53 protein-coding genes (1 of these 53 running past the window's edge) are annotated in these 56654 nt (G+C 61.6%); 29 read left to right on the top strand and 24 right to left on the bottom strand.

Annotated elements, in window-relative coordinates:
* Positions 1-236 precede the first annotated feature (236 nt).
* Entirely contained in the window at positions 237-1730 is a 1494-nt protein-coding gene (locus AACY31_RS00005; protein ID WP_339478599.1) for a CoA-acylating methylmalonate-semialdehyde dehydrogenase, read from the bottom strand.
* Positions 1731-1802: 72 nt separating this feature from the next.
* A complete protein-coding gene (locus AACY31_RS00010; protein WP_339493100.1) occupies positions 1803-3152 on the bottom strand; it encodes an aspartate aminotransferase family protein in 1350 nt (449 codons plus the stop codon).
* A gap of 122 nt (positions 3153-3274) precedes the next feature.
* Here AACY31_RS00010 and AACY31_RS00015 point away from each other — a divergent pair, with 122 nt between their 5' ends.
* The 6 genes from AACY31_RS00015 to AACY31_RS00040 all read left to right on the top strand — a co-directional run bounded on the left by AACY31_RS00015 (position 3275) and on the right by AACY31_RS00040 (position 9693).
* The gene (locus AACY31_RS00015; RefSeq protein ID WP_339478595.1) at positions 3275-4195 is read left to right on the top strand and encodes a LysR family transcriptional regulator; all 921 of its coding nucleotides are present in this window, start codon (positions 3275-3277) and stop codon (positions 4193-4195) included.
* Positions 4196-4321: 126 nt separating this feature from the next.
* Positions 4322-4972, top strand: a complete 651-nt coding sequence (locus tag AACY31_RS00020; RefSeq protein WP_339503611.1) for a TetR/AcrR family transcriptional regulator — start codon at positions 4322-4324, stop codon at positions 4970-4972.
* 7 nt (positions 4973-4979) lie between these two features.
* Positions 4980-5561, top strand: a complete 582-nt coding sequence (locus AACY31_RS00025) for an IMPACT family protein (protein WP_339478593.1) — start codon at positions 4980-4982, stop codon at positions 5559-5561.
* A 533-nt stretch (positions 5562-6094) separates the two neighbouring features.
* A complete protein-coding gene (locus AACY31_RS00030) occupies positions 6095-7648 on the top strand; it encodes an ABC transporter ATP-binding protein (RefSeq protein WP_339503613.1) in 1554 nt (517 codons plus the stop codon).
* A 12-nt stretch (positions 7649-7660) separates the two neighbouring features.
* Positions 7661-8767: an ABC transporter permease gene (locus AACY31_RS00035; RefSeq protein WP_339478590.1), complete on the top strand. Its 1107-nt coding sequence runs from the start codon at positions 7661-7663 to the stop codon at positions 8765-8767.
* A complete protein-coding gene (locus tag AACY31_RS00040; RefSeq protein WP_339478589.1) occupies positions 8767-9693 on the top strand; it encodes an ABC transporter permease in 927 nt (308 codons plus the stop codon). Before AACY31_RS00035 ends, AACY31_RS00040 begins: the two co-directional genes overlap by 1 nt.
* Positions 9694-9761: 68 nt before the next feature.
* Here the strand turns inward: AACY31_RS00040 and AACY31_RS00045 are convergent, their stop codons facing one another.
* The gene (locus AACY31_RS00045; RefSeq protein ID WP_339478588.1) at positions 9762-10190 is read right to left on the bottom strand and encodes a hypothetical protein; all 429 of its coding nucleotides are present in this window, start codon (positions 10188-10190) and stop codon (positions 9762-9764) included.
* Between the two features lie 81 nt (positions 10191-10271).
* Here AACY31_RS00045 and AACY31_RS00050 point away from each other — a divergent pair, with 81 nt between their 5' ends.
* From AACY31_RS00050 to AACY31_RS00060, 3 genes are all read left to right on the top strand, one after another.
* On the top strand, positions 10272-10622 hold the full coding sequence (locus tag AACY31_RS00050) for a MerR family transcriptional regulator (RefSeq protein ID WP_053118143.1): 351 nt from the start codon (positions 10272-10274) through the stop codon (positions 10620-10622).
* Between the two features lie 25 nt (positions 10623-10647).
* A complete protein-coding gene (locus tag AACY31_RS00055) occupies positions 10648-11334 on the top strand; it encodes an SDR family oxidoreductase (protein WP_339478585.1) in 687 nt (228 codons plus the stop codon).
* A 245-nt stretch (positions 11335-11579) separates the two neighbouring features.
* A complete protein-coding gene (locus AACY31_RS00060; RefSeq protein WP_339478583.1) occupies positions 11580-12938 on the top strand; it encodes an 8-oxoguanine deaminase in 1359 nt (452 codons plus the stop codon).
* 106 nt (positions 12939-13044) lie between these two features.
* Here AACY31_RS00060 and AACY31_RS00065 read toward each other — a convergent pair whose 3' ends face one another.
* Positions 13045-14136: a calcium:proton antiporter gene (locus AACY31_RS00065; protein ID WP_339478581.1), complete on the bottom strand. Its 1092-nt coding sequence runs from the start codon at positions 14134-14136 to the stop codon at positions 13045-13047.
* A 375-nt stretch (positions 14137-14511) separates the two neighbouring features.
* Between AACY31_RS00065 and AACY31_RS00070 the strand changes: the two genes are divergently transcribed.
* The 3 genes from AACY31_RS00070 (at position 14512) to AACY31_RS00080 (ending at position 17739) form a co-directional block, all read left to right on the top strand.
* Positions 14512-15594 (top strand): BMP family ABC transporter substrate-binding protein, encoded by a 1083-nt coding sequence (locus tag AACY31_RS00070; RefSeq protein WP_339503615.1) that lies wholly within the window; start codon positions 14512-14514, stop codon positions 15592-15594.
* A gap of 142 nt (positions 15595-15736) precedes the next feature.
* Positions 15737-16702: a 2-oxoglutarate and iron-dependent oxygenase domain-containing protein gene (locus AACY31_RS00075; RefSeq protein WP_339478577.1), complete on the top strand. Its 966-nt coding sequence runs from the start codon at positions 15737-15739 to the stop codon at positions 16700-16702.
* 83 nt (positions 16703-16785) lie between these two features.
* Positions 16786-17739 (top strand): adenosine deaminase, encoded by a 954-nt coding sequence (locus AACY31_RS00080; protein ID WP_339478575.1) that lies wholly within the window; start codon positions 16786-16788, stop codon positions 17737-17739.
* 182 nt (positions 17740-17921) lie between these two features.
* On the opposite strand, the gene AACY31_RS00085 is transcribed toward AACY31_RS00080, so the two are convergent.
* The 3 genes from AACY31_RS00085 to AACY31_RS00095 form a co-directional block, all read right to left on the bottom strand.
* A complete protein-coding gene (locus tag AACY31_RS00085; protein WP_339478573.1) occupies positions 17922-19304 on the bottom strand; it encodes an MFS transporter in 1383 nt (460 codons plus the stop codon).
* Between the two features lie 111 nt (positions 19305-19415).
* Positions 19416-20150, bottom strand: a complete 735-nt coding sequence (locus AACY31_RS00090; protein ID WP_339478572.1) for an ArsR/SmtB family transcription factor — start codon at positions 20148-20150, stop codon at positions 19416-19418.
* Positions 20151-20291: 141 nt separating this feature from the next.
* Positions 20292-21221, bottom strand: coding sequence for a LysR family transcriptional regulator (locus tag AACY31_RS00095; RefSeq protein WP_339478570.1), 930 nt, complete (start codon positions 21219-21221; stop codon positions 20292-20294).
* 113 nt (positions 21222-21334) lie between these two features.
* Between AACY31_RS00095 and AACY31_RS00100 the strand changes: the two genes are divergently transcribed.
* On the top strand, positions 21335-22348 hold the full coding sequence (locus AACY31_RS00100) for a zinc-binding alcohol dehydrogenase family protein (RefSeq protein ID WP_339478569.1): 1014 nt from the start codon (positions 21335-21337) through the stop codon (positions 22346-22348).
* Positions 22349-22623: 275 nt separating this feature from the next.
* Positions 22624-22794 (top strand): hypothetical protein, encoded by a 171-nt coding sequence (locus AACY31_RS00105; RefSeq protein WP_339478567.1) that lies wholly within the window; start codon positions 22624-22626, stop codon positions 22792-22794.
* Position 22795: 1 nt separating this feature from the next.
* On the opposite strand, the gene AACY31_RS00110 is transcribed toward AACY31_RS00105, so the two are convergent.
* Together AACY31_RS00110 and AACY31_RS00115 are read right to left on the bottom strand one after the other, a co-directional pair.
* On the bottom strand, positions 22796-23998 hold the full coding sequence (locus AACY31_RS00110; protein WP_339503618.1) for a multidrug effflux MFS transporter: 1203 nt from the start codon (positions 23996-23998) through the stop codon (positions 22796-22798).
* 94 nt (positions 23999-24092) lie between these two features.
* Complete coding sequence (locus AACY31_RS00115) at positions 24093-24290, bottom strand: heavy-metal-associated domain-containing protein (RefSeq protein WP_339478565.1); 198 nt, start codon at positions 24288-24290, stop codon at positions 24093-24095.
* 148 nt (positions 24291-24438) lie between these two features.
* Here AACY31_RS00115 and AACY31_RS00120 point away from each other — a divergent pair, with 148 nt between their 5' ends.
* From AACY31_RS00120 to cueR, 3 genes are all read left to right on the top strand, one after another.
* Positions 24439-24822: a hypothetical protein gene (locus tag AACY31_RS00120; protein WP_339491269.1), complete on the top strand. Its 384-nt coding sequence runs from the start codon at positions 24439-24441 to the stop codon at positions 24820-24822.
* 145 nt (positions 24823-24967) lie between these two features.
* A complete protein-coding gene (locus tag AACY31_RS00125) occupies positions 24968-27361 on the top strand; it encodes a heavy metal translocating P-type ATPase (protein ID WP_339478561.1) in 2394 nt (797 codons plus the stop codon).
* Positions 27358-27759 (top strand): Cu(I)-responsive transcriptional regulator, encoded by a 402-nt coding sequence (gene cueR / locus AACY31_RS00130; RefSeq protein ID WP_339478560.1) that lies wholly within the window; start codon positions 27358-27360, stop codon positions 27757-27759. Before AACY31_RS00125 ends, cueR begins: the two co-directional genes overlap by 4 nt.
* A 348-nt stretch (positions 27760-28107) precedes the next feature.
* Here cueR and AACY31_RS00135 read toward each other — a convergent pair whose 3' ends face one another.
* The 3 genes from AACY31_RS00135 to AACY31_RS00145 all read right to left on the bottom strand — a co-directional run bounded on the left by AACY31_RS00135 (position 28108) and on the right by AACY31_RS00145 (position 31367).
* Positions 28108-29202 carry an IS5 family transposase gene (locus AACY31_RS00135; RefSeq protein ID WP_445261509.1) on the bottom strand — a complete coding sequence of 365 codons (1095 nt, stop codon included), beginning with the start codon at positions 29200-29202 and terminating at the stop codon, positions 28108-28110.
* Positions 29203-29441: 239 nt separating this feature from the next.
* Complete coding sequence (locus tag AACY31_RS00140) at positions 29442-30335, bottom strand: PA4780 family RIO1-like protein kinase (protein WP_339478558.1); 894 nt, start codon at positions 30333-30335, stop codon at positions 29442-29444.
* Positions 30336-30575: 240 nt separating this feature from the next.
* On the bottom strand, positions 30576-31367 hold the full coding sequence (locus AACY31_RS00145; RefSeq protein WP_339478556.1) for an AraC family transcriptional regulator: 792 nt from the start codon (positions 31365-31367) through the stop codon (positions 30576-30578).
* Positions 31368-31446: 79 nt separating this feature from the next.
* Between AACY31_RS00145 and AACY31_RS00150 the strand changes: the two genes are divergently transcribed.
* Entirely contained in the window at positions 31447-32475 is a 1029-nt protein-coding gene (locus tag AACY31_RS00150; protein ID WP_339478555.1) for a bile acid:sodium symporter family protein, read from the top strand.
* On the opposite strand, the gene AACY31_RS00155 is transcribed toward AACY31_RS00150, so the two are convergent.
* The gene (locus AACY31_RS00155) at positions 32462-33739 is read right to left on the bottom strand and encodes an acetyl-CoA C-acetyltransferase (RefSeq protein WP_339478554.1); all 1278 of its coding nucleotides are present in this window, start codon (positions 33737-33739) and stop codon (positions 32462-32464) included. The two genes, AACY31_RS00150 and AACY31_RS00155, sit on opposite strands and share 14 nt — an antisense overlap.
* A 257-nt stretch (positions 33740-33996) precedes the next feature.
* On the opposite strand from AACY31_RS00155, the gene AACY31_RS00160 reads away from it, so the two are divergent.
* Together AACY31_RS00160 and AACY31_RS00165 are read left to right on the top strand one after the other, a co-directional pair.
* Positions 33997-35349 (top strand): 3-oxoacyl-ACP reductase, encoded by a 1353-nt coding sequence (locus AACY31_RS00160; RefSeq protein WP_339478552.1) that lies wholly within the window; start codon positions 33997-33999, stop codon positions 35347-35349.
* A 2-nt stretch (positions 35350-35351) separates the two neighbouring features.
* Positions 35352-36206 carry a MaoC family dehydratase gene (locus tag AACY31_RS00165; RefSeq protein ID WP_339478551.1) on the top strand — a complete coding sequence of 285 codons (855 nt, stop codon included), beginning with the start codon at positions 35352-35354 and terminating at the stop codon, positions 36204-36206.
* A gap of 226 nt (positions 36207-36432) precedes the next feature.
* Here AACY31_RS00165 and AACY31_RS00170 read toward each other — a convergent pair whose 3' ends face one another.
* From AACY31_RS00170 to AACY31_RS00185, 4 genes are read right to left on the bottom strand one after another with little or no spacing between them, the layout of a single operon-like run.
* On the bottom strand, positions 36433-36990 hold the full coding sequence (locus tag AACY31_RS00170; RefSeq protein ID WP_339478550.1) for a DUF4136 domain-containing protein: 558 nt from the start codon (positions 36988-36990) through the stop codon (positions 36433-36435).
* A 20-nt stretch (positions 36991-37010) separates the two neighbouring features.
* On the bottom strand, positions 37011-37628 hold the full coding sequence (locus AACY31_RS00175; RefSeq protein WP_339478548.1) for a DUF4136 domain-containing protein: 618 nt from the start codon (positions 37626-37628) through the stop codon (positions 37011-37013).
* 12 nt (positions 37629-37640) lie between these two features.
* Positions 37641-38390: a methyltransferase domain-containing protein gene (locus AACY31_RS00180; protein WP_339491266.1), complete on the bottom strand. Its 750-nt coding sequence runs from the start codon at positions 38388-38390 to the stop codon at positions 37641-37643.
* Complete coding sequence (locus tag AACY31_RS00185; RefSeq protein WP_003186192.1) at positions 38387-38692, bottom strand: MazG-like family protein; 306 nt, start codon at positions 38690-38692, stop codon at positions 38387-38389. Before AACY31_RS00185 ends, AACY31_RS00180 begins: the two co-directional genes overlap by 4 nt.
* Positions 38693-38851: 159 nt before the next feature.
* Here AACY31_RS00185 and AACY31_RS00190 point away from each other — a divergent pair, with 159 nt between their 5' ends.
* Complete coding sequence (locus AACY31_RS00190; RefSeq protein WP_339478545.1) at positions 38852-39145, top strand: hypothetical protein; 294 nt, start codon at positions 38852-38854, stop codon at positions 39143-39145.
* 209 nt (positions 39146-39354) lie between these two features.
* Entirely contained in the window at positions 39355-40704 is a 1350-nt protein-coding gene (locus AACY31_RS00195; RefSeq protein WP_339478544.1) for an MATE family efflux transporter, read from the top strand.
* Between the two features lie 3 nt (positions 40705-40707).
* Here AACY31_RS00195 and AACY31_RS00200 read toward each other — a convergent pair whose 3' ends face one another.
* From AACY31_RS00200 to AACY31_RS00225, 6 genes are all read right to left on the bottom strand, one after another.
* A complete protein-coding gene (locus AACY31_RS00200) occupies positions 40708-41505 on the bottom strand; it encodes a DUF4123 domain-containing protein (RefSeq protein WP_339478542.1) in 798 nt (265 codons plus the stop codon).
* Positions 41502-42809 (bottom strand): type VI secretion system Vgr family protein, encoded by a 1308-nt coding sequence (locus AACY31_RS00205; protein ID WP_339478540.1) that lies wholly within the window; start codon positions 42807-42809, stop codon positions 41502-41504. Before AACY31_RS00205 ends, AACY31_RS00200 begins: the two co-directional genes overlap by 4 nt.
* Positions 42810-43238: 429 nt before the next feature.
* Entirely contained in the window at positions 43239-45152 is a 1914-nt protein-coding gene (speA, locus tag AACY31_RS00210; protein WP_339478539.1) for an arginine decarboxylase, read from the bottom strand.
* 211 nt (positions 45153-45363) lie between these two features.
* The gene (locus AACY31_RS00215) at positions 45364-45735 is read right to left on the bottom strand and encodes a translation initiation factor Sui1 (protein WP_339478537.1); all 372 of its coding nucleotides are present in this window, start codon (positions 45733-45735) and stop codon (positions 45364-45366) included.
* Between the two features lie 169 nt (positions 45736-45904).
* Positions 45905-46462, bottom strand: a complete 558-nt coding sequence (locus tag AACY31_RS00220; RefSeq protein WP_339478535.1) for an NUDIX hydrolase — start codon at positions 46460-46462, stop codon at positions 45905-45907.
* A gap of 3 nt (positions 46463-46465) precedes the next feature.
* Positions 46466-47533 (bottom strand): DUF2333 family protein, encoded by a 1068-nt coding sequence (locus AACY31_RS00225; RefSeq protein WP_339478533.1) that lies wholly within the window; start codon positions 47531-47533, stop codon positions 46466-46468.
* Between the two features lie 284 nt (positions 47534-47817).
* Here AACY31_RS00225 and AACY31_RS00230 point away from each other — a divergent pair, with 284 nt between their 5' ends.
* The 7 genes from AACY31_RS00230 to accC all read left to right on the top strand — a co-directional run bounded on the left by AACY31_RS00230 (position 47818) and on the right by accC (position 55251).
* Positions 47818-49488 carry a GGDEF domain-containing response regulator gene (locus tag AACY31_RS00230; protein WP_339478532.1) on the top strand — a complete coding sequence of 557 codons (1671 nt, stop codon included), beginning with the start codon at positions 47818-47820 and terminating at the stop codon, positions 49486-49488.
* A 955-nt stretch (positions 49489-50443) separates the two neighbouring features.
* A complete protein-coding gene (locus tag AACY31_RS28775; RefSeq protein WP_445261513.1) occupies positions 50444-51487 on the top strand; it encodes a methyl-accepting chemotaxis protein in 1044 nt (347 codons plus the stop codon).
* Positions 51488-51714: 227 nt separating this feature from the next.
* Positions 51715-52098, top strand: coding sequence for a polymorphic toxin type 44 domain-containing protein (locus AACY31_RS00240; protein ID WP_339503624.1), 384 nt, complete (start codon positions 51715-51717; stop codon positions 52096-52098).
* The gene (locus tag AACY31_RS00245) at positions 52076-52528 is read left to right on the top strand and encodes a hypothetical protein (RefSeq protein WP_339478528.1); all 453 of its coding nucleotides are present in this window, start codon (positions 52076-52078) and stop codon (positions 52526-52528) included. The genes AACY31_RS00240 and AACY31_RS00245 overlap by 23 nt, the downstream gene beginning before the upstream one ends.
* A 384-nt stretch (positions 52529-52912) precedes the next feature.
* Positions 52913-53365, top strand: a complete 453-nt coding sequence (gene aroQ, locus AACY31_RS00250) for a type II 3-dehydroquinate dehydratase (protein WP_214913524.1) — start codon at positions 52913-52915, stop codon at positions 53363-53365.
* 48 nt (positions 53366-53413) lie between these two features.
* Positions 53414-53878: an acetyl-CoA carboxylase biotin carboxyl carrier protein gene (gene accB / locus AACY31_RS00255; protein ID WP_030138029.1), complete on the top strand. Its 465-nt coding sequence runs from the start codon at positions 53414-53416 to the stop codon at positions 53876-53878.
* A gap of 17 nt (positions 53879-53895) precedes the next feature.
* Positions 53896-55251, top strand: a complete 1356-nt coding sequence (accC, locus tag AACY31_RS00260; RefSeq protein WP_339478522.1) for an acetyl-CoA carboxylase biotin carboxylase subunit — start codon at positions 53896-53898, stop codon at positions 55249-55251.
* An 80-nt stretch (positions 55252-55331) separates the two neighbouring features.
* Here accC and AACY31_RS00265 read toward each other — a convergent pair whose 3' ends face one another.
* Positions 55332-56654, bottom strand: partial view of a dermonecrotic toxin domain-containing protein gene (locus tag AACY31_RS00265; RefSeq protein WP_339503627.1) — the 3' portion only. 2649 nt of this gene lie beyond the right edge of the window; only the last 1323 of its 3972 coding nucleotides appear in the window; its start codon lies off the right edge, out of view; it ends in the stop codon at positions 55332-55334.

Here is a 56654-nt window from a genome sequence, read left to right on the forward strand (position 1 = left end):
CACTGCTCTATCCGCTCCTTCCGGACTTCGATGACCTGAAGCCCAACACTTTCGAAACCTACTTAACTCATTGAATCTCAAGGAGTTTTCCGTTTCGACTGCGCCGGAAGTGGGGCGAATTATAGACGTCCAGAATCTGCCGTCAACACCTATTTTCATAACTCTGTCACATCAGTCAAAAGGCCCCGCAAACACAGAGGCCGGCGCCCAAGGGCGCTGGCCTCTCCACTTACCGGTTACAAGCTGGGGAACGCAAACTGCGAAGCCTCATGGCTCGCGCGCTGCGGCCAACGCTGGGTAATGGCTTTGCGACGGGTATAGAAACGCACGCCGTCCGGGCCGTAGGCGTGCAGGTCACCGAACAGCGAGCGTTTCCAGCCGCCAAAGCTGTGATATGCAACCGGCACCGGCAATGGAACGTTGACGCCCACCATGCCGACTTCGATCTCATCGCAGAACAACCGCGCCGCCTCGCCATCGCGAGTAAAGATGCAGGTGCCGTTGCCATACTCGTGATCGTTGATCAGTTGCATCGCCTCTTCCAGGCTATTGACCCGGACGATGCACAGTACCGGCCCAAAAATCTCCTCCTTATAGATACGCATCTCAGGTGTCACGCGATCAAACAGGCAGCCACCCAGGAAGAAACCTTCCTCATGCCCGGTCACACTCAAGCCACGCCCGTCGACCACCAGCGAAGCACCCGCCGCCACACCGTCTTCTATATAACCACTGACCTTGTCCCGATGCTGACCCGTCACCAACGGCCCCATGTCCAGCCCACAGGATGTACCTGCACCAATCTTCAACGCCTTGATCTGCGGAACCAGCTTGGACACCAGCGCATCTGCCACCTGGTCGCCGACACACACCGCCACCGAAATCGCCATGCAGCGTTCACCGCACGAACCGTACGCCGCGCCCATCAGTGCGCTGACGGCATTGTCCAGGTCGGCATCCGGCATCAGCACCGCATGGTTCTTTGCCCCACCCAGCGCCTGGACGCGTTTGCCGCGCCGAGTACCCTCGGCATAGATGTACTCGGCAATCGGTGTCGACCCCACAAAACTCAGCGCCTTCACTTCCGGCGCTTCGATCAGTGCGTCCACCGCAGCCTTGTCGCCGTGCACCACGCTCAATACGCCCTTGGGCAAACCGGCTTCCAACAACAACTGGGCGATCAGCAGCGTCGAACTCGGGTCACGCTCGGACGGCTTGAGAATAAAGCAGTTACCGCAGACGATCGCCAGCGGATACATCCACAGCGGCACCATCGCCGGAAAGTTGAACGGCGTGATACCGGCCACCACCCCCAAAGGCTGGAAGTCTGACCAGGCGTCGATGTTCGGTCCTACGTTACGGCTGTATTCGCCTTTCAGAATTTCTGGTGCTGCACAGGCGAACTCGACGTTTTCGATGCCGCGCTTGAGCTCACCGGCCGCGTCTTCCAAAGTCTTGCCGTGTTCTTCACTGATCAACTGTGCGATGCGCGACTCGTTCTGCTCCAGCAACTGCTTGAAACGAAACATTACCTGCGCGCGCTTGGCCGCCGGTGTATTGCGCCAGGCCGGGAAAGCCGCCCTAGCGGCATCAATGGCCTGCTGGATGGTCGCGCGATCAGCCAACGGCACTTTATGGATGGCCTGGCCAGTGGACGGATTGAACACATCGGCGGTGCGAGCGCTGTCACTCAGCAGTTCGCCACTGATCAAATGCGGGATGAGGCTCATGGGGGACTCCAGAATTATCCACAGGCGCCCGTGACCGGACGCCCGTTATCGAAAGCTATATAGAAGGACGTATCAGTCGAGCTTGTTCAGCACTTCACCGACCGCATCGAACAGGCGATCCAGATCCTGCGGCTTGCTGTTGAACGTTGGCCCGAACTGCAGGGTGTCGCCACCGAACCGCACATAGAACCCGGCTTTCCACAACGCCATGCCGGCCTCGAACGGACGCACGATTGCATCGCCGTCGCGCCCGGCGATCTGGATCGCGCCGGCCAGGCCATAGTTGCGAATGTCGATGACGTTTTTCGCGCCCTTCAAGCCGTGCAATGCATTCTCGAAATGCGGGGCGATCTCGGCCACGCTCTGTACCAGGTTCTCCTTCTGCAGCAGGTCCAGCGCCGCCAGGCCAGCCGCGCAGGCCACCGGGTGCGCCGAGTAGGTATAGCCGTGGGGAAATTCCACCGCGTACTCGGGCGTCGGCTGGTTCATGAACGTCTGGTAGATCTCGGAGCTGGCAATCACCGCCCCCATGGGGATTGCGCCATTGGTGACTTGTTTGGCGATGCACATCAGGTCCGGCGTCACACCAAAGCTGTCGGCACCGAACATCGAACCGGTACGGCCGAAACCGGTGATCACTTCGTCAAACACCAAGAGAATGCTGTGCTGGTTGCAGATTTCCCGCAGGCGCTGGAGGTAACCCTCCGGCGGCACCAGCACGCCAGCCGAGCCAGCCATCGGTTCGACGAAGACCGCAGCGATGTTGGAAGCATCGTGCAGCTCGATCAGCTTCAACAGCTCATCGGCCAAAGCGATACCCCCTTCTTTCGGCATGCCACGGGAATAGGCATTGCTGGCCAGCAAGGTGTGGGGCAAGTGGTCGACGTCCATCATGGCTTGGCCGAACATTTTGCGGTTGCCGTTGACACCGCCGAGGCTGGTGCCGGCGATGTTCACGCCGTGATAGCCACGGGCACGACCAATCATCTTGGTCTTGGTCGCCTGCCCCTTGAGACGCCAGTAGGCGCGGACCATCTTCACCGCGGTATCGGCGCACTCGGAGCCGGAATCGGTAAAGAACACATGATTGAGATTGCCCGGGGTCAGGCTGGTGATTTTTTCCGCCAGTTGGAACGACAGCGGATGGCCGTACTGGAACCCCGGCGAGTAATCAAGGGTGCCCAGTTGCTTGGCGACCGCTTCCTGGATTTCCTTGCGCGTGTGCCCGGCGCCGCATGTCCACAGGCCCGACAGCGAGTCGTACACCTTGCGCCCCTTGTCATCCACCAGCCAACTGCCTTCGGCAGCGACGATCAGGCGCGGATCGCGCTGGAAATTGCGGTTGGCGGTGTAAGGCATCCAATGGGCATCCAGCTTGAGCTGGCTGGCCAGGGAACCGGCAGCGTGTTCGGGCATGTTCATCGACAAAACCTCGCAGGTCATAAGCGACAGGGAATCGAAAGCGTTCTTGCAGCTAAGTTGCCACGGCGATAAAGTCGGTGAAATCCAACTTTTGTAACCTTCAGTCGGTGAATCACTAAACTATGAGCGTTCGTCGCCCCGATCCATTGGCCCAGGTCAGCGACTTTGATATTCGCCTGCTGCGCATTTTCCGCAGCGTGGTGGAATGTGGTGGATTTTCCGCCGCTGAAACCGTGCTTGGCATTGGCCGCTCGGCCATCAGCCAGCAGATGAGCGACCTCGAGCAACGTCTCGGCCTGCGTCTGTGCCAGCGTGGGCGCGCGGGCTTTTCCCTGACCGAGGAAGGTCGCGAGGTGTATCAATCGGCGTTGCAGTTATTGAGCGCACTGGAAAGCTTTCGCACCGAGGTCAACGGCTTGCACCAGCACTTGCGCGGTGAATTGACCATTGGCCTGACCGATAACCTGGTCACCCTGCCCCACATGCGCATCACCCACGCCTTGGCGCAATTGAAAGAACGCGGGCCCGACGTGCAGATCCAGATTCGCATGATCGCCCCCAACGAAGTTGAGCAAGGCGTGCTCGATGGGCGCCTGCATGTCGGCGTAGTCCCCCAGGCCAGCGTCCTGTCTGGGCTCGAATATCAACCGCTATACAGTGAACGATCACTGTTGTATTGCGCGGTTGGGCATCCGCTGTTTTATGTGGACGATCAGCAACTCGACGACACCCGCCTCAACAGCCAGGACGCCATCGCCCCCACTTTCCGCCTGCCTGCCGAGATCCAAGCCCACTACCAGGCACTCAACTGCACTGCCAGCGCATCGGACCGCGAAGGCATGGCGTTCCTGATCCTCACCGGACGCTACATCGGTTACCTGCCCGATCATTACGCCAGCCTCTGGGTCCAGCAAGGTCGGTTGCGCGCCTTGAAGCCCTTCGCACGTTTCTATGACCTGAGCCTGGCGTCGGTCACGCGCAAGGGTCGCCGACCTCACCTGGTGCTGGAGAGCTTTCTCGAAAGCCTGGCGGCAACCCGATGACTTCCTCTCCCACAGGGGGCAAGCGGTCGCCATCGAGATGGCTTTTAGTGTGATGGCACTTGTCGGATTGATGCCGGTGCGCTATCAACGCATTTGCTTGCCCACAGACCCAGCCCGGAAACGCCCATGACCTTTGAAGTTCCTGCCCACGGTGGCAAACCCACCAGCCGCATTCGTCAAAAGAATGAAGAGACGATCCTCAAGGCTGCCGAAGATGAATTCGCTCGTCACGGGTTCAAAGGCACCAGCATGAATGCCATCGCCCTGAAGGCCGGGCTGCCCAAGGCGAACCTGCATTACTACTTCACCAATAAACTCGGGTTGTACGTGGCGGTGCTGAGCAACATCATCGAGTTGTGGGACAGCACCTTCAATACCCTCACCGCCGAGGATGATCCGGCCGAAGCCTTGACCCGCTATATCCGCGCCAAGATGGAGTTCTCTCGTCGCCAGCCCCAGGCATCGCGACTGTTTGCCATGGAGGTGATCAGCGGTGGCGAATGCCTGAGCGAGTATTTCAACCAGGATTATCGCGCCTGGTTCAATGGTCGGGCGGCCGTATTCCAAGCCTGGATCGATACCGGCAAGATGGACCCGATCGACCCGGTGCACCTGATTTTCCTGTTGTGGGGCAGTACCCAGCATTACGCCGACTTCGCCACCCAAATCTGTCGCGTGACCGGTCGCAGCAAGTTGACCAAGCAGGACATGATCGAGGCTGGCGACAACCTGATCCGCATCATTCTCAAGGGCTGCGGCCTGACACCAGTCCTCTGAGATCGCCATGCCTTTTACCCTTGCCGGCTTTTGCGAATACCGCGAAGAAATTCGCAAAAGCCGCTTCATCACATTCGCCGCGCCCATCACCAGCCCCGCCGATGCCCAGGCTTTTATCGACCAGCACAGCGACCTGAATGCCTCGCACAATTGCTGGGCCTGGAAACTCGGCGACCAATACCGCAGCAACGACGATGGCGAGCCGGGAGGCACCGCCGGGCGGCCGATCCTGGCCGCGATCGAAGCACAAGCCTGCGACCAGGTCGCGGTGTTGGTGATCCGCTGGTACGGCGGAATTCAACTGGGCACGGGCGGTCTGGCCCGGGCTTATGGCGGCGGCGCGAACAAATGCCTGCAAAACGTCGAAAAAATCGAATTGATCAGTCGCGTGGCGCTGCGCTGTTCCTGCGGGTTCGCCGAACTGGCCCTGGTGAAGCTGCGCGTCGCCGAATGCGGCGGGTTGGTCAATGAAGAATGCTTTACCGCCAATGGCGTAGACCTTCAACTGGCCGTGGGTCAAGCGCAGATCGAAACATTGCAAACGCACCTGGCCGACCTGAGCCGTGGACGGATTCTGCTGGCACGTTGAGATCAGCCTGCGACCTTTCAGGGCGCCCCGCAATCGTTCAACTTGCCCACATCCACTGTGCACCCGACTGTGGATAACCTGAGCACATCCCTCTGTAACCCTTCTGTCATGCGGGTTCCAGAGAGTTGCTCATTTTTCAGCCAAAATCCCGCCGAACCGACAAATCCATCCACAAAACAAACGCTTGCGGCGGTTTATCACCTTTAGAAGAAAGCCGGGCAATGCTTATGCCCACGTTTCCGGCTTGCACACAATAACTGTGGAGCAACCTGTGGATAAGCCGTTTATGGCTCCTGCCACCCCAAGAAGGGCATGGCTCGCAGCCGCTTGCTCAATTTTTGACCACCCACTTCAGGGCAAACCGATGCCTGCGCAAAACTTGCGCGCTCCAAGTCGGTGCAGAGTTTACCTACGGCAACTGCCCAGGCTACATGCAGAGGGCCTTGGCAACGGGGGTTGCGACAATTTCCTGACCTGATGGCCAGAAAATTGCTTTATCCACAGGCATTCCTGTCCACCGGCCCGAGCCTGTCATGTCCAACCCCGACCCCATCGCCCGCCTGCAATTGCGCAACATCAGCAAACGCTACCCCGGTTGCCTGGCCAACAACGCCATCGACCTGAGCATCCAACCTGGCGAGATCCACGCCCTGCTCGGGGAAAACGGTGCAGGTAAAAGTACCTTGATGAAGATTATCTACGGCGTCACCCCTGCCGATTCGGGGGACGTGGTCTGGCAAGGCCAACGCGTCAACCTGCGCAACCCGGCCCAGGCCCGCAGCCTGGGAATCGGCATGGTGTTCCAGCATTTCTCGCTGTTCGAAACCCTCACCGTTGCGCAAAACATTGCCTTGGCAATGGGTGCGGCAGCCGGTACGCCTGCGCAGCTGGAACCCCGGATCCGCGAGGTTTCCCGGCGCTACGGCATGGCGCTGGAGCCGCAGCGGCGGGTCCACAGCCTGTCGATTGGCGAGCGGCAGCGGGTGGAGATCATTCGCTGCCTGATGCAGGACATTCGCCTGCTGATTCTCGATGAACCGACCTCGGTGCTCACCCCCGCGGAAGCCGAAGAACTGTTCGTGACCCTGCGCCGCCTGGCGAGCGAGGGCTGCAGCATCTTGTTTATCAGCCACAAGCTCGGGGAAGTGCGAGCGTTGTGCCACAGCGCCACGGTGCTGCGCGGCGGACGGGTGTCGGGGCATTGCACCCCGGCGCGCTGCTCGGACCGAGAGCTGGCGCAACTGATGGTTGGCGACGCAGCCGGACTGATCACGGACTACCCCAAGGTCTGCGCAGACAAAGCCTTTCTGCAAATCAATAAGCTGTCATGGCACAACCCGGACCCGTTCGGCTGCTCGTTGCGTGACATTGACCTTGAAGTCTGCGGCGGCGAAATCGTCGGCATCGCCGGGGTGGCGGGCAATGGTCAGGACGAATGGCTGGCGTTGCTCAGCGGAGAAACTCAGCTTCTCCGCCAGCAAGGCGAAACAATCCGATTCGACGGGCAACCCGTCGCGCACCTGCGCCCCGACGCCCGTCGCCGGCTCGGGCTGGCATTTGTCCCCGCCGAGCGCCTGGGCCATGGCGCCGTGCCGCAATTGAGCCTGGCAGATAACGCTCTGCTCAGTGCCTTCCAACAGGGCCTGGTCAGCCATGGGCTGATTCGACGCCGCAAGGTTGAACACTTGGCCGAGGCGATCATCCGGCGCTTTGGCGTGAAGACACCCGACACCAAAACTCCGGCACGCAGCCTTTCGGGGGGCAACTTGCAGAAATTCATTCTCGGCCGGGAAATCCTGCAACAGCCGAAGCTGCTGGTGGCCGCTCACCCAACCTGGGGGGTGGACGTCGGCGCGGCGGCGACCATCCATCGTGCCCTGATTGCCCTGCGCGATGCAGGCGCGGCAATTCTGGTGATCTCCGAAGACCTCGACGAACTGTTCCAGATCAGCGACCGCCTCGGCGCCTTGTGCGGCGGGCGTCTGTCGGCCTTGAGGCCCACCGTCGAGACCCGGCTCAGCGACGTCGGCGGCTGGATGGCCGGCCAGTTCGACGCCCCTCAATCCCCAGGCCCCGCGCCGGTTTAAACGGAGTTCTACATGCTGCTCTCTCTCGAACCTCGCGGCCAGCAATCGCGCCTGATGCTCTGGTGCTCGCCGCTACTGGCCGCCGTGCTGACCCTGACTTGTGGCTCGCTGCTGTTTATCGCCTTGGGGCACGACCCGCTACAAACGCTGTACACCTTGTTGATCGCCCCGATCAGCGATCTGTACGGCGTGTCCGAGTGGCTGGTCAAGACCTTGCCGATCCTGCTGTGTGCCCTCGGCCTGGCAGTGGCCTATCAGGCGCGCATTTGGAACATCGGCGCTGAAGGCCAACTGCTGCTGGGCGCCCTGGCTGGCAGTGCCTTGGCGGTGAACATCATCGACATGCACAGCCGCTGGGCACTGGTGCTGATCCTGCTGACCGGCACCCTGGCCGGTGCCGCCTGGGCCGGGCTTACGGCGTGGCTGCGCACGCACTTCAATGCCAATGAGATCCTCACCAGCATCATGCTCAACTACATCGCCCTGAACCTGCTGCTGTTTTGCGTTCACGGGCCGTTGAAAGACCCGGCGGGGTTCAACTTCCCGGAGTCGGCGATGTTCGGCGAGGCCAGTCGTCTGCCGTTGCTGCTGGAGGATGGCCGGGTCCATGCCGGGCTGTATTTCGCTCTACTGGCGCTGGTGGCGGTGTGGGTGTTGCTGCAGAAAAGCTTCGTCGGCTTTCAGATCAAGGTGCTGGGCCTCGACGCCCGCGCCGCCGGTTTCGCCGGTTTTCGCCAGAAACCGTTGGTGTGGCTGGCGTTGTTGATCAGTGGGGCACTGGCCGGGCTGGCCGGCGTCTGCGAAGTGACCGGGCCGATCGGCCAACTGGTGCCGCAGGTGTCGCCGGGCTACGGCTATGCAGCAATTACCGTGGCGTTCCTGGGTCGCCTCAATCCCATTGGCATTCTGTTTGCCAGCCTGTTGATGGCATTGCTGTACATCGGCGGCGAAAGCGCGCAGATGTCGCTGAACCTTCCCCAGGCAATCACCCAACTGTTCCAGGGGATGATGCTGTTTTTCCTGTTGGCCTGCGACGTGCTGATTCTGTACCGGCCGCGCCTGAACCTGCGCTGGGCCCGGCGCACCCGGACCACCCCCGTACAGGCAGGAGCGCTGTGATGGATATCGACCTGTTGAGCAATGTTTTTTACGCCATGGTCCGTTGCGGTACGCCGTTGCTGCTGGTGGCCCTGGGTGAATTGGTCTGCGAAAAAAGCGGCGTCCTCAACCTGGGCCAGGAAGGCATGATGCTGTTCGGCGCGGTGATCGGTTTTATCGTCGCGTTCAACAGTGGCAACCTCTGGCTCGGCGTGCTGCTGGCGATGGCCGCCGGGATGCTGTTATCGGCCTTGTTCGCGCTGGTGTCGCTGGCGTTCAACGCCAATCAGGTCGCCACCGGGCTGGCGTTGACGATTTTTGGAGTGGGCCTGTCGAGCTTCGTCGGGGCGGCCTGGGTCGGCAAACCGCTGGCGGGCTTCGAGCCGCTGGCCATTCCCTACCTGAGTGACATCCCGTTGATCGGGCGGATGCTGTTTGCCCAGGATCTGCTGGTTTACCTGTCCTTCGCGCTTTTTGCACTGGTGGCGTGGACGATCATGAAAAGCCGCGCCGGGTTGATCATCCAGGCCGTTGGCGAGAACCCCGATGCCGCCAGCGCCATGGGCCTGCCGGTGTTGCGGGTGCGGACCCTGGCGGTACTGTTTGGCGGCGCCATGGCCGGCTTGGCCGGCGCGTATCTGTCGCTGGCCTACACGCCGATGTGGGCCGAGAACATGAGCGCCGGGCGCGGCTGGATTGCCCTGGCGCTGGTGGTGTTCGCCAGTTGGCGGGTGTGGCGCCTGCTGCTGGGCGCCTACCTGTTCGGCCTCGCCAGCATCCTGCACCTGGTAGCCCAGGGGCTGGGCCTGGCGATTCCATCGAGTTTGCTGGCGATGCTGCCGTATGCCGCGACCATTGTGGTGCTGGTGCTGTTGTCCCGGGACGCCGTGCGCACCCGGCTGTATGCGCCGGTGTCGCTGGGGCAGCCTTGGCAAGCAGGGCATTGAGATAGACCACGGCGCGCCTATCGCGGGCAAGCCTTGCTCCCACCGTTTTGCATGAACGCCACAGACTTTCAGTGACCTGTGGGAGCAAGGCTTGCCCGCGATGAGTCCCGAACAGGCAACACCTGAACCAAGCCCCACACCACCTCGAAAAACAGGAAAACCCACAACACCGCACTGGCCCCATGAAGCAGCGCATACAACTGCCAGGTCGCAAACAAAAACCGCCCCGCCGCGTCATAACGCCCATACAGCGGCTGCGGATCCCGAATCCGCAGCACCGACCACACACAGACAATCGAGCCCAGCAGATTCACCATCAGCACATGCGCCGGTGCAAACGGCGGCAACTCTCCAGGCAGGTCGAATAGCTGAGTCATGCTCACCAACATGCCATGCAGCGCCGCAAAGCTCCACGGCGTGGCCAGCGCTGCCGACACGATCAGGTCATACCAGGCGCTGCCAAGCACCACCCGGCGATATTGCATTGAAGTCCACATACACCTTGCTCCAGATAATCGGGGAGCAAAGAAGCTAAAGCCTGGGGTATGCTCCAAGGTCAAGTCCTCTGGAGTTCCACAATGCGCATCGGTGAATTAGCCCAGGCCTGTGCCGTCAGTCGAGACACGCTGCGCTTCTACGAGCAACGTGGCCTGATCGCAGCGACGCGCAGCGCCAATGGCTATCGCGACTACCCCGCCGACGTGGTCCAACTGGTGCTCTATATCAAGACAGCTCAGCGCCTGGGCTTTACCCTGGGCGAGATTGGCGCCAGCGTCGCCGCCCTGTGGAACGCCCCCGACCCGGACTGCGCCGTGACGCAATTGCTACAAGACAAACTGAACCTGATCGAAACCCGCATGACCGAACTCGATGCGTTGCGTCACGAGCTGAAACAACGGCTCGGGCAACGCTGTCCATTAAATCCATGACCTTTTTCTTTCAAGGATGCCCCTCATGAATTCGGCAAGAAACGCATTGATCATCGGCGCCTCTCGGGGCCTGGGCCTTGGTCTGGTGAAGACGCTGCTCAGCGATGGCTGGAACGTGACCGCCACCGTGCGCAACCCGCAGAACGCAGAGGCTTTGAAGGCGCTGGGCCCGGTGCGGATCGAAAAACTCGACATGGACGACCAGCAAGCGGTCATCGCCCTGAGCCAACAGCTCAAGGGCGATACCTTCGACCTGCTGTTCGTCAATGCTGGCGTCAAGGGCCCGGAAAACCAGAACCCGGGTGGCGCGACGCTGGCCGAAGTCGGCCAGTTGTTCTTCACCAACGCCGTGGCCCCGATCAACCTGGCCCAACGCTTTGTCGGCCAGATCCGCGACGGCAGCGGCGTACTGGCGTTCATGAGTTCGGTGCTGGGCAGCGTGACCATGCCCGATGCGCCGGAACTGGCGCTGTACAAGGCCAGCAAGGCGGCGCTCAACTCCATGACCAATAGCTTTGTCAGCCAACTGGGTGAGCAAGCGCCGACAGTGCTGTCGCTGCACCCCGGTTGGGTGAAGACCGACATGGGTGGTGAAGGAGCGGACATCGATGTCGAGACCAGCACCCGCGGGCTGATCGACCAAGTGAATGCCTTCGCCGGCAAGGGTGGGCATCACTTCGTCAACTATCGGGGCGAGACGATTCCCTGGTAAACACCGCCATTCCCTTGTGGGAGCGAGCCTGCTCGCGATAGCAGACTCACATTCAGTATTTATAGTGGCTGATCCACCGCATCGCGAGCAGGCTCGCTCCCACATTTGGATCTCAGTCTGATACTGGAAATGTGTCCGGCAACCTGAGTAAACTCCGACCCTCGCCCCTAAGGCGACCCTGGATCAGCAGACAGGGCATCACTGAGCTGGCTAACCTGAACCCACTTTCAGAGGAGCCGGCCACCATGCCTGCGACCCGTACCTGGTTAAAAAATCCCCTCGCCATTTTCACGGCCAACGACCTTGATGCCCGTGGCGGCCTCGTCCTGCAGGACGGTGTGATCGTCGAACGGCTGAGTGCCGGCCAGCAACCCGCCCAGCCTTGTGACCACATTTTCGACGCGCGCGAACATGTGATCCTGCCTGGGTTGATCAACACCCATCATCACTTCTACCAGACCCTGACCCGTGCCTGGGCGCCGGTGGTGAACCAGCCGTTGTTCCCCTGGCTGAAGACCCTCTACCCAGTGTGGGCGCGACTGACCCCGGAAAAACTCGCGCTGGCCAGCAAAGTGGCCTTGGCCGAGTTGCTGCTGTCAGGCTGCACCACCGCGGCCGACCACCATTACCTGTTTCCAGAAGGCCTGGAAAATGCCATCGACGTGCAGGTGCAGAGTGTCCGTGAACTGGGTATGCGCGCGATGTTGACCCGCGGCTCCATGAGCCTGGGCGAAGCCGACGGTGGCTTGCCGCCACAGCAGACCGTGCAGCAGGGCCAGGTGATTCTCGACGACAGCCAGCGCTTGATAAGCCAATACCACGAGCGCGGCGAGGGCGCGCAGATCCAGATTGCCCTGGCGCCTTGCTCACCGTTCTCGGTCACGCCCCAGATCATGAGCGCCAGCGCCGAGCTGGCGGAGAAGCTCGATGTACGCCTGCACACGCACCTGGCCGAAACACTCGATGAAGAAGCGTTTTGCCTGCAACGCTTTGGTCTGCGCACCGTGGATTACCTGGACAGCGTCGGCTGGCTTGGCCCGCGCACCTGGCTGGCCCACGGCATTCATTTCAACCCGGATGAAATCGCCCGTCTCGGCGCTGCCGGCACCGGCATCTGTCACTGCCCAAGTTCGAACATGCGCCTGGCCTCGGGCATTTGCCCGACCCTGGACCTGACCGCCGCCGGCGCCCCCGTAGGCCTGGGGGTAGACGGCTCGGCGTCCAACGATGCCTCGAACATGATCCTCGAAACCCGCCAGGCGCTGTACATCCAACGCCTGCGCTACGGCGCGCAAGCGATCACGCCGGAGCGCGTCCTGGGCTGGGCGACCCGGGGGTCGGCGCAACTGCTCGGCCGCAGCGACATCGGTGAGTTGGCGGTGGGCAAGCAAGCCGACCTGGCACTGTTCAAGCTCGATGAGCTGCGCTTTTCCGGCAGCCACGACCCGGTCTCGGCGCTGCTGTTGTGCGGCGCGGATCGGGCGGATCGGGTGATGATCGGTGGGCAATGGCGGGTCATCGACGGGCAGGTCGAGGGGTTGGACTTGAAGGGTTTAATTGCTGACCACCGCCAGGCGGCGCGCGAATTGATCGCCGGCACCTGACCCAACGCCATCGCGGGCAAGCCTTGCTCCCACAGCTCTCGCGGCGAGGCTGCCCTCATAAACACCCACCCTTCACTGTGGGAGCAAGGCTGCCCGCGACGCTCTTCTAGAGGCCCAGCAGGGACAACATGATGAACGTCGCAAACAACACAAAATGGGTCATGCCTTCGATGGCATTGGTTTCACCATCGTTGAGGTTGATCGCACTGACGATCAGGGTGATGAAGATCATCACCGTCTGCACCGGGGTCATTGCCATCTCGAATGGCTGGCCGGTGTAGAGGGCCATGGCCTCCATCGCGGGCACGGTCAGGATCACGGTGGACAGCGAAGCCCCCAATGCGATGTTCACCACCGACTGCATGCGATTGGCGAGGGCCGCGCGCAGGGCGGTGAGAATTTCCGGGGCGGCGGAGATGGCGGCCACCAGGATCGCCGTAACCACCGGCGGCGCACCCGAGCCTTCCAACCCCAGGTCGAGGGCCTTGGACATGACTTCGGCCAGGGCGCCGATCACCACCACGCCAAACACCAGCGCGCCGATGGAAAGCGTCAGGCTGATGGGTTCCGGTTCATTTTCCAACGGCTCTTTCTTGCGGCGTTTTTCCGGATAGCTGTAGCTGAAGAAGTAACTATGAGGCCCGACCTGCATGCGCAGGAACAAGGTGTACAGCACGATCATCGCGCCGATGGTAAAGGCCGAATAGATTTTCCAGCTCTCGCGGGGAATGAACTCCGGAACCACCATCGATACCCCCATGGCGGTGAGGATCATCACGCTGTAGGTGCGCGCCGAATCGTCGTTATAAGCTTGCTCGCCATGCTTGATCCCGCCCATCAGCGCCGCAAGCCCGAGGATGCCATTGATGTCGAGCATCACCGCCGAGTAGATCGTGTCCCGAACCAACGTCGACGACGCCTCGTTGCTCATCATGATCGCCAGGATCACCACCTCCACCAGCACCGCCGACAGCGTCAGGATCATCGTGCCGTAAGGATCACCGACCTTTTCCGCCAGCCGTTCGGCGTGATGGGCCACGCGTATGGACGCCGCGACGATGAAACCGATCAGGACCAGGCCGCTGGTCAACGCCACCACCTGCCCGCTGCCTAGCAGCCAGTGCTCCAGCGGATAGGCGATACACGCGGCGATCAGCGCCAGCAACAGCAGTGTTTCTTGCTTGAGCAATGTGAGCATCGCGGACCTGTCACCGTGGGCGGGGTCATGAGTTACTGACTATAGGAGGCGGTGAACGTTTCGTTCGGTGTGATGCACCAGGGGGTGGCGAGTGGGAGGCAGGTGCACCTTTATTGTTCTCAAGGGCCTCATCGTGGGCAGCCTTGCTCCCACAGGTATTGCGTCGCACTGGTGAAGCAAGCTTGCCTGCCCATGAGGTTGGGCTGCCCATCTGTCGGGGCAAGGCCTGATTTCACGCGGTTTGGCCTTGCAGTTGTGGGAGCAAGGCTTGCCCGCGATGGCTGCATCAAAGTGTTAGCCATTTGTTGTCTTATTGGTCAGCATTTTGCATTGATGCTGCACAGCCAACCTCACAACAAAATGGAGTTCGAGTTCATGCACAAACGCCCCTTGAAGAAGTTGCTTTGCGCCGTCGTCGCCGCCGTCGGCCTGGGCGCCGGCCTGAATGCCGGTGCCGCCGACCCGCTGAAGGTCGGCTTCGTCTACATCGGCCCGATCGGCGACCACGGCTGGACCTATCAGCATGAACAAGGGCGCAAGGAGCTGGCGGCGAAATTCGGCGAGCAGATCACCACCAACTACGTGGAAAACGTGCCGGAGGGTGCCGACGCGGAGCGGGTGATCCGCAACATGGCCAAAGACAAATACGACCTGATCTTCACCACCTCCTTCGGCTACATGAACCCGACACTGAAAGTCGCCAAGCAGTTTCCAAAGGTGACCTTCGAACACGCCACTGGCTATAAGCAGGACAAGAACCTGGGCACGTACCTGGCTCGCACCTACGAGGGTCGCTACGTCGGTGGCTTCCTCGCGGCCAAGATGACCAAGACCAAAAAGATCGGTTATGTCGCCTCCTTCCCAATCCCGGAAGTCATCCGCGACATCAACGCCATCCAACTGGCCCTGAACAAGTACAACCCCGGTACCGAGATCAAAGTGGTGTGGGTCAACTCCTGGTTCGACCCGGGCAAGGAAGCCGACGCCGCCAACGCGCTGATCGACCAGGGCGTGGACGTGGTGTTCCAGCACACTGACAGCCCAGCGCCGATCCAGGCTGCCGAGCGACGCGGCGTCTATGCGGTGGGCTACGCTTCGGACATGGCTCACTTCGGTCCCAAGGCGGTGCTGACGTCCATCGTCAATGACTGGGGCCCGCATTACATCCAGGCGACCCAAAGCGTGATCGACCACAACTGGAAATCCCAGGACTACTGGGGTGGCCTGAAGGAAGGCACGGTGAAACTGCCGATCAGCGACCTGGTGCCGGCAGCGGTCAAGGGCGAGGCCAAGCAGATCATCGCTGACATTAAGAGCGGCGCCTTCCATCCGTTCACCGGCCCGATCAAAGACCAGGCCGGCGTCGAGAAAATCCCGGCGGGCGTGAGCGCCACCAACGCGGAGCTGGCGTCGATGAATTACTACGTCGAAGGCATGAAGGCTGAGATTCCCAAGTAACTGGCGATCAACACAAAACCCTGTGGGAGCGAGCCTGCTCGCGATAGCGCACTGACATTCAACATTGATGTCGACAGACAAATCGCCTTCGCGAGCAAGCCCGCTCCCACAGGGATCTCCATTTTTAAGTCAGGAAAGCAGCATGAACAGCCTTCCCATCATCGACATAAGCCCGCTCTACGGCGAGAAGCCTGGCGCCTGGCAAACCGTCGCCGAGCAGATCGACCGTGCCTGCCGCCAATGGGGCTTTTTCTACATCAAGGGCCATCCCATCAGCCCGGCGCGCATCGCCGAGGTACTGGACAGCGCCCAACGCTTCTTCGCCCTGCCCGTCGAAGAAAAACTCAAGATCGACATCACCCAGACCCGCCACCATCGTGGTTATGGCGCCGTCGCCACCGAACAACTGGACCCGAGCAAGCCCAGCGACCTGAAGGAAACCTTCGACATGGGCCTGCACTTGCCAGCCGATCACCCCGACGTACTGGCGGAAAAACCCCTGCGCGGCCCCAACCGCCACCCGGACCTGATTGGCTGGGAAAGCTTGATGGAGCAGCATTACCGCGACATGCAGGCACTTGCGCAAACCCTGCTGCGGGCCATGACCCTGGCCCTGGGTATCGAACGCGGCTTTTTCGACACGCGCTTCAACGAACCGGTCAGCGTACTGCGCCTGATCCATTACCCGCCCCGCGACACCGGCGGTTGCGCCGAGCAACAAGGTGCCGGCGCCCATACCGACTACGGTTGCATCACCCTGCTCTACCAAGACGCCGCCGGCGGCCTGCAAGTGCGCAACGTCGACGGCCAGTGGATCGACGCGCCGCCCATCGACGGCACCTTCGTGGTCAACCTCGGCGACATGATGGCGCGCTGGAGCAACGACCGTTACCTGTCCACGCCGCATCGGGTCATCAGCCCACAGGGGGTGGACCGGTATTCGATGCCGTTCTTTGCCGAGCCGCACCCCGACACGTTGATCCAATGCCTGCCCGGTTGCCAGGATGATGCCCACCCGCCAAAGTACCCAACGACTACCTGCGCCGAATTCCTGCTGTCGCGCTTCGCTGACACCTATGCTTACCGGCGTGAGTCGCTCGCCGTGTAGTGGATCAGCCGGTCAGGTTTTACCCGACAGGACGGCCAGCGCCTGTAGAATGCCCGCCATCGATTCGCTGATGAGAAAAGACCATGTACGACTGGCTGAACGCCCTGCCCAAGGCTGAACTGCACCTGCACCTGGAAGGCTCGCTGGAGCCCGAGCTGCTGTTCGCCCTGGCCGAACGCAACAAGATCGCCCTGCCCTGGAGCGACGTCGACACCCTGCGCAAGGCCTATGCCTTCAACAATCTGCAGGAATTCCTCGACTTGTATTACCAGGGCGCCGATGTGCTGCGCACCTCCCAGGATTTCTACGACCTGACCTGGGCCTACCTGTTGCGTTGCAAGGCGCAGAACGTGATCCACACCGAACCGTTCTTCGACCCGCAGACCCACACCGACCGTGGTATCCCGTTCGAAGTCGTGCTCAACGGCATCGCCGCCGCCCTCAAGGACGGTGAGCAGCAACTGGGCATCACCAGCGGCCTGATCCTGAGTTTCCTGCGCCACCTGAGCGAAGAACAAGCCGAGAAAACCCTCGACCAGGCGCTGCCGTTCCGCGAGGCCTTCGTGGCCGTGGGCCTGGACAGTTCGGAAATGGGCCATCCACCGAGCAAGTTCCAGCGCGTATTCGACCGGGCGCGCAACGAAGGCTTCCTGACCGTCGCCCACGCCGGCGAAGAAGGCCCGCCCGAGTACATCTGGGAAGCCCTGGACCTGCTGAAGATCCAGCGCATCGACCATGGCGTGCGAGCCATCGAAGATGAGCGGCTGATGCAGCGAATCATCGAGGAGCAGATTCCGTTGACCGTGTGCCCGCTGTCCAACACCAAGCTGCGCGTGTTCGACGACATGTCACAACACAACATCCTCGACATGCTCGAACGCGGCGTGAAGGTGACGGTGAACTCCGATGACCCGGCGTACTTCGGCGGCTACGTCACCGAGAACTTCCACGCGCTGTACACCCACCTGGGCATGACCCAAGACCAGGCCAAGCGCCTGGCCCAGAACAGCCTGGATGCGCGGCTGGTAAAACCTTAAGCCTGACAATCAACCCTGAGGGAGCTCGCGCCCTCAGTTTTTTGATCGCTTGCAAATCCACGGTTGGACGCAGATCCAATTGTGGGAACGAGCCTGCTCGCGAAGGCGGAGTGTCAGTCAACATAGATGTTGAATGTCAGACCGCTATCGCGAGCAGGCTCGCTCCCACAAGGGCGATGGTGTTAATCGGCGACTATCGCTTCGCTCAACTCTTCCAACGTCTTGCCCCGCGTCTCCATCCCGAACAACCAGACCACCCCCGCTGCAACGGCGAAGCACAGCGCGCCCAAGGCGAATACGCCACCCTGGCCGGTGATGGGAAACACCAGCCCGGTCACCAGCGGGCCGAGCAGCGAACCGACGCGACCGACCGCCGAAGCAAAGCCAGAGCCCGTGGCCCGGGCCGAAGTAGGGTACAGCTCCGGCGTGTAGGTGTAGAGCACTGCCCACATGCCGAACAGGAAAAACTGCATCAGCAACCCGGTGCCGATCAACAGGCCGACGTTGCCGCCAAACACCGCGCTCTGCCCATACAGGAACGCCATCGCTCCGCCGCCCAGCAATGTGATGACGCACACCGGTTTGCGCCCCCAGCGTTCCACCAACCAGGCCGCCATCAAGAAACCGGGAATCCCGCCTAGGGAAATCAGCACGGTGTAATACACCGACTGGGTCACCGCGAACCCCGACTGCTGCAACAACGCGCTGAGCCAGGAGGTCAGGCCGTAGAAGCCGAGCAAGGCAAAGAACCAGACGCTCCAGATCATCATCGTGCGCTGGCGATACAGCGGTGACCAGATCTGCGCCAGGGCCGAAAAGAAATTGCCCGGCGTGCTCTCGACCCTTGGCAGGCGGATCGGTTCCGGCAGGTTCTGATGCCCCAGCGAGGCCCGGACCTTGTCTTCGATTCGCGTAAGCACCGCGTTCGCTTCGTCCCCCCGACCGGCCTGCTCCAGCCAGCGCGGCGACTCGGGAATGAAGAAACGAATCGCCAGGACAAACACCGCCGGCACCGCCAGCACCAGAAAGATGTCGCGCCAGCCGACCAGCGGCAGCAGGAAATACGACAGCACCCCCGCCGCCACAAAACCCAGCGGCCAGAAGCCATCCATCAAGGCGATGTAGCGGCCCCGACGCTTGGCCGGGATCAGTTCCGAAAGCATCGACTGGGCAATCGGAAACTCCATGCCCATGCCGATGCCGAGCAAGATACGAAACAGCGTCAAGGTCTCGATGTCCTGGGCCGTGGAACACAAGTAGCTGGCAATGCCCCACAACACGATGCTCCACTGGAACACCGGTTTGCGCCCGAAACGATCGGCCAACATGCCCGACAGCGACGCCCCCAGCACCATGCCGAAGAAGCTGGAGCTGGCGAGCAAACCGGCCTGGGCGGTGCTCAGACCGAACTCGGCTTTGATCGACCCCAACAGGAACGTCATCATCGCCAGGTCCATGGAGTCGAAGAAAAACGCCAGGGCGATGATGATGAAGATGACCCGGTGGTAACCGCTAATGGGTAACCGTTCCAATCGTTGCGCCGCGCTATAGCCGTGAATGTCCATGCTGCCTCCCCAATCCGATAATTCCCCGGACCGAGTGTGCGCGAACCTCACCGGTGGCTATTGCTGAATACGACCTGCCGACAGCCCTGAGCGACGCATCTGTAGCGTTCCCTAAATCGCCATCTCCACCGTGTCCTGCCGGGCGAACCGGTGGATTCCCTGCTGACCGAGCGTCGTCACCTGCAGGGCTCGCGAATCGTTGGGCAAGCTCAGCCATCCTGACTGCATGAACAGTTGCAGCAAGGCCGCCCCCAGCGCGCCCCCCAGGTGCGGACGACGCTCGCTCCAGTCCGGGCAGGCACAGGCGATGCGGGTGTTGCGATGGGCCAGGGCCTGGATGAACAGGCCACGTCCGGCCAGTTGATTGGCGCCTTTGTGGGTGACGATCACCCGCTGTTCGAACTGCTCGATCCACCCGGCGTCCAGCAGGCGCTGATACAGGTCCGCCGCCAGGGTGCCCCCTAGGTGATCGTCGCAAAGCCTGGCCCGCATCAACGAAGCGGGAGCCGACGGCGCCCTGCTCGGCATGACTCGGTGCTTGAAGACGTCCGGAATCTGTCGCGGCGTACTGACCAGCGTCGCGCTGGCCAGCGCTTCGACGGCAGCGCCGATTTCAGGTGCCGCCAGGCGGAAAAACCGCTTGCGGCCCCGGACTTCGACTTTCAACAGGCCGCCAGCGGACAGGCGCCCCAGATGCGCGTTGGCCGAGGACGGTGACAACCCGGCGAGCAACGCCAACTCCTCAGCCTGGCGGGCCGTACCGTCCATCAAGGCCCACATCATTGCGCTGCGCTTGGGGTCAGCCAGCAACGTGGCGATCTGGCTGATGCAAGGTGCATGTTCCATGTATTCACTCCCTGTTGAATCATTCGTCTACTGCTCTGGCGCAGGCGGCCGCTAGTATAAGCGGGGCGGTCGAGCTTTCCTGTCCTCCGGAAACCTTTAGAGGCGATTGTTCGTGAGGGAAAAGTCTCTATTTGCCCGCGACTAATGACCGCCCCCCGTCGAGAGTGGAAATCGAGCCGTCAATTCACCGCAGCGGGCCTGGAGCATGTCCCGCAAAAGGTTGATGGGTTTGCTCAATTGCGCCCGATGGGCACACAGCAGATTGAGGGGCGCGCGTTCGCATTGCAGGTGCGGCAAGAGGATTTTCAAGCGCCCGGCCAGCACGTCGGTGGACACATCCAGCCACGATTTATAGGCAATCCCGGCACCCGCCACCGCCCAGCGCCGCACCACATCGGCGTCGTCACTGAAACGGTCACCACTGACGGTGAGGCTCACTTCCCGTTTACCGTCATGAAACCCCCATCGGTCATGGACCCGGCTGCCAAGCATGTATAACAGGCAGTTGTGCTGGGCCAACTGTTCCAGCTGATAGGGTTCACCCTGGCGAGCCAGATAGTCCGGCGATGCGCACAACACCCGGCGGTTATCCGCGGCAATGGGCAGGGCGACCAGGCTCGAATCTTCCGGATCGCCATAACGCAAAGCGATGTCCACCGGCGGCTTGAACAGGTCGGCCATGCGATCACCCAGCAACAGCCGCACCGTCAGCCCGGGGTGCTCACGCTGGAACGCATCCAACCAGGGCAGCAGCAGGTTGCGCCCCAAGTCCGACGGTGCGGACAACTGCAACACCCCACTGACCTGATCCTGGCCGCTGGTTAACAACCGCCGGCCTTCGTCAAGGCTGCTCAATGCGGCACGGGCATATTCGAGAAAGCCCTCTCCTTCGGCCGTCAGGCGCAGGCTACGGGTAGAACGGGCCAACAGCCGCGCGCCAAGGTGCTGCTCGATCCGTTTCAACGCGGCACTGGCCACCGCCGCCGACAGGTCCATGACCCTGGCTGCAGCCGAGAGACTGCCCAGGTCCGCCGCCCGGACAAACAACTGCAAGTCATCGAAGCGAAGCATGACGACCCCATTATCAAAAAACTGTTGAAAGAGCCTGTTCTTTTAGCCGGTTTTATCTCGACGATAAATAGCTAAACATGGCCTTCATCGAACTCACCTCACGGAACCGCTCCATGAAAGCCATCGCCTACTACCACTCGCTGCCCATCACCGACCCGCAATCGCTCCAGGACATCGAGCTCCAGGAGCCGGTCGCCGACCCCAGGGACCTGCTGGTGGAGGTCAAGGCTATTTCGGTCAACCCGGTGGACACCAAGGTCCGCCAGAACGTCCAGCCCGAAGACGGCGCAGCCAAGATTCTGGGCTGGGACGTAGCCGGCGTGGTCAAGGCGGTGGGCAGCGAAGTCACGCTGTTCAAGGCCGGGGACAAGGTGTTCTATGCTGGCTCCATCGCCCGCGCCGGCGGCAACAGCGAGCGGCACGTGGTGGATGAGCGCATCGTCGGCCACATGCCCAAGACCCTTGGTTTCGCCGAAGCAGCAGCGTTACCGCTGACGGCCATTACCGCCTGGGAGTTGTTGTTCGAGCGCCTGCAAATCCAGGAAGGCCAGGACGATCTGGGCCAAAGCCTGTTGATCGTCGGCGCTGCGGGAGGCGTGGGTTCGATCCTGACGCAACTGGCCAGCCAACTCACCGGGCTGAAGGTGATTGGCACCGCGTCCCGTGCGCTGACCCAGGATTGGGTGCACAGTCTGGGTGCCGACCGGGTGATCGACCACAGCCAGCCATTGAGCGAAGTGTTGAAAGAAGCGGGCCAGCCCCAGGTGACTCACGTCGCCAGCCTGACCCAGACCGACCAGCACCTGGACCAACTGGTCGAAGCCCTCGCGCCCCAGGGCAAATTGGCGCTGATCGACGATCCCAAGGCGCTGGACGTGACCAAGCTCAAGCGCAAGAGCCTGTCGTTGCATTGGGAATTCATGTACACCCGCTCGCTGTTCGAGACGGCCGACATGCTTGAACAGCACAAGCTGCTCAACCGGGTGGCCGCCCTGATCGACGCCGGCACGCTGAAGACCACGGTTGGCGAGCATTTCGGCACCATCAACGCCGAGAACCTGCGCCGGGCGCATGCCTTGCTGGAAAGCGGCAAGTCCAAGGGCAAGATTGTGCTCGCGGGCTTCTGACGGCACATCAACCCCGCTGAGCGCTGTAGGAGCTTGCGAGAGCAACGAGACTGCGATCTTTCCACCGCCAATTGAATCCCAGGCAGAAGCTCAAAAGATCGCAGGCTTCGCCAGCGCCTACAGAAACCAGCGGGAGCCAGCTCCCTCGCCACAGGTGTTGCATTAACTTGGGAGTGCACCGTCAGTCCGAGAGTTGATCCTTGTCACAATTGCGATCGCATTCGGGTCTACACTCGAGGCCTTTGCAACGCAATCTTTTCGTGAGGAGGTCAGCAATGAAGATCCTGATAAAAGAAGTGGCAAAATCCCAATGGCAAGTGCGCCTTGACCAGCACGTCGTCACCTTCCGTACCGAGGCCGAAGCCCAAGCCTTCGCCAGCACCCTGCAAACGCGTATCCTCGCGCCCCATCATTTCCCCGAACAGCAGCAGCGCGCGGCCAGCTGAGTCAACCCTCGCGACTGGCCTGGGCCAGCGCCCGGGCATTTTGCAAGCGACGGGTCAGCGTCGCTGCGCCCACCACCAACAGCCCGCAAAGGCTGATGACCAGCGCCATTGGCACGACGGTGCCGTCATGCAGCGCCGCCACCAACGCGGCTGCCCCGGCGGCCACCGAAAACTGCAGGCATCCCAGCATCGCCGAAGCACTACCGGCCCGGGCGCCCTGCCCATTCATGGCGCAAGCCGAGGCGTTGGGAAGGATGCACCCCAGGCTGGCGATGCAGATAAACAGCGGAACCAGCAGCGGCCACAACTGCGCAGGTTGCAATGAACTGACGGCCAGCAGGCTCAACCCTGCGCCCAGGTAGACCCATACCGCGCGGCTCAGCAGGAACGCCGGCCCGCGCTTGGACAGCAGCCGGGCGTTGACCTGGGCAACCAGGATGAAGCCCGCCGCGTTGGTGCCGAACAGCCAACCGAAGTGTTCGGTCGGTACACCGTAGAGCTTGATGAAGACGAAAGGCGAACCGGCGATGTAGGCAAACATCCCAGCGATAGCGATGCCCCCCGTCAGCGCATGGCCGAGGAAAACCGCGTCGGTCAATAACCGGCCATATTGGCGCAACGCCCCCGACAACGGTTGCCGAGGCACATAGTCCGGCAAGCTTTCCGGCAGCCACAAGGCCACCGCCGTCGACGCCAATGCGCTGAACACCGTCAGAGCAATGAAAATTGACTGCCAGCCATGCAGGTTCACCAGCAACCCGCCCAACATCGGCGCGAGAATCGGCGCCAGGCCCATCACCAGCATCAACTGCGAAAACACCTTGGCCGAACCCACCGCGTCGCATTTGTCGCTGACCACCGCCCGGGAAATCACCATCCCGGCGCATCCCCCCAGGGCCTGGACGAAGCGTGCACCGATCAGCCATTCCAGGCTCGGCGCGAAGGCGCAGGCCAGGGAGGCCAGGGTGAACAGGCCGACGCCGGTCAACAGCGGAATGCGCCGTCCGAACCGATCCGCCACCGGCCCATAGGCCAGTTGCCCGATGGACAAGCCGAGGAAATAAGCCGCCAGGGTCAACTGGATGTGTTTTTCATCGGTACCGAAGGTTGTGGCCATCGCCGGAAAGGCAGGCAGGTAGAAGTCGATCGCCAAGGGACCGAAAGCGCTCAAGGCGCCAAGAATCAGAATGGTGCGAAGGTTCATCGGGCGTCCAGCTCAGGCGTCGTTCGACAGCCCGACAGTCTAGCCGGGCCGGGCGCTCTTGAACATTCCGATAGGTCGCTAACGATTAAAAATGTCAGGCTACACTGGCCTCATAGCCTTCCTCCTTGATGGCCTCGACCACGGCATCGGCCGGCAGCGAACTCTGGACCTGGACGGTCCTGGTGCCCAGGTCGACGCGCACGTCGGCCGCCGGGTCCTTGGCCTGGACAGCCTGGGTGATGGCCTTGACGCAGTGACCGCAGGACATGCCCTGGACATTGAAAGTTTGCATGAGATAACTCCTTGGGATTGAGGTTGTCAGCAGTCTCAGGCTTACCATCATGACAAGGTCAAGTTCTGACAGAAACTGCCGGGCTGGTAATCAGCATCGCGCTCAGCCAAGCTGCACACATCAAGGATTTAACACCGGAGGTTCAGCCATGCGCTGGTCAGCGTTCAGCCTGTTTTGCATGCTCGGTTTTTCAGCGGTCGCGCCCCAGGCATCGGCCGTCGGCGAAGACTACGGTGTGCTGATCATTTCTCGCGAGCGCCTGGAAGTGGCGACCAACTGCGAAATCGGCGTCTACATCCAGGATCAGCTCTCGGCCAGGCTGTTCCAGGAGCAAAGCACCTCGTTCAACCTGCCGCCGGGCCAGTTTTCCTTGCGCCTGAAATTGCTCCCGGGACAGGCGCCGGGGTGCAACCCGGGCATGCTCGCGCCAGGGTCGCAGAACATCACGCTCAGGGCCGGTGGCATTCTGAAGTTCCGCATCGCCATGAATGAACAAGGCATGTACCTCAAGCAGGCTGGGCTCGGTTACTGACACGCCGCTGGCCCCTGTGGGCAAGCTCGGTGGGAGCAAAGCCAGCTTCCCAATGAGGGATCGGCAGCGCTTTTTGGATTGGCGCTTGACCTTGCCAGCATGGCAAGGTTGATCCTGTAGTCATTCACTACAGGGAGCCTGACCGATGTCCGAATCCACCACGTTCGATCTACCGATCGCCGGCATGACCTGCGCCAGTTGCGCCGGGCGGGTCGAGCGGGCCTTGAGCAAAGTCACCGGCACCCGCGCCGTCAGTGTGAACCTGGCAACTGAACTGGCGCGTGTGCAGGCCCCCGAAGGCAGCCTTGCGGCCTTGATGCAGGCCGTCGAACAGGCTGGCTATAGCGTCCCCGTGCAAACCCTGGAGCTGAACATCGACGGGATGACCTGCGCCTCCTGTGTCGGCCGGGTCGAACGCGCTTTGGGCAAGGTCGACGGTGTGAACAGGGTCAGCGTCAACCTTGCCAATGAGCGGGCCCACCTCGAACTGCTCGGCCAGGTGCGTCCGCAAACCCTGATCGATGCGGTCAAGCGCGCCGGCTATGACGCCACTGTCTGGCAAGCCGAACAGTCCGCTGACACGCAGGCCAACCGTCTGAACCGTGAACGCCTGGTATTGGTGCTGGCGATTGTGCTGGCCATGCCGCTGGTGCTGCCGATGCTGCTGCAGCCGTTCGGCGTGCATTGGATGCTTCCGGCCTGGGCACAGTTCGCCCTGGCGACGCCGGTGCAATTCATCTTCGGTGCGCGTTTCTACGTCGCCGCCTTCAAGGCCGTGCGGGCCGGTGCCGGAAACATGGACCTGCTCGTGGCCCTGGGCACGAGCGCCGGCTACGGTTTGAGCGTTTATGAATGGGCAATCGCCCGCCCTGGCAGCATGCCACACCTGTATTTCGAAGCCTCGGCCGTAGTGATTGCCCTGGTCCTGCTCGGCAAATACCTGGAAAGCCGTGCCAAGCGACAAACCGCCAGCGCCATCCGCGCCCTCGAAGCCTTGCGCCCGGAACGGGCGATCCAGGTGATCGATGGCCAGGAGCGGGATGTTGCCATTAGCGCCCTGCGCTTGAATGACCTGGTCCTGGTCAAGCCCGGCGAACGCTTCCCGGTGGACGGCGAAGTACTGGAAGGCCAGAGCCACGCCGATGAAGCGCTGATCAGCGGCGAAAGCCTGCCGGTACCCAAGCAGCCCGGCGACAAAGTCACCGGCGGCGCCATCAACGGCGAAGGCCGGCTGCTGGTACGCACGCAGGCCCTGGGTACCGAAACCGTCCTGGCGCGCATCATCCGTCTGGTGGAAGACGCTCAGGCCGCCAAGGCCCCGATCCAGAAGCTGGTGGATAAAGTCAGCCAGGTGTTCGTACCCGTGGTGCTGCTGCTGGCCCTGGCGACGTTGATCGGCTGGTGGCTGTACGGTGCGCCACTGGAAACCGCGCTGATCAACGCCGTCGCCGTGCTGGTGATCGCCTGCCCCTGCGCCCTGGGCCTGGCGACGCCCACGGCGATCATGGCCGGCACCGGCGTGGCCGCACGCCACGGGATTCTGATCAAGGATGCCGAGGCCCTGGAGCGCGCCCATGAAGTCAACACCGTCGTGTTCGACAAGACCGGCACCCTGACGTCCGGCACGCCGCGCATCGCCCACATGACGGCCTTGGAGGGTGATGAAGACGCACTGCTGAAAATGGCCGGCGCCCTGCAACGCGGCAGTGAGCACCCCCTCGCCAAAGCCGTGTTGGACACCTGCGCCGAGCGCGGCCTGGAGGTGGCGGATGTCAGCGACAGCCAGTCCCTGGCTGGACGCGGTATCGCCGGCAGCCTCGACGGACGCCGCCTGGCCCTGGGCAATCGACGCCTGCTGGACGAACTGGGCCTGGCCCCCGGTTCGCTGGCCGAGTCGGCACAGGCTTGGGAAACCGAAGGCCGCACGTTGTCCTGGTTGATCGAACAAGGCGCGCCGCCTCGGGTGCTGGGCCTGTTCGCCTTCGGTGACACGCTCAAGCCCGGTGCCCTCGCCGCGGTACAGGCCTTGAATGAACAGCACATCGCCAGCCACTTACTCACCGGCGACAACCAAGGCAGCGCCCGGGTGGTGGCCCAGGCGCTGGGGATCTCCAATGTCCATGCCGAGGTATTGCCAGCGGATAAATCCGCCATCGTCCAACAATTGAAGCGCCATTCGGTGGTGGCGATGGTGGGCGACGGCATCAACGACGCCCCAGCCCTGGCCGCCGCCGACATCGGCATTGCCATGGGCGGCGGCACCGACGTGGCGATGCATGCCGCGGGCATCACCCTCATGCGCGGCGATCCGCGACTGGTGCCGGCGGCGCTGGACATCAGCCGCAAGACCTACGCCAAGATCCGCCAGAACCTATTCTGGGCGTTCGTCTATAACTTGATCGGCATCCCTCTGGCGGCGTTCGGTTTTCTCAACCCGGTGCTGGCCGGCGCGGCCATGGCGCTGTCGAGCGTCAGCGTGGTAAGCAATGCATTACTGTTGAAGTTCTGGACACCCAAGCAGCTGGAGGACAAGCGATGAACATCGGCCAAGCGGCCCGCCAGAGCGGCCTGAGCGCGAAGATGATCCGCTATTACGAATCCATCGGCCTGCTCAAGGCCGCCCATCGTACCGACAGCGGCTATCGGATCTACGGCGCCGATGACCTGCACACTCTGGCCTTTATCAAGCGCTCCCGCGACTTGGGGTTTTCCCTGGAAGAGGTCGGCAAACTGCTGACCCTCTGGCAAGACCGCCAACGCGCCAGCGCCGACGTCAAGGCCCTGGCCCGGCAGCACATCGATGAACTGAACCAGAAAATCCGCGAGCTGGCCGAGCTGCGCGACACCCTGCAAGACCTGGTAGAGCACTGCCACGGCGACCACCGCCCGGATTGCCCGATCCTCAAGGAACTGGCGTCGGGGTGTTGCCAGAGTTGATGCCCAGCGCCAATCCCCTGTGGGAGCGAGCTTGCTCGCGATGACGGCGGCACATTCAACATCGATGCAAGCTGATCCACCGCTATCGCGAGCAAGCTCGCTCCCACAGGAGAAACGCGATCACCCAGAACCAGGTCGGCTATCAGGCCGCCTCGCGGTGGACGTTGATCTCGGGCGCCCCGTTAACCACGATGGCTGAACGAAGGTGTTGCGCAGTGGGCACCTCGGCATGGATGCCGAGCCTAGGCGAGGCACCGAGTGGTGGGGCAGAAGCGTTTTGGTTACTTTCGCCTGGGCCGGCATTCCGGCTTTTCAAAAGTGACCCGCCGTAAGAGGGTGTTTACAAAACTAGGCAGTCAATCTGCGTAGCAGCATTCTGCCCTGAGCCAGCCATACCCACGCCTCGGCGACTCGTGGTAGCCGATCGTAATGAACCGCAAGGCGTCTCGCCCTGTCATTCCAAGCGTGTGATCGCTCAACGACCCAGCGTTTCGCTTGTGGGACAAAGCCATTCGAGTCGGCCTGCACGGTAAAGAGTTCCAACTGCGCAGAGTGCACCCAACGTCCAACGTTTTTGTTAGCGGGATGCCTGATAACTTTGACTTGAATATCATGACGCTGCGAGATTGTTTGCGCGCATTGCCCGGCGTAACCGTTGTCTACGTACAGCGCTTGGATACTCGGATACTTGGCAAATCCGTCAGCCACTATGGGATGGGCCCCTGCATGATCCTGGATATTTTCCGCAGTAACGCTCACAGCCAGCAACAGCCCCAAGGTGTCGACCAGAAGATGACGCTTACGGCCCTTAACTTTCTTGCCACCATCAAAACCCGTTTCACCACCTTGCGCCGAGCCCCGAGTTGACTGTGAATCCAGCACCGCTGCCGTAGGCTCTACCGCGCGAGCTTCGCGTTCGCGCCACTGCTGACGCAAACGATCATGCATTTTTTCAAACTTGCCTTGCTCGCTCCATCGCCGGAACGTTCGGTAGACGTTCTGCCAGCGCGGGAAATGTTGGGGCAGCATCCGCCAGGCACAGCCGCTACGAACGACATAACAGCATGCATCTACAAGCAGGCGGCGGCTGATGCGGGGAGGAAGTCCGCGTCCTTTGTTCTCGAAAATATCTTGGACAAGCGTCCATTCTGAGTCGGTCAGACTGCTTGGATAATCCTGCTCCGGCTCGAGCCGACGATGGGCATCGGTGTAACCATATCTGGGTGGTTCGACCGCCGCCTTTTCGATGACAACAGCCTTATGGCTGGGAACGAGCGCTACACCTTGCCGCTCAAGCGCCCTGATTACAGGGCCCTTGGTAATCGACATGCCCGTTCTGCGCGTAAATTGGCGACGAATTTCCATTAGTGTGATGGTTGGATCGGATTCAACGATTTGAACCAGAATCCCTTCGTGCTCAGGTTTTATCTTGATGTTGGCCACTGACATGCATTCACAAACGCGGGGTTGGGAGCATTCCAACGGTATATCTTATTTGTAAGCACCCTCTAAGGGCGGAACCATAAGCCGCCGTTACCGCAGAAATGGATATACACAGCACTCCCAAAATCCCCCCAAAAAACGAAGCAAAAAAAAACGGCGCCTTTCCATTTCTGAAAGAAGCGCCGTTTTTTCTAAGTTGAGCAGCATTACGGCCATTGGCCGGGTTTCTGTTCAACCGATCATTGCATCCATGGCGGCGGCGGTTCTTCGGTCTTGCCGGGCGGGGCATCGTCGGCGGCCCGTACGGCCTGCCGGCGTTCCTCGTCCAGACGGGCGGCTTCGATCTCGCGCATGATCCCGCCGACATCCGCCATTTCTTCCGGCTCGTCGAACTCGCCGGTCAGTACGCTGGCCGGGTGCAAGGTGCCAGCTTCGTACAATGCCCACATTTCCTTCGCGTACTTGGTGCGCTTGAGCTCGGGGGCAAACCGACCGAAGTAGGACGCCATGTTGCCCACGTCCCGCTCCAGCATGCTGAGAGCATGGTTGTTACCCGCAGCATCCACGGCCTGCGGCAGGTCGATGATCACCGGCCCGGTTGGCGTGAGCAGGACGTTGAACTCCGACAGGTCGCCGTGCACCAGACCGGTACACAGCATCAGCACGATCTGGGAAATCAGATAGGCGTGATATTCACGGGCCTGGTCCGGCTCCAGCACCACATCGTTCAGACGCGGCGCCGCATCGCCATACTCGTCGGCCACCAGTTCCATCAGCAGCACGCCTTCAAGGAAGTCGTACGGCTTGGGCACGCGTACACCCGCGCCAGCCAAGCGGAACAGTGCCGCCACTTCGGCATTCTGCCAGGCGTCCTCGGTTTCCTTGCGCCCGAACTTCGAGCCCTTGGCCATCGCCCGAGCCTGACGGCTATTGCGGACCTTGCGACCCTCCTGATATTCGGCCGCCTGACGAAAACTTCGCTTGTTCGCCTCCTTGTAGACCTTCGCGCAACGTAGCTCGTTACCGCAGCGCACCACATAAACAGCTGCTTCTTTACCACTCATGAGTGGGCGCAGCACCTCGTCGACCAGACCGTCCTCGATCAGGGGTTCAATGCGTTTTGGAGTCTTCATCAGCTTTTATTGTGGGTCCTTTATTACCAAACACGCGAATGACAGTCGTTATACGGCAATCCTTCCTCCACGGGGAGGGGTTGCCGACCTATGAACCGGTGATGCATGCAATGTGCCGGATCAATCGACCGAGCCGAATCATAGCCGAGACCGGACCTGGCGTTGGCAACTCAATGCCCAGGCATTTGCGACAAGAGCTGACAGTCATGTCTACCGTCGGTTGTAGACCAGTGCGACGACTCAATGCTTGAACAGTTCCCCCGGTGTAAACCCGAACATCCCCTTGAACGCCGCAATGAACGCGGACATTGAATCATACCCACAGGACAACGCGGCGCTGGTGACGCTGTCGCCCTGCTCCAGCGAGCCCAGAGACGACAACAAGCGCATGCGCTGGCGCCAGGCGCGAAAGTTCAGGCCGGTCTCGCGCTGGAACAGACGCATCAGGGTTTTTTCCGACATGCCCAGGCGCTCAGCCCAGGCGTGCAAGGTGACGTTCTGCTCAGGCTGTTCGATCAACTCGTTACACAGCCCCAGCAGGCGAGCATGTCGCGGCAGCGGCAGGGAAAATCCAACCTCCGGCAGAGTCGCCAACTGGTCCAGCAACACCTGCACCAACCGTTGTTCCTGGGTATCGCCTTGCGGGTAATCGACCGGAAGCTGACAGAACACCTTGATCAACTCGCGGGCCAGTGGCGTGACTTCCAGCACTCGACAGCGCTCATCGGTCCAGGGGCAGGCGTGGCGATGCACATACAGGCTGCGCATTTCCGCCCGGGTCGAGGTCACCACCTGATGTTCCAGATCGGCCGGAATCCAGATGCCCCGTTGCGGCGGGGCGAAGAAACTGCCGGCAGCGGTATGTACGCCGAGGACGCCGCTGATGGCGTAGGAAAACTGCACCCAGTCGTGACGATGGGCTTGCGTCCAGGAACCAGCACTCAAGCTTTCGACACGGGCGTAAAGCGGCCTCGGCAATTGCGCCAGGTCAGGGATGCGGCGTTCGAGCTGCTGGTGTCCGTTAGGCGGCATTGATTGGCCTTATGTCGCAAGACGACTAGTCAGGACGACGTTAGGCTAAGTCGACTTTTCTTACAACTTGCGGTGCCCTATGCATATCCTCAGACACCTCAAACGCATGGTGACCGACTGGTTCCTGTGCGGCATGTTGCTCGCCACGCTGTTGGCGTACTTCTTTCCAACCTTTGGTGCCACGGGCGGTGGCATGCATGCCGAATGGGTGGTCAACATCGGTATCTTCGTGGTGTTCTTCCTGCACGGGGTCAACCTGTCCGGCGAACAGGTCCGCCACGGTTTGAAGAACATCCGGCTGCACGTGATGGTGCAGGCCTTCACCTTTGGCGTGTTTCCATTGATCTGGCTGCTCAGCCACTGGCTGCTGGGCAGCCACGTGCCAGCGCTGCTGATGCTGGGGTTCTTCTACCTGTGCGCCCTGCCCTCGACCATTTCTTCCTCGGTGGCGCTAACCGGCAGTGCCGGCGGTAACGTGCCGGCGGCGATTCTCAACGCAAGCCTGTCCAGCGTACTGGGGATTTTCCTGACACCGCTGCTGGTCAGTTTCGTGGTCGGCAGCGGCGCTGGTGGCATCGACCTGGGGTCAACCTTGCTCGACCTGTGCATGATGTTGCTGCTACCGCTGGTGCTGGGGCAGTTCCTGCGGCGTTGGTTGGCTGGCTTTTTCGGCAGGTACAAGCGCTACACCAGCATCATCGACAAGCTGGTAATCCTGCTGCTGGTCTACGCGGCGTTCTGCAACTCGATGGTGTCCGGCATCTGGCAACAGCAAGGCAACGGTGTGCTATTGAGCGCAGTGCTTGGCAGTGCCGCGCTGCTGGCGATCATCTTGTGGGGCACCACCCGCACCGCCCGCGCCCTGAAATTCAGCAGCGCCGATGAAGTGGCCGCGGTGTTCTGTGCCAGCAAGAAATCCCTCGCCGCCGGCGTGCCCATGGCGGCGTTGATTTTTGGCAACCATCCCGGCCTGGGGCTGATCCTGCTGCCGATCATGATCTATCACCCGCTGCAGCTGATCGTCTGCTCGATCCTCGCCGAGCGCTACGCCAGCCATCACCGGGAACTGGCCTCACGCCACAACGGCGCCGTCCTCAGCACTCGATAATCGCCGTCACGCCCTGGCCGGCGGCGGCGCAGATGGAAATCAAGCCACGCCCTCGCCCGGCCGCATCCAGCAACTTGGCAAGGTTGGCGACAATGCGCCCGCCCGTAGCGGCAAACGGGTGCCCGGCGGCCAGGGAACTGCCCTTGACGTTCAACCGGCTGCGGTCGATGGACCCTAGCGGCGCGTCGAGGCCCAGACGAGTCTTGCAGTAGCCCGGGTCTTCCCAGGCCTTCAGTGTGCACAACACCTGGGCGGCGAACGCTTCGTGGATCTCGTAGTAATCAAAGTCCTGCAAGGTCAAACCGTTGCGCGCCAGCAGTCGCGGCACGGCGTAGACCGGGGCCATCAGCAGCCCTTCGGCGCCATTGACGAAATCCACCGCCGCCGTTTCACCGTCGCGCAGGTACGCCAGGATCGGCAGCCCCCGGGCCTTGGCCCATTCTTCACTGCCCAGCAACACCAACGAGGCGCCATCGGTCAGTGGCGTGGAATTGCCCGCGCTCATCGTGCCCTTGGCGCTTTTTTCGAAGGCCGGCTTGAGGGAGGCGAGTTTTTCCAGGGTCAGATCCGGGCGCAGGTTGTTGTCCCGGGTCAGGCCCAGAAAGGGTGTCATCAAGTCGTTCTGCCAACCTTCGGCATAGGACGCGGCCATTTTCTGATGGCTTTCCAGGGCCAGCTGGTCTTGCGCCTCCCGGGGGATCTGCCAGGTCTGGGCCATCAATTCGCAGTGCTCGCCCATGTTCAGGCCAGTGCGCGGTTCGTTGATGCGCGGCAGGTCGGGGACGAGGTGCTGGGGACGCAGTTGCAGGAAGGCCTTGATCTTGTCGGCAGTGGTCTTGGCGCGATTGGCTTGCAGCAAGATCCTGCGCAGCCCTTCATTGACCGCGATAGGCGCGTCCGACGTGGTATCCACGCCGCCGGCAATGCCGCTGTCGATCTGGCCTAGGGCAATTTTGTTGGCCACCAGCAGCACCGCCTCCAACCCGGTGCCACAGGCCTGTTGTATGTCATAGGCCGGCGTCATCGGTGACAGCCGCGAGCCGAGCACGCATTCGCGGGTCATGTTCATATCCCGGGAGTGCTTGAGCACCGCGCCAGCAGCCACCTCGCCAATGTGCAGGCCATGCAGGTTGTAGCGTTCGATCAGCCCCTCGAGGGCAGCCGTCAACATCGCCTGGTTGCTGGCGGTGGCATAGGCCCCGTTGGAGCGGGCGAACGGAATGCGGTTACCACCGATGATCGCGACGCGGCGTAGTTGTGTCATGAAGAACTCCCTGTGTAGGTCTAGTGCCCTTTCAAGACTCAACCGAACCCGGTGGGAGCACAGCTTGCTCGCGATGAACGATGCCACGACCTACCTGAAAAGCGCGGTGTCTGCATCGCGAGCAAGCTGTGCTCCCACGGGGATTCGGCGCCCTGAAAGAAGCGCTCCGGCTCAAGCTTAGGCTTTATCTCGCCGATCGAACGACTGATTGCCAATCATGGTCCACACTTGGAACCTCATCAGCCGGAGTGTGTTCCATGTCTGACCGTTATATCGACTTTGCCAACTCGCCCATTGGCCGGCGCATGGTCGGGTCCCTCGGCCTGCCATCGCCGGTGCGCCTGGAACGCTGGCAGGCCGGGCGCCTGCGGCCGATCGAAGGCGCACTGCTGCTGGGCGGCGGGCCGTTGACCGAACAGATCGGCACGTTTGCCAAGCGCCTGACCGATACTATCTTCATCTACGGCGGCGAGCCGACCCTGGCCACCGAGTGGATCCCCGGCCATGGCCCGAAAATCAAGGCGGTGGTATACGACGCCAGCCATTTAGTGCAGGCCGACCAGCTCAAGCAGCTGCGGGAATTTTTCCAGCCTCTGATGAAAAACCTCGACCACAGCACCCATGTCGTCATCCTGGGCCGTGCTCCAGAAAGTCTTGCCGATCCGTTCGCTGCCAGTGCCCAGCGGGCGTTGGAGGGTTTCAGCCGTTCCCTGGCCAAAGAGTTGCGCCATGGCGGGACACTGCAATTGCTGTACGTCGGCGACGGCGCCGACGCCCAACTGGAAGGTGCGCTGCGGTTTTTCCTGTCACCCAAGAGCGCCTTCATCTCCGGGCAGGTCATTCGCCTCAACGCCTGTGACACCCAGGTCCAGGACTGGACCCGACCGCTTACGGGGCTCAAGGCGCTGGTCACTGGTGCCGCCCGTGGGATCGGCGCCTCCATCGCCGAAACCCTGGCCCGCGATGGCGCCGACGTGATCCTGCTGGACGTCCCGCAAGCCAAGACCGACCTCGACGCCCTGGCTGCACGCTTGAGCGGACGCAGCGTCACGCTGGATATCTGCGCCGAAGACGCCGCCGCCCAGTTGATCGAGCACCTTCCCGACGGCGTCGACATCGTGGTCCACAACGCCGGCATCACCCGGGACAAGACCCTCGCCAACATGACCCCGGAATTCTGGGACGCGGTATTGGCCGTCAACCTCAACGCCCCGCAAGTGCTGACCAAGGCCCTGCTCGACAGCGGCACCCTGCGCGACAATGGCCGGGTGATTCTGCTGGCGTCCATCAGCGGCATTGCCGGCAACCGGGGGCAGACCAACTATGCGGCAAGCAAGGCCGGGCTGATCGGCCTGGCCCAGGCATGGGCGCCTTTGCTGCGGCCACGCGGCATCAGCATCAACGCCGTGGCGCCGGGCTTCATTGAAACCCGCATGACCGCCGACATCCCCTTCGCCTTGCGCGAGGCCGGGCGGCGCATGAGCTCCCTGGGCCAGGGCGGCCTGCCCCAGGATGTCGCCGAAGCCGTGGCCTGGCTCGCGCAACCGGGCACGGGCGCCGTGACCGGGCAGGCGCTGCGGGTATGCGGACAAAGCCTTCTGGGAGCGTGACCATGACGATCCAATGGCATGAAGTCAGCAGCCCGCCCTCCATGTCCGGGCTTTACTCGAAAGCGGCGACACGGCGCAAGGTCACCGGCACGACCCTGCCCGAGGAAGGCCTGCGTCAAGTGCTGCAGGTCGACCCGCAACGCCTGGCGGCCTATCGCAAAGTCTGCGGGTTCGTCGATAACGGACTGCTGCCGCCGACCTATCCCCACGTCTTGGCGTTTGCCCTGCAAATGCAATTGCTCACTGGCCGTAACTTTCCGTTTCCGCTGTTGGGGCTGATCCACTTGAGCAATCGCATTCGTGTATTGCGGCCCATGGGCGGGGTTGGCCAGGTACGGGCCAGCGTCAATGTCGAGCAGCTGCAAGCCCACCCCAAGGGCGCGGTCTTCGACCTGGTGACCCGCCTCGATGATCAGTTGGGGCCGCTGTGGGAGGCCCAAAGCCAGATGCTTTGCAAAGGCGTCCAGCTCGACGGGGCACTCGTGGAGGATTCACCGCAGGCCAGCCTGCCCTTGATTGAAGTCGCGCGCTGGACCGCACCGGCGGACATCGGTCGGCAATACGCCAAAGTATCCGGCGACTACAACCCCATTCACTTGAGCGGCATCAGCGCCCGGTTGTTCGGCTTCCCCACCGCCATCGCCCATGGCCTGTGGAACAAGGCCAGGACCCTGGCGGCGTTGGATGAGCACCTGCCCGAGGCCAACATCGAGATCGATGTGACCTTCAAGAAACCGGTGCGCCTGCCCAGCGAGGTGACGCTGCTGGCAAGTGCCGCGGGGTCCAGCGGGCAGCTGCAACTGATGGGGGCTGGGGAGCTGGAGCATATGGTGGGAGAGTGGCGGCCGGTGGCCTGAACAGAATGATGGCCTCCACACCCGTCCCCTGTGTGCGAGCTTGCTCGCGAAAGCGGTGAGTCAGCTTGAATCACCGTTGAATGTGCCGAGGTCTTCGCGAGCAAGCTTGCTCCCACAGATGTTCCGGGGTGTTCACAGAGCAGGTGTCCGCCACAAAATCCCTGTGGGAGCGAGCTTGCTCGCGATGGCGGTGGGTCAGCTCGCATCCATCTTGAATACGCCGAGGTCAACGCGGCGGGTAGTTGGACAGGATCCGTCCCACCGTCTCGCGCACAGCCGTGTTGCGGTCAGTCGGGTTGGGGGAGTTGCTGAGCAGTTGCTCGTCACTGCCACGCCACACCAGCTTGCCGTCCTTGCCATCGAGCAGGTCGATCTGCACGGTGGCGACCTTGTAGCTGATGTTGCGGGTTTCGTTGTACATCGGCCCGCCCCAATAGCCATTCCAAGGCCCGCCCCAACCGCCGCCGTAGTGGGTGGTGACCTGCTGCTGGCGGTCCTCGACGATCAAATAGGCCTGGACCAGCACATCGCCATGCCCGCCAGCCGCCGCCGGACGCAGGCCGCGTTGGTCGAGTTGATCGGCAACCGCCTGGCGGATCCGCTGTTCGGTCAGGTCGCTCTTGATGCGGGGGTCATCGGGACGATATTGCAACGCCGGGGCTTTCCAGCTCCAACTGCGATACGCCGCGAAATCGCGGCCGGTGTCGAAGTCATGGTTGACCTGGTTAGAAGCACAAGCACCCAACAACAGAGTGAAGGCCAGTAGAGCAAGACGGCGAAACATGGTTTTTCTCCGTTGCGTAATCAACTTGGGGGATACGCCGACATGGCTTTTTCCACCGCCGCACGAATGGCATCGGTGCGCTCGGTTTGGCTGCCACGCTGGCCGGCCTCGGCGCTGGCGCTCCACACCGGTTGCCCCGTGCGAGCATCGAACAGATCCACCCGAACCACCACGACCTGCTCCTGATATGTGCGCACCATCGGCACCGGATGATACATGCCATAACCCTGACCATAACGGTCATAACGGTTATAGCCGCCGTAGTAACCGGCATCGTAGTCATCCCGGACCTGGCGCACACGGGTCTCCAGACGCAGGTCTGCACTGACGAACAGGTCGGCGGGCCGGTTGTCATGCAGCGGACGCAGGCCGCGCTGGTCCAGGGCATTGCTCACCGCTTCGGCCACCTGGGCCGAATCCGCCCAGGCGGTACCCGACGGCAGGTGCCCGTCGCGCCAGGCCCAGCTGCGATAGCGCCCGTAGTCACGGGGTGGCGCGGGATAGGCGCTGCGATCGAACACCGTAGCGGCCTCGGGCGGCGCCGGCGGTAGCGGATTGGACGTGGCGACATAGGGGTTGCTGCCCTGGCAGGCCGCCAGTCCCAGGCACAGCATCAACAACCCTGAACGACCTTTCATTTCGCTCTCCGGTCACACTGGACGGCAGATCCAGTGCAGATAACGTCCCAACCCGGCAAACGCCGGATGGCGACGGTGGGCCAGTTCCATTTCCAGCAACGGCGCAAGCTCCACACGGCCCTGAAACTCCACCGGCATGTAGTCATGGAAAACCCGCACGCCACTCTGGTTTTCGACCTGCCACAGGCCTTCAAGTTGCGCCGCCAATTCCCTTGGATCAAGAGGTTGTTGCGGCGTCAGGCTCTGTTTTTCGCCGGCCATGTCGTTTTTGCGCAACTTGCGAAAATGCCCCTTGAGGAGGTTGCGGTAGACCAGCGCGTCGCGGTTGTAGAACGCCAGGGACAGCCAGCCACCCGGGACCGTGAATTGATGCAGCACCGGCAGGATCGCGTGAGGTTCAGCCAGCCATTCCAGCACTGCGTGGCACAGCACCAAATCATAGGGTTCGGTGAGCTGGCCGGGCAGGTCTTGCCACGGCGCCTGGATGAACGTGGCGCTCTGGCCCGCCTCGGCAAACCGCTGGCGAGCGCCTTCGAGCATCGGTTCGGCCGGCTCGGCCAGGGTCACTTGGTGACCGCGCTCGGCCAGCCACAACGACATGTGGCCCAGGCCGGCGCCAATGTCCAAGACGCGCAACGGACGCTGTGGCAAGGTTTCCAGCAGATCGGCCTGAAGCACCGCCAGGCGGATCGCGCCCTTGGCCCCACCGTAGATTTTTTCTGCAAAGCGCGTGGCGAGCTGATCGAAATGACGGTCACTCATTGGCCGAACCGCCGTTCGCTGTCGGCCAGCTTGCTGCGCACCACGGCGTCCATGTCCAGGCCCAGTTCGCTGCAAAGCAGCAACAGGTACAACACGATGTCACCGACCTCCTGCCCAGCGTGGGCCAGTTTGTCCGCCGGCAACTGGCGCGACTGGTCCTCGGTCAGCCACTGGAAAATCTCCACCAGTTCGGCCATTTCCACACTGGCGGCCATGGCAAGGTTTTTCGGGCTGTGGAATTGCCGCCAGTCGTTACGGTCACGAATGGCATGCAGGCGTTCGGTCAGTTCAACAAGGTTCATCGGGTTCTCCTGAATGCGCATAGCTTCAGGGGGATAACCAGGGAAGGCAAGCGTCTCGGTACGAAGCGACGGTTTGCCCCATAATCGAACCAACTCGGCCGCCACAGCTCCTACAATCAGGAGCCAACGGCTCAGATCCCCTCCCATCAGGATGCACATATGCAGGTAGAAAGCTTTTTCGAATGGCTCGGCCAGGCGCTCGGTTCGATGATCCGTTTCATCGTCGACCTGCTCAGCGGTTTGTTCAACACCCTGGCCAACGCTGGCGGCAACTTCGTCGATGGGTTGTCACGCACCCTGGGCATGGATACCTCGATCATCAGCATCATCGCGCTGATCCTCGGGCTCATGCTGCTCTACTCGGCCATCCGCGCGTTCATGCGGGCCTCGATCGTCATGGGCATCATCTGGCTGGTGCTAGGGTTGTGGTTGTTGAGTTGGATCATTCACTAGGGCCAAGAGCACTGTGTGGGAGCAAAGCTTGCTCGTGATACAGGCGTCTCGGTTCCCTGAAAGACCGCGTCATCTTCATCGCGGGCAGGCCTTGCTCCCACAGATTTTTTCAGATCGAACGCAGAGCGTCCCTAGAGGCGTTCCCACGCGGAGCGAGGGAACGATCAATGCGAGAACCCGCTACAATCGCGCTCCATCAAGGAGCCCGCATGTCCAACCTGACCTCCGACTGGCGCGACCGCCTTACCCATCGCCGGGTCTGGGCGCTGGCTGCGCCGATGATTCTCTCGAACATTTCCGTACCGCTGGTGGCGTTGGTGGACAGCGCCGTCATCGGCCATCTGCCCCATGCTCATCAGCTAGGCGCCGTGGCGGTCGGGGCGAGTTTGTATACGGTGCTGGCGTGGGCCATGGGTTTCTTGCGCATGGGCACCACGGGGTTCGCCGCCCAGGCTGCCGGGCGTGATGATGGGGCAGCGTTGCGACAAGTGTTGTTGCAAGGACTGTTGTTGGCGTTGGGGTTGGCGGTGCTGCTCGGTGCCGTCGGCGTACCGTTGAGCGACGTGGCGTTGCACTTCATGCAGCCGTCCGCCGAGCTCAACCAGTTGACCCGTGACTTCTTCCACACCCGGCTCTTCGGCTTGCCGGCAGCGCTGGCCAGCTATGCGCTGGTAGGCTGGTTCCTCGGCGCCCAGAATGCCCGTGCCCCGCTGGCGATCCTGCTAGTGACCAACCTGGTCAACATCGCCCTGAACCTATGGTTCGTGATCGGCCTGGAGTGGGGCGTGACCGGGTCGGCCCGGGCGTCGGTCATTGCCGAGTGGACCGGCGCGCTGGTCGGCCTGGCCCTGGCCCGCAACACACTGCGCGCCTGGCCCGGGCAGATCGCCTGGGCCGCCCTTGGGCTGTGGCAGAGCTGGCGCCCGCTGCTGGCGGTGAACCGAGACATTTTCATTCGCAGCCTGGCGCTGCAAGCGGTGTTTTTCCTGATCACCGTGCAAGGCGCACGCCTGGGGGATGCGACCGTGGCGGCCAATGCCCTGCTGCTCAACGGCCTGTTGCTGACAGCCCATGCCCTGGACGGCCTGGCCCATGCCGTCGAAGCGCTGTGCGGTCATGCCATTGGCGCCCGCGACCGCCTGGCCCTGCGTCGCTCGCTGGTGGTGGCGTGCGGCTGGTCGTTGATCGCAAGCCTGGGCTTTGCACTGCTGTTCCTGTGCGCAGGTCACCTGTTCATTGACATGCAGACCGACATTCCCGACGTGCGCGCCACCGCTTATAGCTACCTGCCATACCTGGCAGCCCTGCCACTGATTGCGGTCTGGAGTTACTTGCTCGACGGGCTGTTCATCGGCGCCACCCGTGCCCGGGAAATGCGCAACGGCATGCTGCTGACCCTGCTGCTGGTGCTGCCCATCGCCTGGACACTGCAAGGGTTGGGCAACCATGGGCTGTGGATCACCTTCCTGCTGTTCATGGCCCTGCGCAGCCTGACCCTCGGTGCTTTCGCCTGGCACTTGCAGCGCCACGACCGCTGGCTCGGCACATCTGCCCACTAACGTTCAACCCTGGCTGCTCTGCCAGCGCCGACGCAGATGCTCGAGCCGCTCGCGCTGCGAACCGCCCACCAGGCCTGGCACTGGCCGGGCATCGGGGTATTGCAGGCGCAGCCACAGCCAGTCGTCGAGCACCGCACGCTCGGTAAACCCCAGCGCCAGGCCCTGCTGCAAATCCCCCCAGAGCCGCTGATAATCACATCCGGTAGAACGGGACCACTGCCAGGTGTGACGCTCCAGCAGGCATCGTTGCAACTGGTCCTGCTGCCGGTTGCTCAGGCCGTGCTCTTTCTCCAGCGCCGCCACCGGCAGCCCCGGGTTGGACAGTTGTTGCCAACCCTGGCTACCGATCGCCCGGTCGGCCCAGGTGCCACCAAACCAGCGCAACGAACTGATCGGGCCTAGCCAGCAACTGAGCTCCTGAGGATTGCAACCGTCGAAGAAATAGCTGGCGATGTGCGGGTTGTAATAGCTCAACAACGCTTTGTGATGCAGACCCAGGGTCACCGTCAGCATGCGTCGCAGATGCGCCAGCAATGGCGCAGCGGGCGATGGGCTGACCAACAACAGTCCCGGCCAGGAACGTGGGTCCAAGTGACAAAGGCTGACCAGCGCAGGCGAATGGCGCAGATCCACCAACAGTGGACCGTGCTCTTGCAGCCCCTGCAACTCGGTATTTTCAAACAAGGCAAAGTACCGGGCCTTGGCGAACTGCGCGTGCACAAGCCGCGCAGCGCCAGGCGCACTCGGTACGTCGAGCAGCAGCCATTGCGGCGTTGATCCAGACAGGGTCGCGGCATTCATCGAGCCACGCCCGAACCGCGTCGCATGAGCATACGGCAGGTGCATAGTGGCTGGGCGCAGGGGCTGAACGGCCCGCCTTCGGGCAACAAGCACAACAAGACCAGCGGCTCGGCATCCTGGATTGCAGACAACAGGACCGGATCGGCAACCAATGGTCTACGTGTTCCGCCTGTGGATAACTCATCCACAACCTCTACTGAGGCAGGCGCATTCAAAAATGCACTGATCATTGGCCGATCCGGATCGCCTTCGATAAAGCTCACCAGTACCTCGGTGCCGTCACTCAGGGCGCCCGCTCCACCCACGACCAGCTCGGGTGCCAAGGGCAGCCAGCAATGACTGGGGCTGGAACCTTCGCCCTGGTAGGCCCAGTCAAGCTGCACTGCCACGCGCCCCGCACCCGGCTCCGCCGGCTCGTCCACCGCCACGACCCAGCCCCGTTGCCGGCTCACCATGCGCGGCTTTATCGGAACCTCATCTGGCACGAACAGCGCGCCCCGGGGAATGGCCTTGAAATGATTGTCATACACCCCCGCCTGCGCGCGGTGCTCGACCTGCGTCAGCAGCCAGCGCCGGTTCCAACCGGCAAACGGATGGGCCATCAACGTCAGCACCTGACCACCGTGCAGGTTCATCAAGTCGCTGCGACCCTGGGCGACCTGCTCCCCCGACACCTCGGTTTGCACGCTGAAGGACCGCACCGCGGCAATCGGGCCCTCGTCCGCGTAGACCGCCTTACCGGCCGGAGGGAAACTGTGCGGATGATCAGCGAACACCAGGCAATGCCCGTCCCGTGTGTGTTCGAAATGAAAGTGGATACCCACCTGGGCGCATACACGTTGAAGGAACTGCAGGTCCGACTCGCGATACTGGGTACAGAAATCCTGCAGTGGATAATCGCCACTCAAATCCAGGCACAGGCTGCGGCCACTGATGCCATGGGCCTTGAGCACCTGGCGAATGATCTGCGGCACCGAACGGGCGCTGAAGACCCGCTGGCTGAAACGCTGCGTCAGACAGGCCAGCTTCGGCCTGATACGCACCCGGCAGCCGGCGCCATGACGGTGTTGGACCAACTCATGGAGCTGCCCATGAATACCCCGGCCTGGGGCCCCGAAACTCAACCAGACGCTGCGGTATAACAGCCCCGCCAGGTCCAGGTTCGCGTCGCGCAACAACAGTTGCGCCTCATAGACGAAGGGTTCACTGATGGTTTCGCTACCCGTGAAGGCCACGACGTCAACAGGCTCGGGCAGACCGGCTATCTCCAGACGAAAGACTGGCTCGCTGGCTGGATCGGACATCGGCGTTTCTCTACAGGAGGGGCGGTCGGGGATTCTCGCCGAGAGCCATGGTCGAGTAGAGGGGCCAAGCACAAGTTAGGAAAGGGACTACACGAAATAAGGACATCGCCGGTTAAATGCACCGACGTACAGAAATAACGACGGCACAAATAAAAACGCCCTCCGGGACTGTCCGAAAAAACCCGCAACATGCGGTGCATTTTCTGACAGCCCCGGAGGACGGTGCCGATGATGCAATCCTGTGGCGAACTGGACTGCGTAAGAGCTGCGTAGGAGCTGTCGAGTGCAACGAGGCTGCGATCTTTCCCCAAACACTTGAGTCCCAAGCGAAAGATCAAAAGATCCCAGCCATCGGCAGCGCCTACAGGGCACAGCCGAGCGGGAGCAAGCCTCCCTCAGCACCTTGCCCGAAAGGCGCTCACTTCCCCATCAAGAAGACAGATAGGACGAACGCGTCAGCCCCAGGCGCAAGGCATCGAGGAACTGGGTACGTTCGGCAGCACTGATGCGGGCGCTGGCACACTTGTCGCGGTAGTGAGTCATTAACTCCTCCGGCGACAGGTGCACGTAGCGCAGCATGTCCTCGATGGTGTCGTGGGTTTCGATACCGGCGTGGTACACGCTGCCATCGGCGTTCTGGTAGATGTTCACCGAGTCGGTGTCACCGAACAGGTTATGCATGTCACCGAGGATTTCCTGGTAGGCGCCCACCAGGAAGATGCCCAGCAGATAGTCTTCATCCGGCTTGAGCGCGTGAACCGGCAGGCTGGTCTCGATGCTCTGCTCGTCGACGTACTGCTTGATCTTGCCGTCGGAGTCGCAGGTCAGGTCTTGCAGCACGGCGCGGCGCAGCGGCTCTTCGTCCAGGCGATGCAGCGGCAGGATCGGCAGCACCTGGCCGATGGCCCAGGTGTCCGGCAGGCTCTGGAACACCGAGAAGTTGCAGATGTATTTGTCGGCCAACTTGTCGTTGAGCTCATCCAGCACCTGGCGGTGCGAACGCTGGCGTGCCTTCAACGAGTTGTGCAGGCGACGGCACACGGCAAAGTAGCACTGCTCGGCCAAGGCTTTTTCGGCCAGGGTCAGCTTGCCGTCGGCGTACTGGGTCGCCACGTCGCTCATGTAGTGAGTGGCGCGCCAGTATGTCTCGGTGACCATCTCGATATCGGTCGGGCCCAGCAGGTCAACCAGCCATTGCACGGTTTCCGGCAGTTCCTGCTTGTTGTCGATCACCGGCACGTCGTCGTTGTGCTTCTCGACGTCGGTCACCTGCACCACCAGCATGGCGTGGTGCGCGGTCAGCGAGCGGCCGCTCTCGGAGAAGATGTTCGGATGCGGCAGGCTCTGGGCATCGCAGAACTCCTTGAGCATGCCGACCACGACACCGGCGTAATCGTCCATGTCGTAGTTGATCGAACTGGCATTGCGCGAGTGCGTGCCGTCGTAGTCCACGCCCAGGCCACCGCCGACGTCGATGTGATCAACCGGCAGGCCGAGGTTGCGCAGCTCACCGTAGTAACGGATCGCTTCCTTGAAGCCGTGCTGGTAGTCCGCCAGGTTGGCGATCTGCGAGCCCATATGGAAGTGCAGCAGGCGAATGCCTTGGTCCAGGCCGGCGGCGCGGAAGCGCTCGACCACCGACAGCAGTTGCGCGGCCGACAAACCGAACTTGGACTTCTCGCCACCGGTATCGGCCCACTTGCTCGATGCCAGGGACGACAGGCGCACGCGCAAGCCGACCTGGGGCTTGACCTTGAGCGCTGCGGCCTCTTCGATCACCAAGCCAACTTCGGACTCTTTCTCGATGACGATGAAGACGTTGTGTCCGAGTTTCTGGCCCATCAGCGCCAGGCGGATGAACTCGCGGTCCTTGTAACCGTTACAGACGATCGTCCCGCCCTTCGGTGCCAGGGCCAATACCGCCAGCAGCTCCGGCTTGGAACCGGCTTCCAGGCCGATGGAGACGTTCTGGGTGGCGATGATGTTTTCGATCACCGCTTCCTGCTGGTTAACCTTGATCGGATAGAGCGCGGTGTACTTGCTCTGGTATTCCAGGCGCGCGATGTTGCTGTCAAACGCGCCGGTGAGCTGGCGCACACGGTCTTGCAGGATGTCAGGGAAGCGCACCAGCAAGGGCAGCGACAGGCCGCTCTGGCGCAACTGGTCGACTTGCTCGAACAGATCGATGGGCGAGCTGCCGGGACCGTTCGGACGGACTTCGACGCGACCGGCTTCATTGATCGCGAAATACCCGGCCCCCCAATGGCGAATCCCGTAAACACTGCGGCTGTCCGCAACTGTCCATTGGCTGCCATCGTCTTTGCGTGTGCGTCGTACGGACATCGAAGTCCCCTATAAAGAAGTCAAAATGCACCATCCGGTCGGAGGCTGGGGCAGTCTAGAGAGTGAAAATGACGAATTGCCTGTTAGCAAGGTAGACCCTGCTCCCAGCGATGAGTTTAGAAACCCGTTCAGAACAGGCTCTGTGAAAACCATGCGGGCGCCCTCGAACGTTGGGTTCGGGTCAAGCCGAGGGTGGTTTTCACAGAAGCTGCTAGCCGCCGGATTTCTTTGCCTTGAAGCCGTGCTTGGCCAGTTCCGCCAGCAGCAGCTCGACGTGATCGCCCTGGATCTCGATGATGCCGTCTTTCAACGCACCACCGGTGCCACAACGTTTCTTCAACGCAGTGGCCAGTTCCTTGAGCGCGTCTTCTGCCAACGGCACGCCGGTGATCGTGGTCACCGTTTTGCCGCCGCGCCCTTTGCTTTCACGGCGCACGCGCGCAATGCCGTCACCGGTAGGGATGGCGGTCTGCTTGCAGATGCAGGCATCCACCGGTTGACGGCAATCAGGGCAATGACGACCCGCGTCGGTAGAAAATACCAGGCCGCCCAGGGCGGCGAAGGATGCGGCTTTTTTGGCCACCGGCAATCCTCTTGGGAGGACAAAGACTGGTCGAGGACAGAACGTGCCTCGACCGCGAAACCCCACTCAGGCAGGGGCAGCGCTACTGGACCGCAGACACGGTTCAGCTTGAAAAGTCGCGCAGTGTAACGGCAAAAAGCCGACTTGCTAAGGGCCAATCAGCGCCAATTTATAGCTTCTTTGCGACGCTGCCACCATGGACCCGCAAATAGCGTTCAAGCGCCGCCAGGGAGTCCGGGCAGTAAGGCTTGCGCTGGATTTCATCGAGCACCTGTTCGAGCGGCAGGAAACGCGCTTCGAGGACTTCTTCGGGCTGCAGGACCAGCGGGCCGTCCCACACCGCCGAGAACGCCGAGCACCATAGGCGACTGCCGGGGTCTTCGAAATAAAAATGGTCGTGGGCGGTCAGTTCCACACCGCTCACGCCCAGCTCCTCCGCCAGCTCACGGGCAGCCGACTCGGCGTAGGTCTCATCGGCCTGCACCATGCCGCCCGCCGCCACGTCCCAGAAACCGGGGTAGATGGCCTTGCTCAGGGTACGTCGGTGAACACACAGCTCCCCGGACGAATTGAACAGCATGATGTAGGTGCCCCGTCCGATCAGGCCACGCTCACGCAATTCTGAACGCACCAGGCTGCCGAGCAGGTTGTCCTGCTCATCGACCCACGCGATCAGCTCGGCATCCGAGGCCACTCGGTGAGCGACCTCCCGGGGGCTTTCATTCATCGATCAGCCCTGGTTCAGCAGTTGCCGCAAGTCGATGACCGCTGCGTTGGCTCGGGAAATGTAGTTGGCCATGACCAATGAGTGGTTCGCCAATACACCGAAGCCGCTGCCGTTGAGGATCATCGGGCTCCAGACCGGTTCCTGGGACGCTTCCAGTTCACGAATGATCTGCCGCACGCTGACGGTGGCGTTCTTTTTCGCCAGGACATCGGCGAAGTCCACTTCGATGGCCCGCAGCAGGTGCGACAACGCCCACGCCTGGCCACGGGCCTCATAGAACACGTTATCGATTTGCAGCCACGGGGTCTCGACCACCTCTTCATCTACCTGCGGCACCTGTCCTGGGACCGAGACTTCGGTTTTCAGCGAGGTGTTGAGCTTGACCCGACCAACGCTGGCCGACAGGCGTTGGGACAACGAACCCAGGCGAGTGCCGACATCCCCCAGCCAGTTGTTCAGGTTATCGGCGCGGGCGTAGAACAGTGCGCTTTTCTGGCTCGGGTCGGACAGCCGCGCCTGATAGCGGCTCAGTAAATTGATGCCTTCCTGGTATTCCGACTCGCTGGAGGGCAGCACCCAACTGCGGTTGTTGAAGTTGAAGCGCGGCTCGGCCTTGGCCAGATCGGCGTCCTCGGCGGATTGGGACTGCGAACGGGCAAAGTCCTTGCGCAAGGCGCGGCTCAGGTCGCGGACCTGCACCAACACGCCGTATTCCCAGCTCGGCATGTTGTCCATCCATAGGCCAGGCGGGAAGCGATCGTTGGAGATGTAGCCACCCGGCTTGTTCAGCAGGGTCTCGGCCACCGTCTTGAGCGTTTCGACCGTGGTGTAGCCCACCACCATCTGCCGGCCATCTTTCTCGGCCGCGGCCTGGGCGTTCTGCTGCACAGGGAACAGCGCGGGCTCCTGGCTCCAATACCAGCCGACGGCAATGGTCACCAGCAGGTAAAGACCGATCAGCGTGGCCAGTGCACGGCTGAAAAAAAGCCCACCCAAGAAGCTGCGGGTGTCCGATTTCGGCTCGGCGGCACGTTCAGGCGCGCTGCCCGCGCGTTTTTTCCAGTCCAGCATGGTGATATCCCTTCAATCACTTGAGTTCTCGGTTCGACCACAACCCTACGCCATCGTGCCTGATTTGAAACGCGATAATGCGGCGCCAATCATGCCGGGCGCGACAGGGCAATCGAACAGCACTATAAAGGAAGCGTTGCCGTTGGCCTACGAGACTGGGCGGTCGCAAACTGAATTTCGCGACTGGACAGATTATTGATGTGTGACACTCATGCAAATGAAAAGAGGTGCTAGCATAGAGCCACCAGTCGATCTCAGCATGCACCCTAACTAGTAGTCAGGATATGACCGAGCCAGAAGACCCCAGCCGTGAGCGCCTCAAGCACCACTTTGCCCAGCGGGTAATTCATCAGGCTCGTCAGATCCTGGAGATTTGGCAGCGCCTGCAACGCAGTGAGTGGTCAAACACCGACCTGTCGGAGCTCAGCGAAGCCAATCTACGCCTGCTGCGCTTTGCCGAGCGCTTCGAACAGCCCGAGCACTCCCAGTTGGCCCAAGGCATCAGCCAGTCGCTGCAAGCTGTGGACGCCAATCGCGGGCGCTTGAGCAGCCACCTGATCACCGAAATCAACCGCTTGATGCAGCGCTTGTCTCGTACCGGCCTGCGCCATGGCGACCAGTTGGAACAAACCTTCCTGCCGCCGCTGCGCAAACCCATCTACGTGTTGCTGCAGGACCATGACCGCGCCGAGCGCCTGGCCAAACAGTTGGAGTTCTTCGGCCTCAGCGCCCAGGCGCTGGACAATGTCGCGGCGTTCCGCGCCTCGATGGTCGAACGCCTGCCAGCGGCGATTGTCATGGATGTGGATTTCAGCGGCCCCGGTGCGGGCCTGAAACTGGCCGCCGAAGCCCAGGAAGGCCTGGAACAACCGCTGCCGCTGTTGTTCTTCAGTTTGTTGGAAACCGACACGCCGACACGCCTGGCCGCAGTGCGCGCTGGCGGACAGGAATTTCTCACCGGCACCCTCGAAGCCTCGAGCCTGCTGGAAAAAATCGAAGTGCTGACCTGCGTCGCCCAGTACGATCCATACAAAGTGCTGATCATCGATGACTCCCGCGCCCAGGCCATGCACACCGAACGCCTGCTCAACAGCGCCGGCATCATCACCCGCACGCTGATCGAGCCGATCCAGGCCATGGCCGAGCTGGCGGACTTCCAGCCCGACCTGATCATCCTCGACATGTACATGCCGGCCTGCACCGGCACGGAACTGGCCAAGGTGATACGCCACAACGACCGCTACGTCAGCGTGCCGATCATCTACCTGTCCGCCGAAGACGACCTGGACAAGCAACTCGACGCCATGAGCGAAGGCGGCGACGACTTCCTCACCAAACCAATCAAGCCCCGACACCTGATCACCACGGTGCGCAACCGTGCGGCCCGGGCGCGCAACCTCAAGGCACGGATGGTGCGCGACAGCCTCACCGGCCTGTACAACCACACCCATATCCTGCAACTGCTGGAGGATTGCAGCTTCCGCGCTCGTCGCGAAGGCAAGCCCCTGAGCTTCGCCATGCTCGACATCGACCATTTCAAACGGGTCAACGACAGCCACGGCCACCCCATGGGCGACCGCGTGATCAAGAGCCTGGCGCTGTTTCTCAAGCAGCGCCTGCGCAAGACCGACTTCATCGGCCGTTATGGCGGCGAAGAGTTCGCCATCGTCATGCCCGACACCGACATCGACGCCGCCTGCAAAGTGCTGGATGAAATTCGCCAGCGCTTTGCCGAAATCCACTACCCGGCCCAACCCCATGATTTGTGGTGCACCTTCAGCGCCGGCGTGGTGGAAATGAGCGATGACGCCGACAGCCTGATGATGGCCAGCCAGGCGGACGAAGCGCTGTACCGCGCCAAGCACGCCGGGCGCAACCGGGTACAGAGCGCTCGTCAATCAAAGCAAAGTGCCACTTTTTCATCAGAATCGACTGATTCGGTCATAAACCTGTAACGCAAGCGCAATAAATTCAGGCACTTACGATTCTGCCCCCGGTAGACCCTTGATGCGCCTGAAGCTGCTGACCAATCTCAACACCCTTCTTCTCGTTGCCGTGTGCGTGGGCCTTGGGGCCACGCTGTGGTGGTCGCAGATCGCTCTGGAACGGCCCTACTTGCTGATGGAGCGCTACCTCGGCCTGTCGCGGCAGTTCCAGGGCGAAGTAGCTCGCAACATCGAGGACTACCTGACCAGCGGCGACGCCTTGCGCCTGAGTGCTGCCACCCAGGCCCTGGAGACCCTGCAGAAAGACCTCGATCAGTTCCCGCCGGCACTGGCCAAGCCCCTGCGCCCGAGCCTGTCGAACCTCGATGGTTTCAGCAAGACTGATCTGCTGGCCGCCGGTAAACTGGCCGGCGATCCGCAGGCCTTGCTGCTACAGGCCGAGCGTGAACTGAGCGCCAGCCTCGACCAATTGGCCCAATACGCCAACGGCGCCCCGGCCTACTTGCCACCCTTGTTTGCCGCTTCGCAGCACCTGGGCCGGTTGTCCCTCACGCGGGACAAACTGGTCAGCAGTGGCCACAGCGAATTGGCCACCGACGTCGAGCGGGAACTGGCGAGCATCCGTGTAGAGGCCGAGCGCCTCGACAGCCTGCCACTGCTGGGTGTCACCGCCAGCAGCGAATCAGGCAGCGATGATTTCGCTGCGCTGATGGGTTTGGAAAGCCAGGAAAAAACCGTCGCCGAAGATGCTGGTATCGCCCTCAAGCGCGAACTCAACAGCCTGCTCAGCCGTTACCCGGCAGAGTTGGCCCGTACCCGTGAACTGATCCAGAAACGCACCGAACTGAGCAGCGCCACGCACCTGAAAATCGCCGACGTGCAACAGGCGATCGATGCCATGGAACCGGCGGTACGGGCCCAGCATGGGCAGATCCAGGGAGAGGTTCGCTTGATCCAGGGGGTGATGATTGGCCTGATCCTGCTGATCGCGCTGCTCATCGACACCTTGCAGCGACGCCTGGCCCGTACCTTGACGCACCTGGCTCCAGCCCTGTCGACCTGGGCCGAGGGCGACTTCAGCCGCGATATCCACGTGGGCGCCAGTAACCGCGAATTGCAAGACATCGAGGCTTCGCTCAATCGTCTGCGCGCTTACCTGGCGGACCTGGTGGGCACCATTCGGGTAAACGCCGAGCAGGTCGCGGGTAGCAGCCGGACCCTGGCCGAGCTGAGCGGCGAGCTGCACAGTGGGGCCGAGCATCAGGCTGGCGATACGGCGCTGATCCGCGACTCCCTCAGCGAACTGGAAGCGACGATCCAGCAAGTGGCCGGCGATGCCAGCCAAGCCGCAGACGCCAGCCGCAGCGCCGGGCATGCGGTGGAGCAAGGACAGAAAGTCATCGGCCTGAGCCTCACGGGCCTGCACGCGCTGGTGGGGGAAGTGCAAGGCAACGCACAGATGATCGAACAACTGGCCGAGGAGTCGGCCACCATCGGCGGTGTGCTGACCGTGATTCGCTCGATTGCCGACCAGACCAACCTGCTGGCCCTCAACGCCGCCATCGAAGCCGCCCGCGCCGGGGAAATGGGCCGGGGCTTCGCGGTGGTGGCCGAAGAAGTCCGCTCCCTGGCCCAACGCACGGCCGGCGCCACCGCCGAAATCCAGACGCTGATCGCCCGCCTGCAACAGGCTGCACGCCAATCGGTGGACGGCATGCGCACCCAGGTCGAACACGCCGAAGCCACCGCCAACCAGGCGCAAGCGGCCGACGGCGCGCTGGATGAGATCGTCGGCGCCATCCAGACCATCGCCGACACGGCGGTACGCATCGCCGACGTCACCGCCCAACAAAGCGGCGCCGTCAGCGAAATCCGCGATCACAGCGAACGGATTCACCAACTGGGCGGGGACAACCTGCTGCGCATCGGCCAGGGGCGGGAACAGGGCGATAACCTACTGGTGCTAGGTGGGCGGCTGCATACGGCAGTGCAGGCGTTTCGGGTTTAACACCAAGAAACTGTACGAATCACTGTGGCGAGGGCGCTTGCTCCCGCTCGGCTGCGCAGCAGTCGTAAACCTGCCTACTGTTTTTTCCGATACACCGTTTTGAATGGTTTTGGGGCTGCTGCGCAGCACCGATGGGGGTTGTCGCATGGAGCAGGTTACGGAATTTTGTAACGGTGATCTTCATGCTAGGCTCCCACCCCCTCAAGAAATTGCAAAAGGAGCATGCAATGAGGGTACCTGCGTCGCCACCCGATGTTTCTGTCGAAGAAAATGTGGCAGTGGCATTTCATAAGAAAAATGTTCTGAAAGCTGGATCGGCTTTTATCTACTCTTGGTTTTATACCCAAGTCAGAAATCGTGGCCCTTGGGACTACAAGAAACTATCCGCCGAATATGAAGCCTTTGGAAATTTCAACTACGGTGCCACCGAAGCCGCAGCAGGCTTCAGTGAAGACGTTCTTTTACGGGCTGCAGGCCTGGCCCAAAGTCGAGCAGGAACAACCGCGGCGGAGTTCGGTACATGGTGGGGGCAAGCCCCCTTCGGCGACGATCCGGCAGATCAACGATGGATCAAGGAGGGGATAAAATATGCCAAATTCAGAAACTACTAAAAAGCCCGCCTATCTCACTGTCTTGTGTGCTTTGCTTGCCCTCGCGCTGGCTTACATCAGTTGGCTATGCTTCTTCCCTCAGAATATGCCCCAACTGACAGAGATCGTCTTACGAAAACCTTTGTCCCACGATGCATTTATCTATGGCGTAAAGGATGATCGTGGTGGAGCGACGGTTCCTTTCAGTTATCGCTACTACGTCTATCGGACTCTGGCAGCCGACAGTGACATCCTTTCCGAATTGAAAACCGCGACGCCGTTTCTTGTCACCCGTGATGGCTCAATAACTGTCGACATTCAGGAGTCGACGATTACGGTGTCAGTTGATAAGGAAGTCTATGCCTACCATAGCAACACCCTCTATCGACATGTCGATGGTGTCGACTACACATCCGTGAATATCTATTTGCGTTCAAGTCCTACAGATTAAATGAAGGAGCAGCCTGCTCGCGAAAGCGATGGGTCACCTTGCATCGATGCTGAATGGACCGCCCTCTTCGCAAGCAAGCCCGCTCCCACACTGGATCTTCAGCAGGCATAAATTTTGTGCTCACCACAAATCCCTGTGGGAGCGGGCTTGAACGCGAAAGCAGTGGATCAGTTTGCATCGAGGTTGAATGGGCCGCCGTCATCGCGAGCAGGCACCCACAGGAGGCCCGCTCCAACCGTATGACCGGATCAAAGACCCCAGTCATAAATTTCGCGCAAACATCGGTCATCGTGCTGGCTATTGCAGAGAACTGGACAGTCACAAAGGCTTTGCGGCATAGTCGCCAAGTTCTGATACCTGCTCACAGATAACAAGGAACAGCAGATGGCGACCCTATTGGTCCTGCACGGACCCAACCTGAACCTGCTGGGCACCCGTGAACCGGGCGTCTATGGCGCCGTGACACTGGCCCAGATCAACCAGGACCTGGAGCAGCGGGCCCGCAACGCCGGCCATCATTTGCTCTATCTGCAAAGCAACGCCGAATATGAATTGATCGACCGCATCCATGCCGCGCGTGACGAAGGCGTGGATTTCATTTTGATCAATCCAGCAGCTTTTACACACACAAGTGTCGCATTACGTGACGCGCTGCTGGCGGTGAGCATCCCATTCATCGAAGTGCATTTGTCCAACGTGCACAAACGCGAACCTTTCCGCCATCACTCCTACTTTTCCGATGTAGCAGTGGGAGTGATCTGCGGCCTTGGCGCCAGCGGTTACCGGCTGGCCCTGGAGGCCGCCCTAGAGCAGCTTGAAAAACAGGCAACAGCTTGAACCACAAGCGTTAAACGCCCCTGACCGACCCTTGGGAGTTGATGATTCATGGATATCCGTAAAGTTAAGAAATTGATCGAATTGCTGGAAGAGTCCGGCATCGACGAGCTTGAGATCAAGGAAGGCGAAGAGTCCGTACGCATCAGCCGCCACAGCAAGACCCCGGCCCAGCAGTTCTATGCACCGGCACCGATGCAGGCTCCGGCCGCCGCGCCAGCTCCTGCAGCAGCACCGGTTGCCGCAGCAGCGCCAGCCGCACCGGCTGCGCCAGCGCTCAACGGCACTGTCGCCCGTTCGCCAATGGTGGGCACGTTCTATCGCAAGTCTTCGCCATCCTCGCCGTCCTTCGTTGAAGTCGGCCAGACCGTGAAGAAAGGCGACACCCTGTGCATCGTCGAAGCCATGAAGATGATGAACCACATCGAAGCTGAAACCAGCGGTGTGATCGAGTCCATCCTCGTCGAAGACGGCCAGCCGGTTGAGTATGACCAACCGCTGTTCACCATCGTTTGAACCGCGGAGAGCCTTTGATGACTGCGAAGTTGGAAAAAGTTCTGATCGCTAACCGCGGTGAGATCGCCCTGCGGATTCTGCGTGCCTGCAAAGAGATGGGCATCAAGACCGTCGCCGTTTACTCCAAGGCCGACAAAGAACTGATGCACCTGGGCCTGGCGGACGAATCCGTCTGCATCGGTCCGGCGTCGGCTGCGCACTCCTACCTGCACATCCCGGCGATCATCGCCGCTGCCGAAGTGACCGGCGCTACCGCCATTCACCCTGGCTACGGCTTCCTGGCGGAAAACGCCGACTTCGCCGAACAGGTCGAAAATTCCGGTTTTGCCTTCATTGGCCCGAAAGCCGACACCATTCGCCTGATGGGCGACAAGGTTTCGGCCAAGCACGCCATGATCGCGGCGGGTGTGCCAACCGTTCCGGGTTCCGATGGCCCACTGCCTGAAGACGAAGAAACCGCTTTGCGCATCGGTCGCGAAGTCGGTTATCCGGTGATCATCAAGGCCGCTGGCGGCGGCGGCGGTCGCGGCATGCGCGTGGTACACAAGGAAGAAGACCTGATTTCCTCGGCGAAACTGACCCGCTCCGAAGCTGGCGCGGCGTTCGGCAACCCGATGGTCTACCTGGAAAAATTCCTGACCAACCCACGTCACGTCGAAGTCCAGGTGCTGTCCGACGGCCAGGGCCAGGCAATCCATCTGGGCGACCGCGACTGCTCGCTGCAACGTCGTCACCAGAAGGTCCTCGAAGAAGCGCCGGCACCGGGCATCGACGAGCAGGCTCGCGAGGAAGTCCTGGCGCGTTGCGTCAAGGCTTGCATCGACATCGGCTATCGCGGCGCCGGTACCTTCGAGTTCCTGTACGAGAACGGTCGTTTCTACTTCATCGAAATGAACACCCGTGTTCAGGTGGAGCACCCGGTTTCGGAAATGGTCACTGGTATCGACATCGTCAAGGAGATGCTCAGCATCGCCGCCGGCAACAAGCTGTCGCTCACCCAGGATGACGTGGTCATCCGCGGCCATTCGCTGGAGTGCCGGATCAACGCCGAAGACCCGAAAACCTTCATGCCAAGCCCAGGCACGGTCAAGCATTTCCATGCCCCGGGCGGCAATGGCGTTCGCGTCGACTCGCACCTGTACAGCGGTTATGCGGTTCCGCCGAACTACGATTCGTTGATCGGCAAGCTGATCACCTACGGGGCAACCCGTGACGAAGCCATGGCGCGCATGCGCAATGCGCTGGACGAAATCGTGGTTGACGGGATCAAGACCAACATCCCGCTGCACCGCGACCTCGTACGTGACGAAGGCTTCTGCAAAGGCGGCGTCAACATCCATTACCTGGAGCACAAGCTGGGCAACCAGCACTGATGCTTCAAGTGATGTAAAAAGACCCCGGTCCATTGGCCGGGGTCTTTTTTTGCCTGTCGTTCACGATGCTGGCAAGAACATCAGCTCAGCATCACCGTAGAGAATTCCTGCAAGGCCAGTTGCGCCGCCGTCGCCGGCCGCCCCTGATGGGTGCGAACGGCACCGTTGGCATTGGCCACCAACGGTTCGCTGCGCAAGCGCGTCATGAACCCGCGCGTACGTATCGATACCGGATCAGAGCCCTGCTTAGCCCTCGCCAGCACGGGTACGTAGTAGCGTTCGACCTGACTCTGCGAGGTCTTGAACACTGAGGTGATACCACTGCGCAGATCCAGCGCAACACCATAGTTATTCCCAAAGCAGGAAGAATACGACCAGTGATCCCAGGTGGGCTGCAGACCCTGGCGCCTCATCACCAACCGGACCGGCTCGCCAATGTCGGCCCCCGTCAGCCAGTCCCCACCCACCAGCGTGGCACGAATATCCTTGGGCGATCCCCCCAGGCGCCGCGTCACATCGCGAACACTGCGCTCGATCAGCGTACGGATGTTGTGATCGAAATGAATGACCGCCCCAACCTTGGTGGTCGGGTTGTACAACGAAGCGATCACGCACGTTTGCGCATTCAGCGAGAACAGATAGTTGTCCGCCGCCTCGCTGAACCTCGCCACCACGGCTTCGCCCTGCAACGCCCCCCTCGTCACGTCCGGGAAGACATGCCCGGGAAACGCCTCCCGCAGCTCCCCCACTCGCCCGAGGTTGCGCACATGGTCATTGCCGCCTCTCAAGCCAACCTTGTTATGGGCCCATTTGCCATTCGCCAGCCTGCGGATGGGCAGCTTGTACAACGCGCCGGGACGCCTGGCATCCACCAGGCATAACCCGCCGAAGTAGGGATCCTCCATCACCTGATAGTACCGGCCCTTGCTCCGGATGTAGTGAGCGCCTCGCGGTTGCGTTGCGCTGGATGGACTGCGATAGGTGCCAAAAAAAATCCCCTCCTCGGTCACCGGCTGCAAGTGCTCCGGTGTTCTGCTGACCGCCTGCTGCGGCTTCACGCGGATGGGCGGGATCACCGGCCCAGCCTCTTTGGCGATGCCCGATGTCGAGCGCCTCAAGCGTTGAGCGGACAACGACAGCGGTTTCACCGCAAGCTTCAGGCTCCTCGCCGCGCGCCCTAGTAGCCTGGTCATGCTTGCGGCACCGAGCGTAGCGAACAGCGTCCCCCAGGTCGCAGCCAGCCAGTGGCCAAGCGCGCCTTCCGTGTCGCCTTGCCCATGCGCCTCGACCGCCTGCCCGGCACTGACCGCCACCAAGCCAATGTCCAGCAACAAGGCAAACGGGGGGTAGACCATGCACACAGGAGCCGCCGCGAAGATCAGGCCCTTGAACACCTGATCCCT

Source organism: Pseudomonas sp. RL_105y_Pfl2_101, from assembly GCF_963970585.1.
GTDB lineage: Bacteria > Pseudomonadota > Gammaproteobacteria > Pseudomonadales > Pseudomonadaceae > Aquipseudomonas.

Excerpts from the sequence above, each read along its gene's own strand:
- AACY31_RS00005 (WP_339478599.1), bottom strand. The coding sequence starts at position 1,730 with ATGAGCCTCATCCCGCATTTGATCAGTGGCGAACTGCTGAGTGACAGC.
- AACY31_RS00010 (WP_339493100.1), bottom strand. The coding sequence starts at position 3,152 with ATGAACATGCCCGAACACGCTGCCGGTTCCCTGGCCAGCCAGCTCAAG.
- AACY31_RS00015 (WP_339478595.1), top strand. The coding sequence starts at position 3,275 with ATGAGCGTTCGTCGCCCCGATCCATTGGCCCAGGTCAGCGACTTTGAT.
- AACY31_RS00020 (WP_339503611.1), top strand. The coding sequence starts at position 4,322 with ATGACCTTTGAAGTTCCTGCCCACGGTGGCAAACCCACCAGCCGCATT.
- AACY31_RS00025 (WP_339478593.1), top strand. The coding sequence starts at position 4,980 with ATGCCTTTTACCCTTGCCGGCTTTTGCGAATACCGCGAAGAAATTCGC.
- AACY31_RS00030 (WP_339503613.1), top strand. The coding sequence starts at position 6,095 with ATGTCCAACCCCGACCCCATCGCCCGCCTGCAATTGCGCAACATCAGC.
- AACY31_RS00035 (WP_339478590.1), top strand. The coding sequence starts at position 7,661 with ATGCTGCTCTCTCTCGAACCTCGCGGCCAGCAATCGCGCCTGATGCTC.
- AACY31_RS00040 (WP_339478589.1), top strand. The coding sequence starts at position 8,767 with ATGGATATCGACCTGTTGAGCAATGTTTTTTACGCCATGGTCCGTTGC.
- AACY31_RS00045 (WP_339478588.1), bottom strand. The coding sequence starts at position 10,190 with ATGTGGACTTCAATGCAATATCGCCGGGTGGTGCTTGGCAGCGCCTGG.
- AACY31_RS00050 (WP_053118143.1), top strand. The coding sequence starts at position 10,272 with ATGCGCATCGGTGAATTAGCCCAGGCCTGTGCCGTCAGTCGAGACACG.
- AACY31_RS00055 (WP_339478585.1), top strand. The coding sequence starts at position 10,648 with ATGAATTCGGCAAGAAACGCATTGATCATCGGCGCCTCTCGGGGCCTG.
- AACY31_RS00060 (WP_339478583.1), top strand. The coding sequence starts at position 11,580 with ATGCCTGCGACCCGTACCTGGTTAAAAAATCCCCTCGCCATTTTCACG.
- AACY31_RS00065 (WP_339478581.1), bottom strand. The coding sequence starts at position 14,136 with ATGCTCACATTGCTCAAGCAAGAAACACTGCTGTTGCTGGCGCTGATC.
- AACY31_RS00070 (WP_339503615.1), top strand. The coding sequence starts at position 14,512 with ATGCACAAACGCCCCTTGAAGAAGTTGCTTTGCGCCGTCGTCGCCGCC.
- AACY31_RS00075 (WP_339478577.1), top strand. The coding sequence starts at position 15,737 with ATGAACAGCCTTCCCATCATCGACATAAGCCCGCTCTACGGCGAGAAG.
- AACY31_RS00080 (WP_339478575.1), top strand. The coding sequence starts at position 16,786 with ATGTACGACTGGCTGAACGCCCTGCCCAAGGCTGAACTGCACCTGCAC.
- AACY31_RS00085 (WP_339478573.1), bottom strand. The coding sequence starts at position 19,304 with ATGGACATTCACGGCTATAGCGCGGCGCAACGATTGGAACGGTTACCC.
- AACY31_RS00090 (WP_339478572.1), bottom strand. The coding sequence starts at position 20,150 with ATGGAACATGCACCTTGCATCAGCCAGATCGCCACGTTGCTGGCTGAC.
- AACY31_RS00095 (WP_339478570.1), bottom strand. The coding sequence starts at position 21,221 with ATGCTTCGCTTCGATGACTTGCAGTTGTTTGTCCGGGCGGCGGACCTG.
- AACY31_RS00100 (WP_339478569.1), top strand. The coding sequence starts at position 21,335 with ATGAAAGCCATCGCCTACTACCACTCGCTGCCCATCACCGACCCGCAA.
- AACY31_RS00105 (WP_339478567.1), top strand. The coding sequence starts at position 22,624 with ATGAAGATCCTGATAAAAGAAGTGGCAAAATCCCAATGGCAAGTGCGC.
- AACY31_RS00110 (WP_339503618.1), bottom strand. The coding sequence starts at position 23,998 with ATGAACCTTCGCACCATTCTGATTCTTGGCGCCTTGAGCGCTTTCGGT.
- AACY31_RS00115 (WP_339478565.1), bottom strand. The coding sequence starts at position 24,290 with ATGCAAACTTTCAATGTCCAGGGCATGTCCTGCGGTCACTGCGTCAAG.
- AACY31_RS00120 (WP_339491269.1), top strand. The coding sequence starts at position 24,439 with ATGCGCTGGTCAGCGTTCAGCCTGTTTTGCATGCTCGGTTTTTCAGCG.
- AACY31_RS00125 (WP_339478561.1), top strand. The coding sequence starts at position 24,968 with ATGTCCGAATCCACCACGTTCGATCTACCGATCGCCGGCATGACCTGC.
- cueR (WP_339478560.1), top strand. The coding sequence starts at position 27,358 with ATGAACATCGGCCAAGCGGCCCGCCAGAGCGGCCTGAGCGCGAAGATG.
- AACY31_RS00140 (WP_339478558.1), bottom strand. The coding sequence starts at position 30,335 with ATGAAGACTCCAAAACGCATTGAACCCCTGATCGAGGACGGTCTGGTC.
- AACY31_RS00145 (WP_339478556.1), bottom strand. The coding sequence starts at position 31,367 with ATGCCGCCTAACGGACACCAGCAGCTCGAACGCCGCATCCCTGACCTG.
- AACY31_RS00150 (WP_339478555.1), top strand. The coding sequence starts at position 31,447 with ATGCATATCCTCAGACACCTCAAACGCATGGTGACCGACTGGTTCCTG.
- AACY31_RS00155 (WP_339478554.1), bottom strand. The coding sequence starts at position 33,739 with ATGACACAACTACGCCGCGTCGCGATCATCGGTGGTAACCGCATTCCG.
- AACY31_RS00160 (WP_339478552.1), top strand. The coding sequence starts at position 33,997 with ATGTCTGACCGTTATATCGACTTTGCCAACTCGCCCATTGGCCGGCGC.
- AACY31_RS00165 (WP_339478551.1), top strand. The coding sequence starts at position 35,352 with ATGACGATCCAATGGCATGAAGTCAGCAGCCCGCCCTCCATGTCCGGG.
- AACY31_RS00170 (WP_339478550.1), bottom strand. The coding sequence starts at position 36,990 with ATGTTTCGCCGTCTTGCTCTACTGGCCTTCACTCTGTTGTTGGGTGCT.
- AACY31_RS00175 (WP_339478548.1), bottom strand. The coding sequence starts at position 37,628 with ATGAAAGGTCGTTCAGGGTTGTTGATGCTGTGCCTGGGACTGGCGGCC.
- AACY31_RS00180 (WP_339491266.1), bottom strand. The coding sequence starts at position 38,390 with ATGAGTGACCGTCATTTCGATCAGCTCGCCACGCGCTTTGCAGAAAAA.
- AACY31_RS00185 (WP_003186192.1), bottom strand. The coding sequence starts at position 38,692 with ATGAACCTTGTTGAACTGACCGAACGCCTGCATGCCATTCGTGACCGT.
- AACY31_RS00190 (WP_339478545.1), top strand. The coding sequence starts at position 38,852 with ATGCAGGTAGAAAGCTTTTTCGAATGGCTCGGCCAGGCGCTCGGTTCG.
- AACY31_RS00195 (WP_339478544.1), top strand. The coding sequence starts at position 39,355 with ATGTCCAACCTGACCTCCGACTGGCGCGACCGCCTTACCCATCGCCGG.
- AACY31_RS00200 (WP_339478542.1), bottom strand. The coding sequence starts at position 41,505 with ATGAATGCCGCGACCCTGTCTGGATCAACGCCGCAATGGCTGCTGCTC.
- AACY31_RS00205 (WP_339478540.1), bottom strand. The coding sequence starts at position 42,809 with ATGTCCGATCCAGCCAGCGAGCCAGTCTTTCGTCTGGAGATAGCCGGT.
- speA (WP_339478539.1), bottom strand. The coding sequence starts at position 45,152 with ATGTCCGTACGACGCACACGCAAAGACGATGGCAGCCAATGGACAGTT.
- AACY31_RS00220 (WP_339478535.1), bottom strand. The coding sequence starts at position 46,462 with ATGAATGAAAGCCCCCGGGAGGTCGCTCACCGAGTGGCCTCGGATGCC.
- AACY31_RS00225 (WP_339478533.1), bottom strand. The coding sequence starts at position 47,533 with ATGCTGGACTGGAAAAAACGCGCGGGCAGCGCGCCTGAACGTGCCGCC.
- AACY31_RS00230 (WP_339478532.1), top strand. The coding sequence starts at position 47,818 with ATGACCGAGCCAGAAGACCCCAGCCGTGAGCGCCTCAAGCACCACTTT.
- AACY31_RS28775 (WP_445261513.1), top strand. The coding sequence starts at position 50,444 with ATGATTGGCCTGATCCTGCTGATCGCGCTGCTCATCGACACCTTGCAG.
- AACY31_RS00240 (WP_339503624.1), top strand. The coding sequence starts at position 51,715 with ATGAGGGTACCTGCGTCGCCACCCGATGTTTCTGTCGAAGAAAATGTG.
- AACY31_RS00245 (WP_339478528.1), top strand. The coding sequence starts at position 52,076 with ATGCCAAATTCAGAAACTACTAAAAAGCCCGCCTATCTCACTGTCTTG.
- aroQ (WP_214913524.1), top strand. The coding sequence starts at position 52,913 with ATGGCGACCCTATTGGTCCTGCACGGACCCAACCTGAACCTGCTGGGC.
- accB (WP_030138029.1), top strand. The coding sequence starts at position 53,414 with ATGGATATCCGTAAAGTTAAGAAATTGATCGAATTGCTGGAAGAGTCC.
- accC (WP_339478522.1), top strand. The coding sequence starts at position 53,896 with ATGACTGCGAAGTTGGAAAAAGTTCTGATCGCTAACCGCGGTGAGATC.